Origin of the sequence: Ditibartonella apihabitans (assembly GCF_002007485.1) — a bacterium.
GTDB classification, from domain to species: Bacteria; Pseudomonadota; Alphaproteobacteria; order Rhizobiales; family Rhizobiaceae; genus Bartonella; species Bartonella apihabitans.
The window spans coordinates 1,730,143-1,787,813 of record NZ_CP015820.1 but is presented as its reverse complement, the minus strand read 5'-3'; the positions used below and the strand labels follow the sequence as shown (position 1 = coordinate 1,787,813).

General features: G+C 45.4%; 41 protein-coding genes, 1 tRNA gene, 4 pseudogenes and 1 riboswitch (2 of these 47 only partly in view). Of the genes and pseudogenes, 19 read left to right on the top strand and 27 right to left on the bottom strand.

Features of this window, described 5'->3' with window-relative positions; all coding sequences use genetic code 11:
- Positions 1-586: the 5' end (the start) of an ATP-binding protein gene (locus tag BBC0178_RS08055; protein ID WP_078039771.1), read on the bottom strand. Its footprint begins 755 nt before the window's first position; 586 of the gene's 1,341 nt are visible here — the first part of the coding sequence; its start codon is at positions 584-586; its stop codon lies beyond the left edge, outside the window.
- Between the two features lie 9 nt (positions 587-595).
- Positions 596-1,300: a response regulator gene (locus BBC0178_RS08050; protein WP_077972139.1), complete on the bottom strand. Its 705-nt coding sequence runs from the start codon at positions 1,298-1,300 to the stop codon at positions 596-598.
- Positions 1,301-1,793: 493 nt separating this feature from the next.
- Here BBC0178_RS08050 and BBC0178_RS08040 point away from each other — a divergent pair, with 493 nt between their 5' ends.
- Positions 1,794-2,438: an MBL fold metallo-hydrolase gene (locus BBC0178_RS08040; protein ID WP_078039769.1), complete on the top strand. Its 645-nt coding sequence runs from the start codon at positions 1,794-1,796 to the stop codon at positions 2,436-2,438.
- Positions 2,439-2,617: 179 nt separating this feature from the next.
- On the opposite strand, the gene BBC0178_RS11855 is transcribed toward BBC0178_RS08040, so the two are convergent.
- The 6 genes and pseudogenes from BBC0178_RS11855 to BBC0178_RS12220 all read right to left on the bottom strand — a co-directional run bounded on the left by BBC0178_RS11855 (position 2,618) and on the right by BBC0178_RS12220 (position 9,783).
- Positions 2,618-2,761, bottom strand: coding sequence for a hypothetical protein (locus BBC0178_RS11855; protein ID WP_188317715.1), 144 nt, complete (start codon positions 2,759-2,761; stop codon positions 2,618-2,620).
- 627 nt (positions 2,762-3,388) lie between these two features.
- Positions 3,389-3,859 carry a BA14K family protein gene (locus BBC0178_RS08035; protein ID WP_077972137.1) on the bottom strand — a complete coding sequence of 157 codons (471 nt, stop codon included), beginning with the start codon at positions 3,857-3,859 and terminating at the stop codon, positions 3,389-3,391.
- 232 nt (positions 3,860-4,091) lie between these two features.
- Positions 4,092-4,307 (bottom strand): cold-shock protein, encoded by a 216-nt coding sequence (locus BBC0178_RS08030; protein WP_077972136.1) that lies wholly within the window; start codon positions 4,305-4,307, stop codon positions 4,092-4,094.
- 1,190 nt (positions 4,308-5,497) lie between these two features.
- Positions 5,498-5,755 (bottom strand): annotated as a pseudogene (locus BBC0178_RS12330) (hypothetical protein); the annotation flags it as partial.
- Between the two features lie 45 nt (positions 5,756-5,800).
- Positions 5,801-8,149: pseudogene (uvrB, locus tag BBC0178_RS08025) on the bottom strand (excinuclease ABC subunit UvrB); the annotation flags it as partial.
- A 764-nt stretch (positions 8,150-8,913) separates the two neighbouring features.
- Complete coding sequence (locus BBC0178_RS12220; RefSeq protein ID WP_078039767.1) at positions 8,914-9,783, bottom strand: SH3 domain-containing protein; 870 nt, start codon at positions 9,781-9,783, stop codon at positions 8,914-8,916.
- Positions 9,784-10,125: 342 nt separating this feature from the next.
- Between BBC0178_RS12220 and greA the strand changes: the two genes are divergently transcribed.
- Together greA and BBC0178_RS08010 are read left to right on the top strand one after the other, a co-directional pair.
- Entirely contained in the window at positions 10,126-10,599 is a 474-nt protein-coding gene (gene greA, locus BBC0178_RS08015; protein ID WP_075868874.1) for a transcription elongation factor GreA, read from the top strand.
- Positions 10,599-11,663, top strand: a complete 1,065-nt coding sequence (locus tag BBC0178_RS08010; RefSeq protein WP_188317790.1) for a glycosyltransferase family 4 protein — start codon at positions 10,599-10,601, stop codon at positions 11,661-11,663. The genes greA and BBC0178_RS08010 overlap by 1 nt, the downstream gene beginning before the upstream one ends.
- Before the next feature lie 667 nt (positions 11,664-12,330).
- Here BBC0178_RS08010 and BBC0178_RS12325 read toward each other — a convergent pair.
- Positions 12,331-12,762, bottom strand: a complete 432-nt coding sequence (locus BBC0178_RS12325; RefSeq protein ID WP_078039765.1) for an RDD family protein — start codon at positions 12,760-12,762, stop codon at positions 12,331-12,333.
- A gap of 443 nt (positions 12,763-13,205) precedes the next feature.
- Here BBC0178_RS12325 and BBC0178_RS08000 point away from each other — a divergent pair.
- Positions 13,206-13,538 (top strand): annotated as a pseudogene (locus BBC0178_RS08000) (glycosyltransferase); the annotation flags it as partial.
- A 108-nt stretch (positions 13,539-13,646) separates the two neighbouring features.
- Here the strand turns inward: BBC0178_RS08000 and BBC0178_RS07995 are convergent.
- Both BBC0178_RS07995 and BBC0178_RS07990 read right to left on the bottom strand, forming a co-directional pair.
- Positions 13,647-14,117: an Lrp/AsnC family transcriptional regulator gene (locus tag BBC0178_RS07995; protein WP_077972104.1), complete on the bottom strand. Its 471-nt coding sequence runs from the start codon at positions 14,115-14,117 to the stop codon at positions 13,647-13,649.
- A 72-nt stretch (positions 14,118-14,189) separates the two neighbouring features.
- Positions 14,190-15,578, bottom strand: a complete 1,389-nt coding sequence (locus BBC0178_RS07990) for a TrkH family potassium uptake protein (protein ID WP_078039763.1) — start codon at positions 15,576-15,578, stop codon at positions 14,190-14,192.
- Positions 15,579-15,885: 307 nt separating this feature from the next.
- On the opposite strand from BBC0178_RS07990, the gene trxB reads away from it, so the two are divergent.
- Both trxB and BBC0178_RS07980 read left to right on the top strand, forming a co-directional pair.
- A complete protein-coding gene (gene trxB / locus BBC0178_RS07985) occupies positions 15,886-16,860 on the top strand; it encodes a thioredoxin-disulfide reductase (protein ID WP_078039762.1) in 975 nt (324 codons plus the stop codon).
- 100 nt (positions 16,861-16,960) lie between these two features.
- Complete coding sequence (locus BBC0178_RS07980; RefSeq protein WP_077972101.1) at positions 16,961-17,866, top strand: LysR family transcriptional regulator; 906 nt, start codon at positions 16,961-16,963, stop codon at positions 17,864-17,866.
- Positions 17,867-19,211: 1,345 nt separating this feature from the next.
- Here BBC0178_RS07980 and BBC0178_RS07970 read toward each other — a convergent pair.
- From BBC0178_RS07970 to BBC0178_RS07940, 6 genes are all read right to left on the bottom strand, one after another.
- On the bottom strand, positions 19,212-20,414 hold the full coding sequence (locus BBC0178_RS07970) for a pyridoxal phosphate-dependent aminotransferase (RefSeq protein ID WP_078039760.1): 1,203 nt from the start codon (positions 20,412-20,414) through the stop codon (positions 19,212-19,214).
- Between the two features lie 203 nt (positions 20,415-20,617).
- Positions 20,618-21,055 carry a pseudoazurin gene (locus BBC0178_RS07965; RefSeq protein WP_225867909.1) on the bottom strand — a complete coding sequence of 146 codons (438 nt, stop codon included), beginning with the start codon at positions 21,053-21,055 and terminating at the stop codon, positions 20,618-20,620.
- Positions 21,056-21,076: 21 nt separating this feature from the next.
- Positions 21,077-21,832 (bottom strand): ABC transporter ATP-binding protein, encoded by a 756-nt coding sequence (locus BBC0178_RS07960; RefSeq protein ID WP_078039759.1) that lies wholly within the window; start codon positions 21,830-21,832, stop codon positions 21,077-21,079.
- A gap of 1 nt (position 21,833) precedes the next feature.
- Positions 21,834-22,850, bottom strand: coding sequence for a FecCD family ABC transporter permease (locus BBC0178_RS07955; protein ID WP_078039758.1), 1,017 nt, complete (start codon positions 22,848-22,850; stop codon positions 21,834-21,836).
- Positions 22,847-23,884: an ABC transporter substrate-binding protein gene (locus tag BBC0178_RS07950; protein ID WP_078039757.1), complete on the bottom strand. Its 1,038-nt coding sequence runs from the start codon at positions 23,882-23,884 to the stop codon at positions 22,847-22,849. Before BBC0178_RS07950 ends, BBC0178_RS07955 begins: the two co-directional genes overlap by 4 nt.
- A gap of 555 nt (positions 23,885-24,439) precedes the next feature.
- A riboswitch (cobalamin riboswitch) is annotated at positions 24,440-24,666 on the bottom strand.
- 482 nt (positions 24,667-25,148) lie between these two features.
- A complete protein-coding gene (locus BBC0178_RS07940) occupies positions 25,149-25,358 on the bottom strand; it encodes a cold-shock protein (RefSeq protein ID WP_075868855.1) in 210 nt (69 codons plus the stop codon).
- Positions 25,359-25,668: 310 nt separating this feature from the next.
- On the opposite strand from BBC0178_RS07940, the gene BBC0178_RS07935 reads away from it, so the two are divergent.
- Positions 25,669-27,618: an ABC transporter ATP-binding protein/permease gene (locus tag BBC0178_RS07935; protein WP_078039755.1), complete on the top strand. Its 1,950-nt coding sequence runs from the start codon at positions 25,669-25,671 to the stop codon at positions 27,616-27,618.
- A gap of 25 nt (positions 27,619-27,643) precedes the next feature.
- Here the strand turns inward: BBC0178_RS07935 and BBC0178_RS12205 are convergent, their stop codons facing one another.
- The 6 genes from BBC0178_RS12205 to carB form a co-directional block, all read right to left on the bottom strand.
- The gene (locus BBC0178_RS12205; RefSeq protein ID WP_257787873.1) at positions 27,644-27,775 is read right to left on the bottom strand and encodes a hypothetical protein; all 132 of its coding nucleotides are present in this window, start codon (positions 27,773-27,775) and stop codon (positions 27,644-27,646) included.
- Positions 27,776-28,486: 711 nt separating this feature from the next.
- Positions 28,487-29,863, bottom strand: coding sequence for a 4Fe-4S binding protein (locus BBC0178_RS07925; RefSeq protein ID WP_149867453.1), 1,377 nt, complete (start codon positions 29,861-29,863; stop codon positions 28,487-28,489).
- Positions 29,864-29,884: 21 nt separating this feature from the next.
- The gene (locus BBC0178_RS07920) at positions 29,885-30,736 is read right to left on the bottom strand and encodes an FTR1 family iron permease (RefSeq protein ID WP_078039753.1); all 852 of its coding nucleotides are present in this window, start codon (positions 30,734-30,736) and stop codon (positions 29,885-29,887) included.
- A 12-nt stretch (positions 30,737-30,748) separates the two neighbouring features.
- Positions 30,749-31,072 carry a cupredoxin domain-containing protein gene (locus BBC0178_RS07915; protein WP_077973587.1) on the bottom strand — a complete coding sequence of 108 codons (324 nt, stop codon included), beginning with the start codon at positions 31,070-31,072 and terminating at the stop codon, positions 30,749-30,751.
- 257 nt (positions 31,073-31,329) lie between these two features.
- Positions 31,330-31,863, bottom strand: a complete 534-nt coding sequence (locus BBC0178_RS07910) for an iron transporter (protein WP_077972085.1) — start codon at positions 31,861-31,863, stop codon at positions 31,330-31,332.
- A gap of 1,156 nt (positions 31,864-33,019) precedes the next feature.
- Positions 33,020-36,505 (bottom strand): carbamoyl-phosphate synthase large subunit, encoded by a 3,486-nt coding sequence (gene carB / locus BBC0178_RS07905; protein ID WP_078039752.1) that lies wholly within the window; start codon positions 36,503-36,505, stop codon positions 33,020-33,022.
- 218 nt (positions 36,506-36,723) lie between these two features.
- On the opposite strand from carB, the gene ypfJ reads away from it, so the two are divergent.
- Together ypfJ and BBC0178_RS07895 are read left to right on the top strand one after the other, a co-directional pair.
- Complete coding sequence (gene ypfJ, locus BBC0178_RS07900) at positions 36,724-37,623, top strand: KPN_02809 family neutral zinc metallopeptidase (protein ID WP_078039751.1); 900 nt, start codon at positions 36,724-36,726, stop codon at positions 37,621-37,623.
- A gap of 443 nt (positions 37,624-38,066) precedes the next feature.
- A complete protein-coding gene (locus tag BBC0178_RS07895; RefSeq protein ID WP_078039750.1) occupies positions 38,067-39,356 on the top strand; it encodes a TCR/Tet family MFS transporter in 1,290 nt (429 codons plus the stop codon).
- 512 nt (positions 39,357-39,868) lie between these two features.
- Here BBC0178_RS07895 and carA read toward each other — a convergent pair.
- On the bottom strand, positions 39,869-41,065 hold the full coding sequence (gene carA, locus BBC0178_RS07890) for a glutamine-hydrolyzing carbamoyl-phosphate synthase small subunit (protein WP_078039749.1): 1,197 nt from the start codon (positions 41,063-41,065) through the stop codon (positions 39,869-39,871).
- Between the two features lie 259 nt (positions 41,066-41,324).
- On the opposite strand from carA, the gene BBC0178_RS07880 reads away from it, so the two are divergent.
- Positions 41,325-41,777, top strand: a complete 453-nt coding sequence (locus BBC0178_RS07880; RefSeq protein WP_078039747.1) for a GatB/YqeY domain-containing protein — start codon at positions 41,325-41,327, stop codon at positions 41,775-41,777.
- A gap of 163 nt (positions 41,778-41,940) precedes the next feature.
- Here the strand turns inward: BBC0178_RS07880 and BBC0178_RS07875 are convergent, their stop codons facing one another.
- Positions 41,941-42,192 carry a GlsB/YeaQ/YmgE family stress response membrane protein gene (locus BBC0178_RS07875; protein ID WP_077972078.1) on the bottom strand — a complete coding sequence of 84 codons (252 nt, stop codon included), beginning with the start codon at positions 42,190-42,192 and terminating at the stop codon, positions 41,941-41,943.
- 415 nt (positions 42,193-42,607) lie between these two features.
- On the opposite strand from BBC0178_RS07875, the pseudogene dnaG reads away from it, so the two are divergent.
- The 4 genes and pseudogenes from dnaG (at position 42,608) to BBC0178_RS07855 (ending at position 47,893) form a co-directional block, all read left to right on the top strand.
- A pseudogene (dnaG, locus tag BBC0178_RS07870) lies at positions 42,608-44,538 on the top strand (DNA primase).
- Between the two features lie 403 nt (positions 44,539-44,941).
- The gene (gene rpoD, locus BBC0178_RS07865) at positions 44,942-46,966 is read left to right on the top strand and encodes an RNA polymerase sigma factor RpoD (protein ID WP_078039746.1); all 2,025 of its coding nucleotides are present in this window, start codon (positions 44,942-44,944) and stop codon (positions 46,964-46,966) included.
- Between the two features lie 66 nt (positions 46,967-47,032).
- Positions 47,033-47,323, top strand: coding sequence for an HlyU family transcriptional regulator (locus tag BBC0178_RS07860; protein WP_077972072.1), 291 nt, complete (start codon positions 47,033-47,035; stop codon positions 47,321-47,323).
- 117 nt (positions 47,324-47,440) lie between these two features.
- Positions 47,441-47,893, top strand: a complete 453-nt coding sequence (locus BBC0178_RS07855; RefSeq protein WP_078039745.1) for a YcgN family cysteine cluster protein — start codon at positions 47,441-47,443, stop codon at positions 47,891-47,893.
- A 511-nt stretch (positions 47,894-48,404) separates the two neighbouring features.
- On the opposite strand, the gene BBC0178_RS07850 is transcribed toward BBC0178_RS07855, so the two are convergent.
- Complete coding sequence (locus tag BBC0178_RS07850; RefSeq protein ID WP_078039744.1) at positions 48,405-49,139, bottom strand: SIMPL domain-containing protein; 735 nt, start codon at positions 49,137-49,139, stop codon at positions 48,405-48,407.
- Between the two features lie 152 nt (positions 49,140-49,291).
- Here BBC0178_RS07850 and BBC0178_RS07845 point away from each other — a divergent pair.
- The 5 genes from BBC0178_RS07845 to BBC0178_RS07825 all read left to right on the top strand — a co-directional run bounded on the left by BBC0178_RS07845 (position 49,292) and on the right by BBC0178_RS07825 (position 56,999).
- Positions 49,292-49,368, top strand: a tRNA-Ile gene (locus BBC0178_RS07845).
- Positions 49,369-50,019: 651 nt separating this feature from the next.
- Positions 50,020-52,770 (top strand): class I SAM-dependent DNA methyltransferase, encoded by a 2,751-nt coding sequence (locus BBC0178_RS07840; protein ID WP_078039743.1) that lies wholly within the window; start codon positions 50,020-50,022, stop codon positions 52,768-52,770.
- Between the two features lie 105 nt (positions 52,771-52,875).
- Positions 52,876-54,930, top strand: a complete 2,055-nt coding sequence (locus tag BBC0178_RS07835) for a DEAD/DEAH box helicase (RefSeq protein ID WP_078039742.1) — start codon at positions 52,876-52,878, stop codon at positions 54,928-54,930.
- Positions 54,930-56,120, top strand: a complete 1,191-nt coding sequence (locus BBC0178_RS07830; RefSeq protein WP_078039741.1) for a GIY-YIG nuclease family protein — start codon at positions 54,930-54,932, stop codon at positions 56,118-56,120. The genes BBC0178_RS07835 and BBC0178_RS07830 overlap by 1 nt, the downstream gene beginning before the upstream one ends.
- Positions 56,121-56,801: 681 nt before the next feature.
- Positions 56,802-56,999 (top strand): hypothetical protein, encoded by a 198-nt coding sequence (locus tag BBC0178_RS07825; RefSeq protein ID WP_078039740.1) that lies wholly within the window; start codon positions 56,802-56,804, stop codon positions 56,997-56,999.
- A gap of 430 nt (positions 57,000-57,429) precedes the next feature.
- Here BBC0178_RS07825 and BBC0178_RS07820 read toward each other — a convergent pair whose 3' ends face one another.
- Positions 57,430-57,671 carry the final stretch of a YrbL family protein gene (locus BBC0178_RS07820; protein ID WP_078039739.1) on the bottom strand. Its footprint extends 391 nt past the window's final position, so only the last 242 of its 633 coding nucleotides appear in the window; its start codon lies off the right edge, out of view; the stop codon is at positions 57,430-57,432.

Below are 57,671 nucleotides of genomic sequence, written 5' to 3'. Positions count from 1 at the left end.
GGATCGGTTTGATCTGGTTTCTCAAAAAGAAAATAGCAATGATCAACAAAACAAGTGCCGTGCCGATCATCCAGCTCAGGAAAATACCGGTATTCGATGCATAAGCTTGCGAGCGCATGGCAAAGACACGCAACACATGGTTATCAAGCCGGATGCGGATTTCGACAAGGTCGGAATCTCCGACTGTGTCAATCCAGAACGGACGGTTGATCTGGCGGGTAATTTCTTCACTCAAGAAATAATCAAGAATGGCAAAGAAAGGCTTAGGCCCCGGAGGAGGCAAGGGGTCCGGTGGAAGAATGGAAATATTGAGCCCCATACGCTGCTGGGCAATACGGGTAATATTGTTGTAATTATCGTCTTGCGGATAGGTTTCGATAATGTCGATAATGGCCGAAATATCACGAACAACTGCGGTTGACAGACGCTCTGTCACCATTTGCCAATGGCGTTCCATAAACACATAGGCAATAACCGATTGTAACAGAACCATCGGGGCAATGATGATAATGAGCGAGCGCGCATAGAGGCGCTTTGGCATTTTTTTTGCCAGCCAACGGCCAAAACTGTTGATAGGCCCGGCCATCCGATTATCCTATTCGATTGAAAGCTTGTAGCCGATGCCACGGACTGTCTGCAAATAAACCGGATTGGCCGGATCATTTTCGATCTTCCGGCGTAACCGGTTGATCTGGACATCAATTGTTCGTTCACCCACTTCGCCTTCACCTGTTGCAAGTTTATGGCGCGGAATGGTTGTACCTGCATGTTCGGCAAAGATAACCATTATATCCTGTTCGCGATCTGTGAGCTTGATGACTTCACCGGATTTTTTCAATTCTTTCTTGGCAATCGAAAATGTATAGGGGCCAAACACCAATTGTTCGATCTTGGGCTGACCATTGGAACTGCCACGGCGCAAAATGGCGTTGACACGCAATAAAAGCTCGCGTGGATCAAATGGTTTTGGCAGATAATCGTCGGCTCCCGCTTCAAGCCCGTCAATGCGGCTATCGGTTTCTGACAAAGCTGTCAGCATCAATATCGGAACCGTTTTTGTTTCACGCAGCGAACGTGTGAGCGAAATGCCGTTTTCGCCCGGCATCATAACGTCGACAATCAAGAGATCAAAATCAAGTCCGGCCAATTTGCGGCGCGCTTCATCGGCACTGGCGGCGACAGACACACGGAAGCCGTTCTGGACAAGATATTGTGACAAAAGACTGCGTATGCGCGTGTCATCGTCTATAACAAGTAGATGGGGAGCATCATCAGATAATTTTGTATTCTGTTCTGTCATTTTCTCATGTCCGGATTGAAGCAAGTTTATCGGAAGAATCCACCTCTGTCGAGAGAACCGGTTTCTTGTTGCGCCTCATTTTAGGCAATACCATGACAAGCTTGCCAATCTTACCGGATAATATTTGAAAAATAATAGTTTGCTGTAAAACAGTTCGGTAATTTCGTATAATGATATGTGAGTACAAATTTTCTGTTCAAAAGCGATTTTTTATAAATATCGGCGATGTTTTTTTAAAAAACCAGTTCATTGTTTTTAAAAAGCTGAATCAACAAACATTCTATACCAAAGGTTATTTATTTAGAAAACTAGATCAAATAAGCGGTTGTTTTCAGCATGAACGCGAAACAAGAATAGACTTTAATAAAATTTGAAGCCGCAAGCCTTTGTGAAGCCCGAGATGTTTTGCTTGTTGATTTGGCTCTCTTGATATTGATAAATCGACAGTCGATATATTCTCTAAAATTTTTTAACAAAAAGCGAAGGAAAACCAATGGGAAACTTGAAAGCAACAATTATACCGGTAACGGTTTTCCAGCAAAATTGCACACTTCTTTATGATGATGAAACCAAAGAAGGCGTGCTTGTCGATCCTGGTGGTGATTGGCCGCTTATTGCCGAAGCTATCAAAAAGACCGGTGTGAAAGTTGGCGCGATCTGGATCACCCATGGCCATGTTGATCATGCGGGGGGAGCAATGGAAGCAAAGGAAAACTTGAATGTTCCTATCATCGGCTCCAATATTGCTGACAAACCGCTTATGGAAAATCTGGTTGAAAAAGCCCGTTCTTACCGGATGACAGGCATTCGAAATTGCACTCCCGACCGTTGGCTTGAAGAAGGCGAAATTCTCGATTGTGGCGGCCATAAATTCGAAGTCTTTCACACGCCCGGTCATGCACCCGGTCACGTTATCTATTTCAATGCGGAAGTAAAATTGGCGCTTGTTGGCGATGTGCTTTTCCACAATTCGATCGGAAGGACAGATTTTCCTTTCTGTTCATATCCGGATCTTATCCGTTCGCTAAAAGAAAAGGTTTTGCCATTGGGCGATGACGTAACTTTCATCAGCGGACACGGAGATATGAGCACAATCGGAGAAGAAAAGCGCCATAATCCGTTTTTGCAAGATATTTGAGCGAGAAAAAGTGAGAAGGGTGGCGGTGGTGGCCAAAAGTCTTGAAACAGCTTCTGCCAATCATTGCTTTTGCCCTTTTAATTCCATGTGCATGAAAGACTATCGCGCCACATCAAATCGGTAACCGGCACATTCGAAAGCCTCAGTTCTATTCCTCTTAAGAAGCAGAGGAAACCGGTTCATTGATAATCCGGATTGGCAAAAGAAACAGTTTTGTCGGTACCAATAAAAGGTTGGTCAATTTGGTAGACCAAATGGCCTTTCCTTTTCCACGTCCAATTGACGATAATTTCTTTTGAGATATTTTCGATCGCAGCTTTCACCGGCCAAAGCTTCCTATCTTGCTTAATGGCTCTTTCAGAATACTAATATTGTTAATCCTTAGAGTTTCAAGACCGAGAGTGTCTCCGGATTTTTAAAATCGTCAAAATAAACTGTACAACGCCGGATATAATTTACCGGATATAATTTAAATGACGAATGCCTTCAAATCGGTTGACATTGCAAAAACGCTTGAAGCCATAACGCGCACCCTCGTGCGCGCGCGCCCCGTGAATTACGGTTACGCGGATTGAATAAGCGGAATTTCGAGGCTGAGTAACGACGCCAACTGGCATTTCACGGCTGATAGACCGGCTTATAGGCAGCCCATGCCGACGGACAATGAAGAGGAGCGGGCGGATAGTAAAGACGAGCTGGCGAATAAAAGCTTGAGGCCAGCCGGATAATGGGCCGGCAGCGGGAAGACTGAGGGAAGCGGATAATTTTCTATGTAGATCATCTTCTACGCTTCAAATGGCACAACCTCAGAAACGATTGCGTCATCCTGATCAATTGTTCTTTGCTGGGTGCAAAGAGAAGCAAGGTGGCGCTCTTTCTCGAAATATATTGACCTTAAAAAAATACCCGACACACGGCCGGGTATTTTTCAAATGATGAATGCCTTCAAATCAGTTGGCATTGCAAAAATGGTTGAGGCCATCAATGCCACGATAGGTACCGGTACGCGGATTGAATGACCGGTATTTCGAGGCACAATAACTACGCCAACCGGGAGTCCATGGCTGATAAACCGGCTTATAGGCAGTCGGTGCCGGCGGATAGTAAGGACGAGCTGGCTGATAATATCTCGGGGCAGCCGGATAATAGGCCGGTGGCGGCGGAGCCTGATAGATGACCTGAGGCTGGGCGGGTTGTGACAAGGCGCTGCCAATTAGCGCACCGGCTGCAAGGCCGACGACACCGGCAGCGACAGCATCTCCATGGCCGTGATGATGATGGTGATGATCCCAATAACGCGGGCCATCCCAATATCCCGGACCATGCCAATAATGATCGTGAGCCGATGCACCGGCAAGCGGGGCCACAACCATCACTGCCGAAACGGCAGAAAGCATTGCCAATTTTGCAAAATTCTTCATGGTTGAACTCCTTTGAATTCGCTTCATGAAAACAATTCTATAGCTGATTTTCTGAACACAGCCTGAACGAAGCTTATGACTTTCTTATGGTAAATAAAATATTCATTCTTTTTTTCCATCACAATTTATATTTTTTTGTTACAAGTCATGAGCAAAAAAAACCGGGTTATAAAACCCGGCTTCAAAAAACCAACCGGCTTAAAACCGGCCGATAAAACTTGACCAATAAAACTTAGCCGATGATAGTGATATTCACGGCCTTAGGGCCCTTGCCACGACGGTCAGGTTCGGTATCAAAAGATACTTTCTGAGCATCGGTAAGCCCTGTCAGGCCTGAAGCCTGAACAGCAGAGATGTGCACAAAAATGTCTGCGCCACCATCATCCGGCTTGATAAAACCGAAACCTTTGTCGTTGTTAAAAAACTTTACTTCCCCGGTCTGTGCCATAGAATGTTTCCTCATTCAGTTACCTGTAACAACAGGTCTAATAATAAACACCGCTCCACGCACCATGCGCAAACGGCACCATGCAGGCAGTTCTTGAAGTCTGGAAAGCACTCTATTTACCGGTTACAACACAGCATCAGCCAATAAATTCCATTTTTCAATGGTTCACGGCACCGGTTAAAACCGGATGTCGCATTGTTACCAGCCCAAAACTTATAGCGGTCTTGGCACGCCTGTTAATAGTCTTCCAATGTTCGTAAAATGCCCGAACCTATATAGATTGGATTAAATTCTTGAATTTTGCAAGTGTTTTTATAAATTTATTCTTTTAAATGTTGAAAATTGAAAGTGTAACTGTTGTATAAACCGATTGAAAGTTTTTTGTGGAACATGTTCAATAACATGTCCGACAAGAGCAGAATTCTGCCACGGAAAAACCTTTTCACGCCCTCTTTTTCTTGAGGGAGCGCCGGAAAATTGCTGTTTTTTTGAAGTTATAAAGGGTTGTTATTTTTTATGAAAAAAATGTCATATCTTACTTTTTGTTCGGACAAAAATTGCTTTAACGGAAGATTGACAGCAATATATGGAAAATGATGACATTTTATATAGATAAGAAAAACACAACAAAAACAATGATATATAAAAAGATTATGCGCTTTCCGGTCTTCGTGGACAATTTTTTTTGAATATCATCTTGTCGGAATAAGTATTCGTCTTGAATTTTATAAAAAGGACTTTTTTATTCCAAAAAACCTCTCTTTCTTTCTATAAAACACGTTTTACCGGTTTATTTTGAATTTTGTTATGAAAATAGCTCGCTATTCATTTTATCCGGCGCGACCCGTATCGCAATAAAGTGAACTGCATCGCAATAATGCAGGCCACATCGGAAGGTAGAGGAAGCATTTGAATGATGGGGCTAGATTGCAATAATGCCGATTGGCAGCCGAATAAATATTGCTAAAAATGTGGGAGAATCTCCCCCCGTGGCAGCGGGACCGATAAAATCGCATGTGGTTGAGATAGCATCCCCGTTTCATAGTAGACTGAAACGGGGGTACGGACTTCACAAGATGGCACTCTCACAGCGTATCACATGATGCACTTATGCCACCGTATCATATGATGTCTTTATCACATATTGCCCGTACCACAATGATGCCCCGATCACATGCTGTAGATATACTTTAATGACCGGGTCTTCCGGTTTTTCCGGGACGGCGGCGTTTGCGTGCGACTTCTACAGGGTCTTCAAATGAGCCCAGCCCGATACGCTCGCGTTTGATCGGTTTTGCACTTTCGCCTAATGGGACTTCAGTGCGTTTCACCGTCATTTCATCAAGCGTATTTTTTCTGAATTTTCCGCTTTTCGGGTTCGTTTGGAGAATGCCTACGTCCATATTCGGTCCCATATGGTCAAGGTCGGGTTTAGCAAAGAGCCCCTTTTTATTGGCCTTGTCGCGTGATAGCTCGCCGCTTTCAATGGTCTTTTCGACATTTCGTGTGAGCGGATCATCGGAAATGGCAAGCTCCGTCTGCTGCAAGCGCTTGATCTCGTCGCGCAATTTTGCCGCTTCCTCGAAATCGAGATCGGCGGCCGCGTCGCGCATCAATTTTTCCAGATGTTCGATATGGGCAGCAAGGTTGTTCCCAACCATATTGCCAGCCTCGGCGAATTCGGAAATATCGGCGCGAACATGGTCGCGCTCGTAAACCGAATCGAGAATATCGGCGATATTCTTCTTCACGCTTGATGGTGTGATGTGGTGCTCGATATTATAAGCCTGCTGTTTTTCGCGACGGCGTTCGGTTTCTGCCAGTGCTCTTTCCATAGAGCCGGTTTTGTTATCGGCATAAAGGATAACACGGCCATCGACATTTCTTGCAGCACGACCGATTGTCTGGATAAGCGACGTTTCCGAACGCAAAAATCCTTCCTTGTCGGCGTCAAGAATGGCAACAAAACCGCATTCGGGAATATCAAGCCCTTCGCGCAGAAGGTTGATGCCCACAAGCACATCGAATGCGCCCAAACGCAAATCGCGGATAATCTCGATTCTTTCCAATGTATCAATATCCGAATGCATATAGCGAACACGGATACCCTGTTCGTGGAGATATTCGGTCAAATCTTCCGCCATACGTTTGGTGAGAACTGTTACCAGACTGCGGTAACCCTTTTCGGTGGTTTTGCGGATTTCACCAAGCACATCGTCAACCTGATTGCGGGCAGGGCGCACTTCAACCGGCGGGTCTATCAACCCTGTCGGGCGAATGACCTGTTCTGCAAAAACACCGCCGGCCTGTTCCATTTCCCAAGCTCCCGGCGTTGCCGATACCGCAATGGTTTGCGGGCGCATGGCGTCCCATTCCTCGAAACGCAAAGGACGGTTATCCATGCAGGAAGGAAGCCTGAAACCATATTCTGCCAATGTTGCTTTACGACGGAAGTCGCCACGATACATACCGCCGATTTGCGGAATGGTGACATGGCTTTCATCGGTAAAGATAATGGCATTATCAGGAATATATTCAAACATGGTCGGCGGCGGTTCACCCGGTTGGCGACCTGTCAAATAACGCGAATAATTTTCAATGCCGGCACAGCTTCCGGTTGCTTCCAACATTTCAAGATCGAATGTGGTACGCTGCTCCAGCCTTTGGGCTTCGAGAAGCCGCCCCGCCTTGTTCAATTCCGCCAAACGGTCACGAAGCTCTATTTTTATGGATTTGATGGCCTGATTAAGTGTCGGACGCGGCGTGACATAGTGTGAATTGGCGTAAATTTTAACCGATTTCAAATCACCGGTTTTTTGCCCCGTCAGCGGGTCGAATTCGGTAATTGCGTCAATCTCGTCACCGAACAGGGAAATCCTCCATGCACGATCTTCCAGGTGGGCAGGGAATATTTCGATTGTGTCGCCTCTTACGCGAAACGAGCCGCGCACGAAATTGATGTCCTGCCGGCGATATTGTTGTGCAACAAGATCGGCAAGAAGCTGGCGCTGGTCGAGATGGTCGCCTACCTGCATCTGGAATGTCATTGCCGTATAGGTTTCGACCGAACCGATACCGTAAATGCAGGAAACAGAAGCGACGATAATAACATCATCACGCTCAAGAACCGCACGGGTTGCCGCATGGCGCATCCGGTCTATCTGTTCATTGATCGACGATTCTTTTTCTATATAGGTGTCGGAGCGCGGCACATAGGCTTCCGGCTGATAATAATCATAATAGGAAACGAAATATTCGACCGCATTATGCGGAAAGAAATTCTTGAACTCGCCATAAAGCTGTGCAGCCAGAGTTTTGTTCGGTGCAAGAATAAGGGCAGGGCGTTGTGTCTCCTCGATGACTTTCGCCATTGTATAAGTTTTACCCGAACCGGTCACACCGAGGAGAACCTGTGTGCGGTCGCCATTTTTGATGCCTTCTACAAGGTCTTTGATTGCAGTTGGTTGGTCACCGGAGGGAAGAAATGGCGTTTCCATTTTGAACGGAATTCCGCCTTCCGACTTTTCCGGACGGACAGGACGATGTGGTGTCCACAATTTGCCATTTTTAAACAGCGGATTGCCCGAAGAAATGAGCTTGGACAATGCCTCTACGGTCGCAGTTGCACCACCGGTGGAAATTTTTGACGCGTCTTCAAGCCCGACATCAAGTCCCGCCACGGGATTAAGACCGGCGGCAGCACGCTGTTTGGCTGTTGCCTTGCCACCAATCGAAGTGCCGCGCGCTGTCCGCGCTCCCTTTGTCGAGGCTTTTTTGACTTTTACCGGTTTTTTGACAGGCTTTACGGCTGATTTTTCAATATCTGCAGCCCAATCGGCAATCGACCCGGCTTCGGCAGATTTGCCGGTTGTTTGCCGAGTTTTTCTGGCCGGTTTTTTTACTTCCTTGGACTGTTGATTTTTGGCTGATGACGTCATGATAAGTCAATATGGTAATTCAACAAAAAAATAAAAGAGATGAGGCGAAGTTTGTCGGCAGTTTATACACTATCGTTTGTTGTCAATTTGTACAATATTATCGTCTTTAGTCGGGATTAACGTTTTTGGTCGGGCTTTTCGTGTGGTTCATGGGCTCGTTGCCGGATTATTGCCTGAAAATGATCTTGGAAATTGCTTTTCGAGAATTTTTGACAGGAGTTCACTTTTGTCCGGAACTGAGCCAAGGCTCGGGCGAGGGGTGACTATCCAATAATTTGAGAAAAGTAATCACTACCGATATTCATAAAGGCAAGAATTTCCCGCTCGATTAAAGCGTTAAAACTGACGGAATGCTATGCAAATGCCACTGATCAGACATGAAAACCGATATGTCGGTTATGATAAAAATTTTGAGTTCAGTTCATGGAATGATGTTTCGGTTCAAACGGGATTGTACATTGGGTTTTCTTTCAAACTTCTTTTTCATGCACTGATTGAAATTTGAAAAAATTGTCGGTGCGAAAAGTGAAAAGCGGGCAGTCCCGAACGCAAAAAAATGCGACCGATATTTCTGAAAATAGCGGAAACTATTGTTAAAACATATAAAAACCGGCCGCGTATCGGCTACGCGACCGGAAGGATATTTCTTGGAAAACACGCTCGTGCGGTCACTTATCCGGACCGGTATAAGGAGGCGGCAGTCCCCCATTCCCATGAGACGGAGGTTCAGCCGGTCTTTCAGGCGCAGGAGGAGGTGACGGAGGAGCGCTTGGCTCCGGTCTATATGGTGGTGGCAGTCCCCCATTCCCATGAGACGGAGGTTCAGCCGGTCTTTCAGGCGCAGGAGGAGGTGACGGAGGAGCACTTGACTCCGGTCTATATGGAGGTGGCAGTCCCTCATTACCATGAGATGGTCGTTCGGCCGGTCTTTCATGAGAAGGGGGCGTGTCCGGTCCCGGCCTGTATGGGGGCGGCAATCCCTCACTGGCATGTGACGGTGGCCTATCCGGTCTTCCATGGGAAGGAGGAGGATAGCCCGGACCGGGCCTCAATGGCGGCGGCAGCCCCGGTCTTCCATGCGGAGGAGGCGGAGGCGGAGGATAGCCCGGTCCCGGCCTCAATGGCGGCGGAGGTGGCCGATGGCCATCATGCCAATGACGACGACGATGATAACGACGATAATACCAGTCATCATCATAATAATAACCGTCACCGATAATCACATTATATGTCGGAGAAGAATATGACGGATAAGAGGGGCGATTATAGCTGTCATAAACAGCTCTACCATCGCGAAAAGCAAGATAGGTAGCCGAAGCCCAACCGATACGCGGACCATAATTGATTTGGCACCAATTGCCGGAACATCCTCGTACACCGACTATCGAACCGGCGGGGATGGTGCCACGAATGGCAAAGGCTACGCTCGGACCATCTCTGAAATTCAACGGGGCAGTTACCAGAGCGTCCAATGCCAATGCTGACTGTGTCGTCAATAAAAACGTACCAAACAGCAAGGAACCGAGTGTTTTCTTCATTTTGCCCTCAAGTTTAGGGGGATATTTGTCTTGGAGTTATCTTCACCGACTATTGATTGACAAATTAAGCTAAATTGCAGCAGAGCGGAAGTGTTACAAATTAATCCACAATCAAGTTTTGTTAAGAAAATTATATTTCCGATACTTTCGTTAGTCGCTTTTAATTTAGGTAGGAAAAGCAGATTTTTACAGGTGGCAGCAAAACAAATTTTTGGATGAAAAATCTTTTTCCTATGCTATATAATAGAAAGCTAAAAGTTTAGAGACGGGTTCCGGGAGGAGTTCCGGAAGCCGTTTCTTTTTGTTTTCGACGCAAAAACGCGGGAAGGAAAGGATACGATTATGGAAAAATATCCGATGACGACCGGAAGCTATGAAAAGTTGAAAAAAGAGCTTCACTGGCGTCAACACGAAGAACGCCCCCGTATCATTGAAGCAATCGCCGAAGCGAGGGGCCATGGCGATCTTTCGGAAAACGCCGAATATCATGCTGCCAAAGAAGCCCAAAGTCATAATGAAGGTCGTATTGCCGAACTTGAAGACTATGTTACCTGTGCCGAAGTGATCGACGTTTCCAAACTCACCGGAGACAAAGTCAAATTCGGTGCTACCGTCAAGTTGATTGACGAAGACACCGAAGAGGAAAAAACCTATCAGATTGTTGGTGAACAGGAAGCCGAAGTAAAATTGGGCAAAATCTCTATATCTTCGCCGATTGCCCGTGCTTTGATCGGCAAGGAAAAGGGCGATTCTATCGAAGTGAATGCACCGGGTGGTTCGCGCTCTTACGAGATTTTATCCATCGAGTTTATCTGATCGGTTGTTCTATGCGTGTGTCGATTGATGAAACGGACGTTATTGCGCCCAATTTCAAAAAACGTTTGTCGGGTGTGACATCGACAATTGTGCAACTCATTCCGTTGCAACGTAAAAAAGGCATACGCATATCCACCATCGGACCGGGATTACCGGATAATTTGCCCTCGCTCGGCTATCCAAGCTTGTTGAAACTCTGGAAACGGCCTGATGGAAAACCGTTTCGTATCTGGCATGCGCGGCGCAATGTCGAAATGGTGGCGGGTATTCTTCTGCGTGACCTCTTGCACATGAAGTTGAAGCTTATTTTTACCTCTGCTGCCCAACGCCATCATAAGCCTTTTACCAATTGGCTTATCAGAAGAATGGACAGGGTTATTGCAACAAGTGCCCGTTCCGGCTCGTTTCTTGAGGTGCCGTATCGGGTTATCATGCATGGCATAGACCTTGACCGGTTTACCCCGCCTGCAACATTTGAAGATACATTCCAATCGACAAAACTTCCAGGCAAATATGCGGTCGGTTGTTTCGGGCGGGTTCGCCACCAGAAGGGAACCGATCTTTTTGTCGATGCGATGATCGAATTGTTGCCACATTATCCTGACTGGACAGCCATTATTACCGGCCGCACCACTGCCGAACACAAAGATTTTGAAAAAGAACTGGAGCGCAAAATTGCTGCTGCCGGTCTTCAAAAGCGCATTCTCATTCTGGGCGAGGTTGATGATATACGCGTCTGGTACCGGCGCGTAACGCTTTACGTTGCCCCATCGAGAAACGAAGGTTTCGGGCTGACACCGCTTGAAGCTATGGCTTCCAAAACCGCTGTTGTGGCAAGTGATGCGGGTGCTTACAAGGAACTTGTCACAGAAGGCACAGGAACAGTCGTTCCGGCTGGTGATGGCAAAGCTTTGACAGAAGCGATAAAGCCTTATCTTGCAGACCCTGAAAAGACCATTGCCATGGGCGAAAAAGCCTTGGAGCATGTGCAGAAAGACTTTCCACTCGATAAAGAAGCAAGCTCGATTGACGAAGTTTATCAGGAACTTTTTACAAAAAAATAATGCAATAGTTCTCTAGTTCGCGCGGACTATGGCGATTTTCCTATGCTGTAGAACGGCAGGGAACTTTATTCCATGAGTTTTGGGATACCCGAAAGAACAGTTAAGTGAAATAGCCTGATCAGATTGTTTGTCACCGCAATTCACTTATAAAATTTTAAGATTGAAGCTAGCAAATCCGATTGCCAGACGGAAACGGTTTTTAATTGGAAGATATGACATTTTAAAAGCAAACAGATCAGGCGCAATGACCACGTCATTCCTGTTGAAGAGCATTGGTACAGGAAACGCACCACGTTTGACGCGTTAGATTGATAAATATTCGGTATTTGATGAATATATTACGGGCACACGGATGATCGTATTTGTTCCGATATTTTTCAGCATAAACCTGAAAACGATTGATTGTTTAAAGGGTGAAAAAGTTAAAAGCTTCAACGCAACATTTGCGAATAGGAAAAATCAGGCGTTTGATAATGTTATAAAATTTATCAATATGCCTGTTTGAGGAAATTTTTAGCATCAATATGACCTTGCTGGGCAGCAAGATCGAAAAGTTTTATGGCTTCGTTTTTATTTTGTGGAATTGCAAAACCATCATAATTTAACAATTCTAGATAGCATTAAGCCGAAGCGTTTGCTTGAAAAACGAAATGAATTTATTCGTTTTTTAATTATAAGTGGCTAATATAAATAGTATCAATAACCAACTTAGAACTAAAAAATCTAATATCGCTAATACGACAGTATTAAAAATTGGAGTTGGTTTCTGAATAAATTTATTCAATATATCGCTTTCTGTAGGAGAATGCAGTTTTGATTTGGAATCATAACTTGCACGCCCTTTTTTGAATACAATATTGTATTGTATAAAGAATGTAATAAGAGATAAAATTGGAATACCTAACCCAAATCCAGAGAACATTTGTCGCAATGTCCTGATTGAATATTGAGCTAATGTTAATTTATTTCCGGTATCAGCATTTACAATTTTTAATCCTACAATCGATTTTCCGATATTGTTTCCAAATAGAGAATAAATACAACAATCAATAAGAAAAACATATAAATAAAATATAACTATAAAAAAGTAATAAAAAATCCCATCGCAAAAGGAAAATTATGAGGAAGAAATTGTAAAAAAACAGTTATATATATGGTATGAAAAATTATATTAAAAAAACCATAAAAAATATAATTATGTATAATAATGCATCAAAAATTCTTGCAAAAAAACGCGGCCATAGATAATTTTTTTGATCCATAATAATTTCACTTATATCAAATAAACCAGAAAATTCGACATTTTAGGGGCTGCAACTATTTCCAGACTTATATTGATAAAAAAGTATAATTTACGATAGATCGGTAGACAATTTAAATCCATCGAAAGTCACAACTTTGTGGTGTTAAGTGAAAGAATTTTATCAACCCTTCATTTAATAGTTTGATTGATGGAGAGGCGTAAAAGTAAACTTTCGAAAAACGCGTAAAACACATTCAAATGGAAGACCTTAAGAGCAATCGAACTAGGAGAATTTGGAACGCATCTCGCTCCGGCGCGTAACGCTTTGCGTTGCCCCATTGAGAAACGAAGGTTTCGGGCTGACACCGCTTGACGTTCGTGCTTCCAAAACCGCTGTTGTGGCAAGTGATGCGGGTGCTTACAAGGAACTTGTCACAGAAGGCACAGGAACAGTCGTTCCGGCTGGTGATGGCAAAGCTTTGACAGAAGCGATAAAGCCTTATCTTGCAGATCCTGAAAAGACCATTGCTATGGGTGAAAAAGCCTTGGAGCATGTGCAGAAAGATTTTTCTCTTGATAAAGACGCAAGCTCGATTGACGAAGTTTATCAGGAACTTTTCGCCACAAAATAAAACGACATTTCTTTGGTTTCGCTGAGTTTCACGGGGTAATCTTCTGAAGAATGGCATCTAGCGCTTCATAAAAGGAAAGTGATGTTTTCCGTGTATCACCTGGCGTTTTTAAAGAATAAGTGGTGGTTCGTCTTTGATGACGCGAATGGTGAGAGCGGTGCGCACGGAACCCACATTGGAGGCGGCGGTTAGTTGTTCTATAACAAAGGTCTGGAAGCTTTTGAGATCGGGTGCCACACAGTGAAGCAAAAAGTCGGATTCTCCTGACACCATCCACGCTTTTCTGACGAGTGGCCATTGATAGACCATTGCCGCAAACCCTCGTAAATCCGCATCGGACTGGCGATGCAAGCCGACAAAGCAGAAAGCCACGAGATCTTGCCCGATCATGGCACCATTCAGTATAGCCTGATAGCCTTTGATAATGCCATCCTGCTCAAGGCGCCTGACGCGACGCAGACATGGCGGTGCAGAAATACCAACTTTCGAAGCAAGTTCGACATTTGTCATGCGTCCATTGCTTTGGAGTTCTTTCAGTATTTTCCAATCGATTGAATCAAGATCGGCTTTAATCTGCATTGGGCTTTACTTCACTATTGTTGGATTGAGTGATTGTCTATCACCGGTTAGGAAAAACGTCACGCGATAAAATCATTTTCTCCAGAATGCTGGCGTAAATAGAATAATAACGGTAACAATTTCCAGCCGTCCTGCAAACATAAGAGCGCTCAAAATCCACAATGCGGCATCTCCGACTGTGGAAAAATTGCCATCCGGCCCAATTCGGTCGCCAAAACCGGGCCCGACATTGGAAAGAGCGGTTAATGCACCGGTAAAAGCAGAAACAAAATCGAGGCCGGTGAAGGAAAGCAACATTGCGCCAATCACAAGCGAGGTCATGTAAAGACTCAAAAAAAGCAACACAGTCTGGGCAAGGTCACCGGAAATATCGGTTCCGCCATAGCGCACTTTGACGACTGTGTTCGGGGATAGAAGCCGTGTCAGGGCTACCCGCGTGAAGCGCCAGAGGATAATAAGGCGGTTGATTTTTATGCCACCGGAAGTTGATCCGGCACAACCGCCTATGAAAGAGGCGATGAAAAATAATCCAAGCGCGAAAGGCCCCCATAGCAAATAGTCTTCTGCAGCATAGCCGGTTGTTGTTATGACAGATACAAAATGGAAAATCGCGTCAAGAAATGCATGATGGAACGTAAATCCGAAATGGAAGCGCAACCAGATTGCGAGCGCAAAACTTGCAGCAAGAACGATCACCAGAAAAACAATCACTTGCGGGTCAGCCAAGCGCCTTGAACGTTCCGGCAAAACAAGTTTGACATAAAGAATAAAGGGGAGCGAGGCGAGCAGCATGAAAATTGTTGCGATGACCAGCACCGAAGGTGTCTTTGAAAAATAGCCGAGCGAGGCATCATGGGTTGAAAAACCGGCTGTTGCAATTGTCGTCATAGCGTGATTTACGGCATCGAACATTGTCATGCCAACGGCAAAATAGGACAACATACATAAAAGTGTGAGCCCCAGATAGGCGATGATAATGCCATTGGCAATCTGGTTCACACGCGGCAGAACTTTTTCTGCGCGGTCGGATGATTCCATATTGAATAGCTGGATGCCGCCCACTCTGAGCGAGGGCAAAAGCAATAATGCCAAGGCGATAAACCCGATGCCGCCAATCCAGCATAAAAGCGATCGCCATAAAAGAATGCCGCGCGGTAGCCGGTCGAGACCGGTCAGAACTGTGGCACCGGTTGTGGTAATGCCGGAAACACCTTCAAAAATGGCAGCCGCAAGTGACAAAGGCAGGCGTGAAAAATAAAGCGGCATGGCACCGAGCAGGCAGCCGGTGACCCATAGGCAGACAGTCAATAGAAATCCGAGTCGGGCTGAAAAGCGACAATTCGCGCCATTGGTTGCAAGCAGTATCAGTGTGGCAAAGGCAATTGTTGTCGCCGCCGAGCGAATAAAGACAACCCAGTCGCCATTTCCTGCCCGCAAATCTGCAAGGGCAGGAAGCAACATGGTTATTCCCATGATGAGGGAAAAACGCGCGCAGACATTGCTGACAAATCGAAAAATGGTGAACCTCGGGATTGAAAAGAAACTTAAATACGCGTGTTAGGCAATCAATTGCTATTTTATATAAACTTTCCACCAACTGACAATCGCTAAGTTTCACAAAATGTCATGGGTTGTGATTTAATCGGTCAATCTTTTCGACTGTCTTGCAAAAGACGATTTTAAACCATAAATCAATGAACAGGAACAACCCTCGGAGAAACGCTTGCTCTTGGCTTTTTCCTAAATCGATTTATGAAAGTGGAGTTTCATGTCAACGCGCCATATTCCTGTTTTGATCGTCGGTTCAGGCCCTGCCGGTTATACGGCTGCAATTTACGCAGCACGTGCCATGCTTAAACCTGTGATTGTTACCGGTCTGCAACAGGGCGGCCAATTGACGATTACCGACGAGGTTGAAAACTATCCCGGTTTTGTCGATCCGATTGGCGGGCCCGAACTCGTCCAAAAAATGGCCGATCAAGCGGTGAAAATGGGAACCGAGCTCATTTATGACATCATCACAAAGGCAGATCTGTCAAAACGGCCTTTCACGCTTCATGGTGATTCAGGCACTGTCTATACCTGTGATGCGCTGATCATTGCGACCGGTGCGCAAGCCCGTTGGTTGGGGCTCGAGAGCGAAAAAACCTTTATGGGCGGTGGCGTTTCGGCCTGCGCGACTTGTGACGGTTTTTTCTACCGCGGTAAAGATGTGGTTGTGGTCGGTGGTGGCAACACTGCCGTTGAAGAAGCGCTATATCTTGCAAATCTCGCCAAAACTGTAACTGTTGTGCACAGGCGGGATTTTTTCCGTGCCGAAAAAATTATGCAGGAGCGTTTATTGAAACGTGATAATGTCCGTGTGATCTGGAATCATGTGGTCGATGAAATTGTCGGTAATCCGCCAAAACCGCCCATGGGTGCAACGGTGACCGGTGTGCGTCTTAAAGACACTTTGACGGGAAAATTGAGCGAAGTCGAAGCGCAGGGCGTCTTCATTGCTATTGGTCATGCGCCGGCTGTCGAGTTGTTTGAAGGGCAATTGCGCCAGAAACCGGGTGGTTATTTATGGACAGCGCCGGATTCTACAGCAACCGATGTCGAAGGTGTTTTTGCAGCAGGTGACGTAGCCGACGATACGTTCCGTCAAGCTGTGACAGCCGCCGGGCGTGGCTCGATGGCAGCTATTGAAGTTGAACGTTTTCTGGATAGTCAGGCTGATTCAAAGGCTGTTGAAAAGTAGATTTTATCCGGTGCTTTTTAGATAAAAATTGCGCCGGATATTAAGAATGGGTACCGTTTTTGAAGCAGGAAGCGGTTTTTAACATTTAAGGAGAAAACGAGTGGCTGCGCCGTTGGATTGGGACAAATTGAGAATTTTCCACGCGGCCGCTGAAGCCGGCTCGTTTACGCATGCCGCGCAGACGTTACACATGTCGCAATCGGCAATTTCTCGGCAGGTTTCGGCGCTTGAGCAAGATGTCGGTGTGCCACTTTTCCAACGCCATGCACGCGGACTTATCATGACCGAGCAGGGCGAAATTCTTTATCGCACGGCTCATGACGTGTTGATGAAACTCGAAAATGTCCGCTCCAAATTGAGTGAGAGCCGTGAAAAACCGACCGGTCATTTGTGCGTTACGACGACTTTCGGTCTTGGCTCCGGTTGGCTTGTGCAGCGGATACCGGAATTTGTGAACCTTTATCCTGATATTCAAATCCAGCTTCTCCTTGATGACGAAGAACTCGATTTGACAATGCGCCATGCCGATTGCGCTTTGCGTTTGCGTCAGCCGCAACAGCCCGACCTCATCCAGCGGCGGCTCTTTACTGTGCATATGCATGTTTATGCTTCGGCCAATTATCTTGCCAATCATGGTAAGCCGACGCAATTGGAAGAACTTGATAATCATCGCATTATTTCATTCGGTGAATCGGCACCGAGCTATCTTGCAGGCTTGAACTGGCTTGAAAGTGCCGGACGTAATGACGGGTCGCAACGCATTCCCTCTTTACAAATCAACAATGTGATTTCCATCAAAAAGGCGACTATAAAAAATCTTGGCATCGCGGTTTTGCCCGATTACATCATCGCCCCCAATGACGGGCTGATCAAGCTCTTCCCCGATCTCACGGAAATCCCATCTTTCGACACCTTTTTCTGTTATCCGGAAGCATTGAAAAACTCCGCCAAACTTCATGCTTTTCGTGATTATATTTTTGCCAAAAGCCGCAATTGGTCATTTTGACCGGATAAGAAGAATGACGGGTTTTTGAAAAATTCCTGATTGTTAGGACCGATAATTCTCAAAGTCATATTTTTTACCGGATAAACGACATATTACCGGATAAACGACATATTTTAGGTTAGGCCTTGTGTAAGCCCCAGTTTTTCGCCGGTGAGACAGATATTCAAGAGCTTTTGCCTGTAGCTTTGGATTTATCAAGATCGACATTCAATAAGTTTGCCTGATTGCAGGCTTGCTTTATATAAAGGTTAATAGCCGTTTTCTGATGGATAGGCATGATTGCCGGTCATATTGCCAGTTCATTGGGCACATTATGACAATGCCTATAAATTACGCGGAAAAGGAACATTGCCGGAAAATGTCGGAATTATGACGTAGCTCTTACTCTAACATTATGTTTTTTAATGAAAAAATGTTTTTATGTGCAGAAGCGAGACAGTTTTCTCAAACGAGCTATGCACTCAGTGCATGGCTGGCGTGCTTAATATCTGGTTGTTGATTGCCTAAAAAAAGAGCATATTGCACACATCTCAAGAACACGTCTCCTCCCATTGCGTTTCTTGAGTGTTCCCCTCTGGAGGTTTTGTCAGATTGACTTTAGTCTCTGAAACCTTCAAAACTTTGGCCGGACATTTGTCCGGCTTTTTTTTTGCTTTTTCCGGTTTATCCCTGCGACAGGTTTCAATCTGTTTTTTTGGGTTTCCAACGAGAGATAATGAGAGCGAACATTTCTAGTCAAAGTTTCTAAGAAAAATATTGCTACGTCACTGTGCTTAACCGCCGGGGCAGAAAAAAGCGGAAAACTTTGCAGTTTTTCAGTGTCCCTTGATATATGCCGGTTTAATCCGGCAAAGCAGCATTGGCGTTTTCCGTCATAAGAATGAAAGTGGCATTGATGTTTTCGTGAAAGCCATATGAGAGAGTTATGCCCATTTTTATGCCCCAATAGTGTTGACGAAACTTTTGCGGCTTTTCATTCCCGTTAAAAAACAGGGGGCACGCACGACCAATTTTGTCGATGGGGTTGCACATGAGAGAGTAAGGCTAACGAAAATAGACGTTCGCGTATTCTTACGACAGCTTGTTTTGAGCCTCGGCCAGAGAACACACACGTTCCAGGATGATTGCTTCATGGTGTCGCAACAATGCCGGACGGTGGTGTGTGAGAATAGTGTTTTGAAGAGCTTGTTTGTCTATTCCGCGTTTATTCTATTCTGGCTTGTTCCCGATCTTTAATGTTTGAACCGGTGAAGTTTTTTGGCTTTTTCGGAAAAACCTGTCATTGAATTTAAAAAAAACCGCCCTCAAAAAAGGCGGTTTTTGTATGGTTTAGTGATGGAAACTTCTAGCGCAGGCTTGCACAGAAACGCTGAATGCGCCGGCAAGCTTCTTCCAGAAGTTTTTCAGAAGTTGCATAGGAAATACGGAAAGCCGGTCCGAGACCGAAAGCGGCTCCGTGAACAACTGCTACAGCTTCTGTTTCAAGAAGCGCCGTGACAAAGTCTTCGTCAGTCTTGATGACTTTGCCTTCCGGTGTTTTCTTGCCAATCAGTTTTGCGCAGGAAGGATAAACATAGAATGCGCCTTCCGGTGTCGGGCATTCAAGGCCGTTTGCCTGATTGAGCATGGAAACAACGAGATCGCGTCTTGCCTGAAAGATTGCTTTGTTTTTTGCAATAAAATCTTGCGGTCCGTTCAAAGCTTCAACCGCAGCCCATTGCGAAATCGAGCTTGTGCCGGATGTCTGCTGGCTCTGGATGGTTTCCATCGCCTTGATAAGCTCGACCTGACCTGCTGCATAGCCGATACGCCAACCGGTCATTGCATAGGCTTTTGAAACACCGTTTACCGTCAATGTGCGCTCGTAAAGCTTTGGCTCGACGGCTGCCGGAGTAGCAAACTTGAAATTGTTGTAAGTGAGATGCTCGTACATATCATCGCTCATGACATGGACGTGCGGATATTTCAAAAGAACGTCGGTCAGTTTTTTCAACTCGTCATGTGTATAGGCAGCGCCCGACGGATTGCACGGAGAATTGAAAACAAACCATTTTGTTTTGTCGGTAATGGCTGCTTCGAGATCTTCCGGCTGAAGTTTGTAATTGAATTCTTTTTTGGCATCGACAAAAACCGGTGTGCCATTATTGACGGCGACCATTTCCGGATAGCTTACCCAATAGGGGGCAGGGATAATTACCTCGTCGCCCTTGTTCAGTGTTGCCATGAAAGCATTGAAAAGAACCTGTTTGCCACCCGTGCCGACAATAATCTGCTGCGGCTTGTAATCAAGATTGTTTTCGCGTTTGAGTTTTTTGGCAATGGCTTGGCGAAGCTCCGGTATACCGGCAACAGGAGTATATTTTGTTTTGCCCTGATGGATTGCCTTGATAGCGGCATCTTTAATGTTATCAGGTGTATCAAAATCGGGTTCTCCCGCACCGAGTGAAATTACATCACGACCGGTGGCCTTGAGGTCACGGGCTTTTTGTGCAACCGCAATCGTTGCAGAGGGCTTGATACGGGATAGCGTATCGCCAATGAATGCCATTCTATTATCTCCTCAGATTGAATAAGCAATGCACTGATTCTTGCCTTGAAGTGCAATAAATCAGTATAATAAATTTATGTCCCAAGCGCTTTAAAAGTGCAAGAATTGTCTTCATCAATTTATTGTAGCGGCTTTAAAGGGAATAGTGCAACACATAGTATTGTTACCGGTGATTATTGTTCCCCGTGCGCCCCGCTACCCCGCTATTCCCCTTTATCGACGCGGGAAAAAATGTCATCAAAACGTTTTTTGGCAATGCCCGGCTGCTTATGATCGCGGTAGGATTGCGGCAAAGCCTGATCGTCACCCACTTTAATGAGCATAATCATTCCCATGGCATAATGGGGAATACATTTAATGCCATAAAAGCCGGGCTTATCGAAAGTGACTTGCAGTTCTTCGTCGATCTTGCCTTTGAAAGGTGTTGCCCCTTCCGGTATCATGTCATCAATCGTTGCAGCATTATGGCTTTTTTGCGTGGCAATAAATTTTACGGAATCACCCGGTTTGATTTTAAGATAATCCGGCTCGAAAACCATGGCGCCACTTGCTCCCCGATTGAGCATTTTCACCTCATAGGTTTCGGCATTGGCAGTCGAGATGAAGGCGAGCAGTGCAACAAAGGCAAACAGTTTTTTCATTTTTTATCCTTTCAAGGAAAATTAAAGCAGGTAGCGTATATGGGGCCTACCGTTTTCAAGCATTTCTATTTCAGCATTGGCGTGGAAATTGGTCAATATTGTTTCCTTCGTCAAAACCTCTTCCGGCTTTCCCGAATTTATCAATCGTCCGTGTTGAAGCAAAGCAATACGGTCGCAAAACATGGCGGCATGATTGAGGTCGTGAAGGGCAATCAGCACAGAAAGTCCGAGTTTCCGGATGAGGGAAAGAATTTCCAGTTGGCAACCGATATCAAGATGATTTGTCGGCTCATCCAGAATGAGAATACGCGGTTTTTGTGCCAATGCACGGGCGATATGGATGCGCTGTTTTTCGCCGCCTGAAAGGCTGTTAAGAAGGCGCTTTTCAAAGCCTTTCATGTTGACTTTCAAAAGTGCATCCTGCAACGCATCTTCATCTTCCGGAAGCCATGGTGAAAGTAGGCGTTTGTGTGGTGTGCGGCCGATTTCTAAAGCATGGCGCACGTCGATGCGTTCATGCGGTTCGGCCTGCTGTTCGACAAAGGCAATTGTTTTGGCAAGTTTTTGTCTCGACCAGTTGGAAAAAGCAATGTCATCAAGGCTTACCTCGCCTTCTGTTGGCCGAACAAGGCCTGCAAAAACCGATAGAAGCGAACTTTTGCCTGCGCCATTCGGGCCGATAATGCCTAAAATTTCCTGGTCTTTCAATGTGAGCGTTACATCATCAAGAATGGTGTGACGGTCGATTTCAAGTGATATGTGTTCGCCGACAAGCATATCAATTTCCTTTCTGCCGCAAAAGCAACAGGGCAAAAAGCGGTGCGCCGATCAATGCGGTGACAATGCCAACCGGAAAAGCAAGACCGGGCACGATAATGCGCGAAATAACATCGGCCGAAATCATAAAAAGCGCACCGATAAAAGCGGAAGCCGGTATCAGCAACCGGTGGCGCACACCGACAATAAGACGGGCAGCGTGCGGCACCACGAGCCCCACAAAGCTGATTGTGCCCATAATCGAAACCATAACGGCCGTAACCAGAGCCACGACAGTAATGAGTAACATGCTCACATAATGGACAGAAATACCGAGCGATTTTGCAGCACGCGAGCCGAAAACAAAGGCATCAAGAATACGGCAAAAGGCAAAAAAGATTAAAAATGCGACAAGTGTCAAAGGAAAAGCGAGCGCTGCGTCATTCCACCTTGCACCGGAAAGATTGCCGATCATCCAGGCAAAAATATTCGAGCGTCCTTCAAGGGGTGTAAAGATCATCAATATGAGCGCCGTCAAAGCATTGAACAGCATGGCGCTCGCAATACCGGCGAGAATAATGGCGGTTGCATTGCGGCCGGAATGATAGGCGAGGAACACAACAAAGAAAAACGATAACAGACCGCCGATCAATGCTCCGGTTGAAAGTGACAGAATACTCAAATTCATGCCGAAAGCGGTAACCAATGCCGCGCCTGTTCCCGCACCCGACGAAATGCCGAGAAGATAGGGTTCGGCAAGGGGATTTCGTAACAAGGCCTGTAAAATAACCCCGCACATGGCAAGACCGGCACCGCAACAGGCGCCCACGACCGCGCGCGGCAGGCGCCACAGCCAGATCACCCGACTGTGGAATATATCCACCTCGTAACCGCTATCAAACAGATGATTGGCAATGGTTTTCAAAAAAGTTGAAAACGGAATCGCAATCTCGCCAATTGCTGCACCTGCAACAATTGCGCATAGCAAAAGCCATATGCAGAAAAGCCAGATGATAATGGTGCGGGGCAAATGTGTCACTTTTTATCAAGACCAAGTTCGACAATGGCATTTGCCAGTTTTTCAATACCGTCAATGGTGCGCATGGTTGTATTCATGGATTGCACGTCCATATTGACAAGGCGATTATTTTCGACAGCCGGTAGCAGTTTTGTAACGGGGTCTTTCTTCAAAAAATCGCGTTTCACGACAACATCATCGGCAGGAAAACGGCGACGATCCATTTCGGCAAGAACAATAATGGTCGGGTTCGCTTTGACAATGGTTTCCCACCCCACGGTCGGCCATTCATAGTTCGATTCTATAACATTTTTAATGCCGAGAATTTTCATAATATAACCGGGTGCACCAAGGTCTCCGGCAACGTAAGGGTCAATATCAAGATCGGCACTGGAATACCAGAAAACCGCGCTGATTTTGCCCTTGGGCAAGTTTTTGACCTTGTCAATTGCAGCTTGTTCGCGCGCTTTCAGCTCTTTAACAAGTTTTTCGCCGCGATCCTGAACATTGAAAATCAATGCCAGTTCGGAAATTTCCTGATAGATCATGTCCATCGTGAAAGGGGCTGTGCGCAAACCGTCGCTACCAGCAAGGTTGTCTTTTCCAACGCAATCGGCCGGTGCTGTATAAACCGGAATTTCAAAATCCTTGAACTGGTCATAGGTTGCAGCACTTCCCGCAGGCCCGATAACCCATTCCTGATGACTTGCGACAAGATCGGGCTTTTCGGCAATGATGCTCTCGAAACTTGGAACATCATGGGAAAGCATTTTGACGTTTTTGTTCACATCGGTAAATTGCGGCAAAACCGGCGAATACCAGAGCGCTGTGCCTTTGACCTTGTCGGAGAGACCCAAAGCATAAAGTATTTCTGTCGTATTCTGACCGACCGAAACAACGCGTTCCGGTGCTTTATTGAAAACAAGTGTGCGGCCGCAATTTTTTACTGTAAGCGGATAATGCGTTTCGTCAGCAAAAGCATTGCTATGAACAGCAATGGAAAAACAGCTTATTGCCAGAGCCAGAATGATCGTCTTCAAATGGATGGTTTTCATGAGTATACTCTTCTCGTTTAAAGCCGGTGCAAAGCCGTTTTATGAGGGCTCTGCCATGTCACGGAATTGAAGTGATAGACGGCGGGGTTTCGGAAAGTTTTCAAGCCTGAAAAGCCGCACTTGCAAAACGAAAAAAGCACTCTCTGGCAAAAAAGACTTGAAGAAAACGCCTTAAAGAAAATCCGGCTTAAAAACGCATTTGTAACCATTTTTTTAAAGTTACAAATTTTTCCAGTTCCGGTCTTTTCAGCTTCGGACTTTTTATTTCGGGTCTTTTCACAATCAGAATATTTTTGTTTCAATAGGCCATTTTTACCTTCTCTCTGCTTTGACAAATGAGAGCAAAACATTGTCGAACTTTTTTGTTTTGAAAAAAGCCGCGAGAGATAAAAGAAAAAACTCTGTTGGAACAAGTGTTTTGCTTGCGCAATCAAACCGGAAAAGATTATCCGGATGAGCGTATGAGAGGCGACAAAAATGACGCCTGATTGGATTGCCATGATGACCTTTCCTTTGCACCCACCGTGCGTTAGGGCATTTTATAACGGGCTTATAAAAAGCCCACGATTGACGGCAGGTCTCCTGGCTCGCGGCATTTTTATGCACCTTTAGCCTTCCCGCTTTCGCAGTGGCCGGGTAAAACCCTTAAAAAAGGTGCTGCCGTTTACAGTTGCGGGGGCAGCCACGGCTGAAATCCCTTGAGTGAGGTCGATTTTTCCGTGTTCCCTATTATTCCCCTTTTGAAGACATCCTGAAGGGGAACCGTCAATAAAATTTATAACTTATCTAAATATAAGTGCAAGCATGTTGTTGAATTTCCTCGGTTGAACGGGAAATAGTTTAAATGTGCCATTCGGGTCATCTTTGACTCATTGAATGAGTGTCTGAATTCCGGGTAAAAAAGAATAAATTCGGAACGAAGCGGAACAAAGAGGTGACAGGAAGAGGGAAAAAGAGCCATGGGCATAAACGCCCGAAAAGATAAAACCCGAAACGATAATGCCCATTTTTCCCCGAGTATTGGGCTTATTTTTTGAATAATTGGCAAAAAGTTTAGATGTTTTGAATAAGGCAAAATCACGCCCGCCGGAAATTGTAATAGGGGAGTGGTGAATGCATCGGGCTTACGATGAAATTAAAGCTAATATGGAAAAAGCCCCACCTCAAAAAAGTGGAGCTTTTAAAAATCTGTTTCTTTTATATCCGGTTTTGAAATGCTCATCAAACGTTTTGCCGTTTTAGTCGGGCATTTCACTTCCAGATATTAAAGAGCTGAAAGATTGCCTGCAGCAGATTTGCCGGAACGACGATCCTGCACAACTTCATAAGACACTTTCTGACCTTCATTAAGACCGCTCATGCCTGAGCGTTCAACGGCTGAAATGTGTACAAATACATCTGCACCACCATCATCAGGTTGAATGAAGCCGAAGCCTTTTGTTGTGTTGAACCACTTAACTGTTCCTGTAGCCATAGGAAACTCCTGTAATAAAAAATGAGTGCACCAACACGTCATGCGTTGATGCTTCTGGTAGATCGAAATTTAGAAAGGGGAGTTTCGTTAAATAGTGCTTGCTGCACGGTTAAGAAAGTCGCACAACCGAAAAATCGATTGGCGCTTCAATAGACCCTCTCGAAAAAGAAAGCAAGTTGAATTAATATTAAATTTGAAAGCGTTGGTACTTTTGCTATTTTGATTGCCTACACTATCTGGTGTATACAGGGGCAGTCATTATTTTTAATTGTCGTCAGAATGTCGCGATTATATGAGGGGATTTGAGTGAATGGCCAGAAAAGGCAGCGATATAGACGACAATATGCCTGATAATCCGGTTGATGCAGCTCCCGGTTCATTGCGTGAAGGCATTGTCAAAAATACCCGTTTTTCGCATCAGGCAAAGATCCTTTATATTGCTTTCTGGCATTCGCATACGCGCAATACGCTGATTGCGACATTCCTTGGCATACTTTTGCTGATTATTCTGATCGGCCGCGGGCAATTGCAAATCAATGAATGGACAAAGGATTTCTGGAACGCGATCAGCCGCAAAGATTTGCACGAATTTGTTTTCCAGCTCGGTGTGTTCTTTGTTATTGCCTCGGTTTTATTGATCTTCAACATTGTCCAGACTTTTTTGAACCAATATTTGAAGATGAAATTGCGCGAAGGCTTGACCGATGACCTTATCAGCCAATGGATGCAGCCAAAGCGTGCTTTTCGCCTGACAATGGCTGGCGAGGTGGGCGTCAACCCTGACCAGAAACTTCATGAAGATGCGCGACATCTCGCCGAATCAACGGCCGATCTCGGCATCAATCTGTTGCAGGCCAGTGTAACATTGATCATCTTCATTCCGACATTATGGGCAACAACGGCGGGCTTTGTTTTCAGCTTTTCCGGCTATAGTTTTCCGCTTCCCGGTTACATGATCTGGGCGGTGCTCCTTTATGTCGGGGCGGCATCCTTTCTCACATGGTTTGTTGCGCGTAATCTGGTGACTATTAACGCCAACCGTTATGCACGTGAGGCAGATTTGCGTGCCGCCTTGATGCACACCAACCGTTCGATTGATTCGATCACCCTGATGGGGGCGGAAAAGGACGAGAAGCGCTATCTCGACGGGCGTGTGCAAAACGTTTTGAACGCCATCTGGCATATTGTTGTCGCAACCACCAAATTGACAGGTATCACCGCCGGTTATGGCTGGGTTTCGAATGTTGCTCCCTATATTATCGCCTCGCCGATCTATTTTGGTGGCGGCATTGATCTTGGTGGTCTACAGGCGGCTGTTCAGGCCTTCAATCAGGCGCACCAGTCGTTGCGCTGGTTTGTTGACAATTATGGCGCTCTGGCCGATTGGCGCGCGACGATGCTGCGTGTTGCAACATTCAGACAAGCTGTTGTTCAAATGGACGGTGTCGATCGTCTGAAGGGCGAGCATATCACGGTCAAAACCAATGATTCCGATATTATGACCTTCGACAATCTGTTGATCCGCACAGCCAATGGCAAATTGACTTTGACACCGGAAAATCTTGCTATCAAGCGCGGGCAAAACACGCTGATCTATGCACCGCAAGATGTTGATAAAACCATTCTATACCATGCGCTTGCAGGGCTTTGGCCTTGGGGGCAGGGCACAGTAGGGCTGCCCAATTCAGGCCTGCCAAATTATATTCCCGATGCCCCTTATATTCCGCCGGGCACATTGCGCACGGTTCTTCTCTATCCGGCAACGGATAAAAACCCGACTGACGATGAAATCGAACGCGCTCTCGAAATCACCGGTTTGAGTGATTATTTTTCCGCGCTTGATGAAGAAAACGTCGATTGGGAAAGACGATTGAACGATGTTGAACGCCGGTCAATCGCTTTTGCACGCGTGCTTCTTACAGAACCCGAGTGGATCGTTGCCAATCAGGTGATGGATGGCATTGACGAAACTGTACGCAAACGTATTGCCTCGGTTGTCTTCCAGCATTTGAAAAATACGACTTTTGTCTATATCAGCCGTCGCAATGACGAAAGTTATCTGTTCGACGTGATTGTAGAAGTAAAATTCGAGCCTTCCGAACAGGCTTTGTCAAAGGGAGAAAAAACGACACCAAAAAGCGAACCGTCTGATAGCATTCCGGAAGCCCAAACGGCAGACACCGAAACAGCGGCTAGTGAGACCACAAAGGCTTCAGAAACTTCGCCTGTAAAAGAGAAGAATAGAAAGCCAAAAAAATAAGCGCGAAGAATTGGCTGCTCCACTATCAAACAGCAAGTTGCAGTGACGGGCAAAGCGCACAAACGACTTCTTTCTTTTCGGGCGTTTTTATGTGCGGTGGTTTTTCATGAATGGTGGCTTTTATGGGGTAGCGGTTTTCGACAATGTTTTCAAGCAAAGAGAAGCCTTTTAGTTGTTCGAAAGCGGCCTCTCCAGTTCCAAGAAAAATGGCGTAGCGGCAAGATTGGGGCAATTCGCCTTCAAAAAAGGCTTTTTGAAAAAACAGCTTTTTATGAAATTTCCTTCTAAGAAAAACGCGTTCCCCGAAGTTATTTTGTAAGAGAAATGCATTTAGTGTTTCAGGAATTTTTTGTGTAAAAGGCGCGTGCGGGTCGATTTTTCTGAACCTCAAATCAACCTCAAAAAGGGTTATGAAAAAGTCCGCTCGGGCAAGATGCATTTTTAAAGTTTAACGAAAATACAATCAAAACAGGATGCACTTGAAAACGTCGTCTTAAAAATTGCCACAGGCTTTTAAAAATCGGTTTTATCAGAAACAGTTTTGTTTTTTTTAAAATTATAAATGAGCACCATCGCCTAAGTTTTTCCATGAGAGCTGTCGGAAAAGGAATAAAGGCCAAAGAGCACAAAACGGAACAGGTTTCAAAGTAAAGCAGCGAAAGGGAAATTTTTGGATAAGCAGGGTCTTCCTCTAATAGCAGCATTTTCCCGATGAGCAGCCATTTTCCTGAATTTACTATAAATCTTGAACAGCATGATAAATCATGTGCAGCGTTACGAATGTCGGTTTTTCAGGAAAAGACGGGGGTAGCCGGGGAGCGGAGTTTTTGAACTGCCGGATAATGCCCGTGATTTCCGGTTTTAAAACTCACCAGCCCCAGAACATCAGCCACCAGGCATAAACAATCGGAACGCAACAAAGAGCAAAAAGAGCGAAGCTAACTAATTTGCGGATGAGGCTTGCAGGTGTTCTTTGCAAAATTCTTGCGGCAAGATAAAGGCTCCAGAGCGACGTCAAAGCAAGAATAAAGGCACGGGCATATGGCAACCACCAGAAGGTCACACCGTCATACATCAAAAGTTTTACAGTCGTTGCAGTAAGCCCCAGAAACAGACCCGCTGCTGCCAATGGCAAAAACGCTTGTGCCAAATGATGATAGAGCGTTGACGAACGCATAAGCGAGGCAATAGCCCACAGCATGAGTGTTAAAAAAGTGCCAAAAAGCACACCGCTTCCCAGAATGTAACTTGCGACACAAAAGCCGTCTACCCAGTTGAAACTGTCATTATTGGCAGGGTGGTTTGTCAAAATCCACCAAGGGGCGGTCGGGTCGAGCGGCCAGAAAATATTGTGATCGACAAGCCATTCGGCAATTGCCTGTTTAAAAGTCACAAACCACGGGCTTACCGTCCATGTAAAGGCACCGATGGCAACGCCGATCATGCCGAAAAGCAGTAGCCTTGTTTCCCATGGATTGGCGTTTTTGTCTTCTCCGTAAACGACAACTTCTTCCATAACCGAGCGTGGTTTGAGCGCCACTGCATCACGAAAACCGGCACAGCGCGCGCACATATGGCAGGCATTGACGCCATGAAGCTGATGAATATTGATCATTGGAGGGCAATTGGGGTTTTCCTGACGAGCGCCACAATAATGTGCCCATTTTTCCTGATCTGTCTTGAATGAAATAGGAGCAAGGCGGGAAAGCAGGTTAAAAACGCCATTAACGGGGCAAAGATAACGGCACCAGACGCGCGTTCCTTTACCGAAAAAGAAGCCGATGACCATTGCTGCCAGTGTCGAGCCTCCCAGAATGAGAAGTGCCGCTTCCGCATAATCATAAACGCTGATTAACTGCCCATAAAGGGTTGTGAGAATAAAGGCGACCGTTGGCCAGCCCCGCCATTTGAGCCAGCGCGGAATAGTTTTGTTACGCCCGACAGTGCGGCTGGTATATTCGGCCAAAGCACCTTCGGGGCAGAAAACGCCGCACCAGATACGTCCTATAAACAGCATAGAAAGAATGACAAAGGGCCACCAGATTCCCCAGAAAACAAATTGGGCAAAAAGAACAAGATTGCCAAGAATATGTTCCTGCCGTGGCGGCAATGGCAAAAATGACGGCACGATAAGGAGAAACAGATAAATGGCGACAACACACCACTGTATCGTCTGGATCACTGTTCTATGGCGTTGCATGACAGTGCCCAGATTAGAGACCGCAGTGGTGATGATATGTGACATGGTTTCTTTAAAAAACGGGTTTCAGGTAACTTTCAATGGCGGGCGAATCGCCGTTTTGGCAGGCTTTCTATTACAAAGAACAATGGCTGCAATCCAGTAAACTGCCAACACAACAACTTGCATCAAAGACGGTTCCGCATGGTAACCTGTAAGGCCTGTCAATGTGCTGTTATCGGGAATAAGCCAGCTTGTACTCCATAGCGGATCATCCATAAAGCTGTATAGCCATTCGGGTAAATCATAAGCCGAAATCTGGGCCGCCGCTTTGTCGAAGGCAGTAATCAGCAATCCCCCGCCAATGAGCAGAAGGACAAATTCGCTTCCAAGGAAAAACCATCTCCACGGGATGATTTTGGAAAATTTCTGTAACAACCAGAAAGTCAAAAGTGCCAGAATAAAGCCGAGCACACCACCCAGAATGAACATGCCGAGCGACGCACCATTTTGTTGCGCTCCGACACCGGCAAGAAACACCACTGTTTCGGAGCCTTCACGGGCAACCGCAATCATCGCAAGGAGCATAATGCCGAAACCGCCGGAAGATTGCAGGCTTTCGGCCGCTTCACGTTCCAAAGTATGTTTCATTGAAGCACCGTGGTGATGCATCCAGACGATCATCTGCATAATGAGAAGGGCGGCAACCGCCATCATAGCGGTGAAGAACCATTCCCCGCCGGGGCCTGCAAACCATGTACCCGCAACATAAAATAGAATTGCGAGAATTCCCGCGAGAACAAGCCCTAATGCGGTTCCTGCCCATAAACGGTTTTTAAGCGTTAAAAGATTTTCTCGCCGCAGCCACGTATAAAGGATGCCGATAACGAGCAGCGCTTCAATACTTTCACGCCAGACGATGAAAAGAGGTGCACCCATTTGTCTGCTCTCCTATTTTACGTTAATGTCGAAACCGGCCATATCCATGTGAAATTCGTCAATAAAATGGTAGCTGCCGGGTTTGAGCGGATGAATGACGACAAAAGATTCCACCCCTGCACCGAGAACTTTTTCAACCCGCATAGACAGGTTTTCAAATTCAGCCGGCCCCGAACCGATATTTTTAACCGAGATTTTGAAGCGTTGCCCCGCCGGAACTTCAATTGATTGCGGTTCAAACACGCCATCCTTGATGGTTACATTATAAAGTGAAAGTTCGTCGGCTCCGGCAAAGAGGGGAAACAGACAAAACAGCAAAACCAATATTGCGCGCATAATAAAACCCTTTTTAACCAAGCCGAGCTTTCCGGAATGAATAGCTTACGTTCTGGAAAAACCAATAATCCCCGCCAAAAAGCAAGACCGGCTGTGGAGGTCACAACGGCCGGTCTGCTCGGAGGGCTTACTTCTAATGGTGGATGATCGAAAGTAAACCCCGACTTTACAAACAGGTCTCGATCTTTGGGGATAAGATTGACTGGAAACTTATCCCTTAAATGTTTCCGGCAGAATTCGACTGCCGGTCACAACAATCAATAGCCACCTTTTTTGCCAGTACCGGCATAGGTGAAATCATATTCGACAACGCATTTGTCAAACCACGGGCCAACGCCGGTTTCTTTATCGACATGGCGGCCGAACATGGATTCTTTTGAAGGCGGCAAAATGGTATATTTCAAGTGATATTTGCCAGCACCATCAAGCTTGATGTTTTCGCCATAGTGCGGGCCATCATTGGCAACCATCGGGTGGAAATGACCGCTCAAAGGTTCTTTTGCACCTTCCTTGGTCAATTCGTAAGAAACTTGCAAATAAGGTGCCCATGCGCCTTCCGGAAGACCGTTTTTATTGTCTTCGGTCGCATGAATATCAGCTTCCAGATGGATATCCGATTTTGCAGCCGCAAGCATAATGCCTTCCGGTTCCATTTCAATCGGTTGCAGGTAGACAGCCGCAATTTCCAAACCGCCACAATGCTGTGGTTCGCCAATCGGGTATTCCACGGCCAGAGCCGGTGTTGCAAATAGTGTGCAGGAAGCAGCCAAAATTAGTTTGTTTAAACGCATGATATTTCCCTCAGAATAAAACATGACTATATATATCATCTTTTATCAAAAGCGCAAATTTAAAATTTACCAAAATTATCAAGTTCATTTATAAAAATTATAAAAGCGGCCGGATTATGATGTTGTTTATCGCAAAAAAACAGTTGAATTTATAATAAATAATTGAATATTAGCCGGATAAAAAATAGTAAAAATATAAAAATTATACTATTCATGATATGATAATAATAGGATTATTATTCAAAAAAATAATGGTCAAAAATTAATTTCATTATGAAATAAAATATTGTATTCAAATGGACTTGTTATTTTTTTATTTTATAAAATTTAACTTTAGTAAAAAATTTTAAAAAATATTGAATCAATGACACATAAAACGTGACAATATCGGTCATGAGACACGCTATTTTGTGCAAGGCGAGCCTGTTTAAGGCAAGATTATGAAGGCACGGGACAAGTCGGGTCAGATTCAGTCAAAACGGTTTTCAAAAGAAGCAGATTTTATCATCGCTTTAAACCGGAATGAAAATTATGACCACTCCGCAAGTGATCGACTTGTCGCAAGTGAACGACACCTTGCAACCGGTCGGCACACAGAAAAGTGATTGATATGCAAAAGTGATAAGTCGAGCAATGCGACAAGCAGCACTTTCCCTCATTTCTATTTTCCAGCATTTCATAGCGCATGAGATTTAGAGTGGATAATAAAAGGCCCGTTCACAAATGAGTCGATTAAAAGGTTGAAAAGCCATTCGTTGCAAGAATCGGAATTTCGATAATGACTGGCGGGGAGGGATATTTTGTGTTTACGTGGCCCAGCCAGCCCTTGTCATTCCGTGGGAGTGAGGCAATCCGGCCAAATATTATAAAACTTCGCGAAATCGATTATATCGCAGAATAAGGTATTCTATCGGGCAGAATGAGTCGGAGGAAATGTCCGATCCGATAAAATTTGCAAAATGTTTCGGGCTTAACGGCATAAAACTAAGCGCTTGGAATTAGCGGATGGATAAATGAGTTCAAGCCAAAAGTTTTATCACCCTGTGGTAGTGAAACCGGTGAGGCTTTCGGACTTAATGGCTTGAGGGTAAGCGCCACGGAACAGGAGATTAAAATAAGCCCACGGCAAGTTATGCTTTAGCCGTGGGCGAGGCAATTATTCGGTATATTCTTGTAAGGAACGCACTTGAATTGTGTCATTCTGCAAAGCTTCTATCGCATCAACAACCGATATAGCTCCCGACATTGTCGTGTAATAGGGAACCTTTTGCATCAAGGCAGCCCGACGCAGCGACTTTGAATCGGAAATTGCACTTGCCGTATCTGTTGTATTGAAAACAATCTGTACCTGACGGTTGCGAATAGCATCTTCGATATGCGGGCGACCTTCGAGAACCTTGTTGATCTTCTTGGCCTTCACGCCGTGTTCTTCAAGAAATTTCTGTGTTCCTGTTGTTGCAAGGATTGAAAAACCGAGTTTTGCCATGCGCTTGACGGCGCCGAGCACGCGTTTTTTGTCATCATCCTTGACTGACACAAAAAGTGTTCCTTCGCGTGGCAGATCATTTCCCGCACCAAGCTGCGCTTTGGCATAAGCAAGGGCAAAGCTGTAATCAAGCCCCATCACTTCGCCAGTCGAGCGCATTTCCGGCCCTAGCAAAGTATCGACCCCCTGGAAGCGGGCAAACGGGAAGACAGCTTCTTTCACAGCAATATGCGGTTTTTTCTGAACTTTGGGGTAACCGCCATAACGATTGACAGCGTTTTCAAGTTTATCACCCGTCATAATGCGAGCGGCAATCTTGGCAATCGGCCGTCCGATTGTTTTGGCAACAAACGGAACGGTACGGGAAGCGCGCGGGTTGACCTCGAGAATATAGATAACACCTTCTTTGACGGCATATTGCACATTCATCAAACCACCAACATGAAGCGCTTTGGCAAGCTCGATCGTCTGGCGTTTCAACTCTTCAACGATTTCAGGTGACAATGTGTGAACGGGAAGCGAACAAGCAGAGTCACCCGAATGGATACCGGCTTCCTCGATATGTTCCATAATACCCGCAACGAATGTGTCTTCGCCATCGCACAGGCAATCAACATCGACCTCGATTGCATTGGTGAGGTAAGTGTCGAAAAGAAGAGGATTTTTGCCGAGCAGTGTATTGATCTGTCCGGTTTTGTCGTTCGGGTAATGGGCCTTGATTTCTTCGGGAACCAGTTCGGGAACAGTGTCCAGAAGATAGGATTGCAAATTACGCTCGTCATGAATGATTTGCATGGCGCGGCCGCCAAGCACATAAGACGGGCGTACAACAAGCGGAAAGCCGAGATCATTGGCAACAAGGCGCGCCTGTTCAACCGAATAGGCAATGCCGTTTTTCGGCTGCGTCAGATCAAGCTTGATGAGCAATTTCTGGAAGCGGTCGCGGTCTTCTGCCAAATCAATGGCGTCTGGCGAGGTTCCAAGTATCGGAATGCCGGATTTTTCAAGCGAGGCGGCAAGTTTCAGCGGCGTCTGGCCACCAAATTGGACGATAACACCGACAAGTTCGCCTTTTTCCTTTTCCGCTTCGAGAATTGAAAGCACATCTTCGGCAGTCAAAGGCTCGAAATAAAGCCGGTCGGACGTGTCATAATCTGTCGAAACGGTTTCCGGATTGCAATTGACCATAATGGCTTCATAGCCTGCATCATGGAGTGCAAAAGCGGCATGACAGCAGCAATAATCGAACTCGATACCCTGTCCGATACGGTTTGGTCCGCCACCAAGGATAACCACTTTTTTCCTGTCGGAAACATTGGCTTCCGAACGCATTTTACCGGCAAAAGGCACTTCATAGGTTGAATACATATAAGCAGTCGGTGAAGCAAATTCGGCAGCACAGGTATCAACACGCTTGAATACCGGTTTTACATTAAGTTCATGACGCGCTTTTGTAACTTCTTCGGTTTCAAGACCGGTAAGGCTGCCAAGCCGCGCGTCGGAAAAGCCCATGGATTTGAGCATCCGGAAATTCTCCGCATCTTTCGGCAGGCCCTGTTCGCGCACACGCTGTTCCATGTCAACGATCGAGGCAATTTGTTCAAGAAACCACGGGTCGATTTTGCTGATCTGGTGGATTTCGTTTAATGGCATTCCCATGCGCATGGCCTGCGCAACATAACGCAAACGATCAGGTGTTGGTGTGCCGATAGCGGCACGGATAGCGTTTTTCTCGTCGCCTTCTGCGTGTTCGGGAATAGAGATTTCATCAAGACCGGTTAAACCGGTTTCAAGTCCGCGCAAGGCTTTTTGTAAAGATTCCTGAAAAGTACGGCCGATTGCCATAACTTCACCAACCGATTTCATCGCCGTTGTCAAAGTATGAGAGGCACCGGGGAATTTTTCAAAGGCGAAACGCGGAATTTTCGTAACAATATAGTCGATTGACGGTTCAAACGAAGCCGGTGTTGCTCCGCCGGTAATGTCGTTTTCCAATTCGTCCAATGTGTAGCCGACAGCAAGTTTTGCCGCAACTTTGGCAATCGGAAAACCGGTGGCTTTCGAGGCGAGGGCGGAAGAACGCGAAACACGCGGATTCATTTCGATGACAATCAAACGGCCATTTTCCGGATTGACCGCAAATTGCACGTTGGATCCGCCAGTTTCGACACCGATTTCACGCAAAACCGCAATCGAGGCATTGCGCATCATCTGGTATTCTTTGTCGGTCAAAGTCAAAGCCGGTGCGACTGTAATAGAGTCACCGGTGTGAACGCCCATAGGGTCAAGATTTTCAATCGAGCAGACGATGATGCAGTTGTCTTTCTTATCGCGGACAACTTCCATCTCGAATTCTTTCCAGCCCAGAACACTTTCTTCAATGAGAACTTCTGTGGTTGGTGAAGCTTCAAGCCCGCGTTCGATGATTTCGTAAAATTCCGAACGGTTATAGGCAATGCCGCCACCGGTTCCACCGAGCGTAAAAGACGGGCGGATAATTGCCGGAAGTCCGACAACATCAAGAGCTTGACCAGCTTTACCGGTTGCATGGGAAATATAACGCTGTTTTCTGTCGCCTTCGCCCAAATGCCAGTCATGTTCGAGTTTTTCAAGCGCTTTATCAAGCTCGTCACCTTCAAGTTCGGCCTTGAGCTTGTCGCACATTGCGTCGTGGCGTTTGCGATCTTCTTCCTTGATTTCGGTTGCGTTGGCAAGCATCGACTTTGGTGTTTCAAGCCCGATTTTTGCCATAGCCTCGCGGAACAATGCTCGGTCTTCGGCTTTGTCAATCGCCTTGGCATCGGCCCCGATCATCTCGACATGATAGCGTTCAAGAACGCCCATGCGTTTTAACGACAAAGCCGTATTCAGGGCAGTTTGCCCGCCCATGGTGGGAAGCAGCGCATCCGGCTTTTCGCGCGCTATAATTTTTGCAACAACTTCCGGCGTTATCGGCTCGATATAGGTTGCATCGGCAAGATCAGGGTCTGTCATGATTGTTGCCGGATTGGAATTGACCAGAATGATCCGGTAGCCTTCTTCCTTCAAGGCTTTACAAGCTTGCGTTCCGGAATAGTCGAATTCGCAGGCTTGACCGATGACAATAGGTCCCGCACCGATGATGAGAATGGATTTTATATCTGTGCGTTTTGGCATGGCAGCATCCTATCGCAAACACCCGCACAGGGAAAACTGGCAGGTTCAACATTTCTTTTTTTAAGGCTAAGCCTGCCTTATAGGTAAAGTCAGCGTGAAAGTAACCCCCTAAATTTTGCTTTTCCTAATTTTTTTTGCTTTACTATGGATGAGAGCCTTCTCTTCTTGGAGGAAGAAGCTATATGCTCTCGAATAAATAAGCACTGGGAGTGAGGCTTATGCGGTGGGAAGGTGGCAGACAAAGCGACAATATCGAAGATCGTCGCGGTGAAGAGAATAACGGTGCAAGTCCGGTTTTTCGAACAGGTTTGAGTGGCGTCGGTTTTGCCTTGTTGTCGCGTGGCGGTTTCACGGGAATTCTCATTCTTGTTGTTATTTTTCTAGGGCTCAGCTTCTTCGGCTATAGTCCGACACGTTTTCTATTCGGCGATGGAGCGCTGGTGAATGAACATAGAGCGCCATTTGGCGCAGCAAAAGCGCCGCTTCAAACCAATGACCGGCGCAGCCTTTTTATTGCAACGGTTCTTGCCGAAACAGAAGATACGTGGGGCGAGATTTTCTTCCACCACAATGCCAAATATAAGCCACCGATCCTTGTGCGTTTTACCGGCGCTATCGATTCGCCATGCGGGCTTGCAACCGCGGCCGCCGGCCCTTTCTATTGTCCTGCCGATCAAAAGCTTTATCTTGATGACGAATTTTTCGACAAATTGGCAACCCATTTTAAAGCACCGGGGGAATTTGCCCAAGCCTATGTCATTGCCCATGAAGTCGGCCATCACGTACAAAATTTAACCGGTGTTCTCGACCGGATGAATAAGAGGAGGGCAAGCGCCGATACGTCGACTGCCAATGCACTTTCGGTAAAAATTGAATTGCAGGCCGATTGTTATGCCGGTGTGTGGGCGCATTCAACCGAGGATGACGGACTATTGGAAGAAGGTGATATCGGCTATGCATTGAATGCAGCGGCAAAAATCGGTGATGATACATTACAAAAACGGACGCACGGATATGTTGTGCCTGATAGTTTCACTCATGGAACTTCTGCACAACGCGTCAATGCTTTCAAAACCGGTTACCAATTGGGAAAAATGGAATCATGTGACGGATTTTAAAAAATCCACGTTTGAGAGATTTCGTGAAGTTGAAAGACTTTATATCCAGTATTTTTGCGCTGTCTCCTAGACGTGGTCGTCATCATCCGGTTTTCGCATGCGCGTTCAAGGGTATCTCGTGTCTTTCATAAAGTGACCGGCATAAATTATGGGGCTGATGAAAATTGCAGGCAACCATCTTCCCCCGAAGGCGGGCTTTAAAACATTTTGGCGTGCACGCTTACGTTTTGTGCGTCGGCAAAAATGACGGTTAAAAACCGTCGGCAAACATGACCGTTTAACAAGACCAAAAATATTCAGGCAAATTTTGCCGGTTCAAGCATTTGAAAAGTCTTGATCGCTCCCAAAATAGTATAGAGAGTTCAGAGAGGCGCATTTTTTCCCTTTTCTATTTTTGCCAATAGTCCTATTAGCAATTTCTTGTAAAAGCATGGAAATTCGTCATGTCGCAAAGTCTCGATGCAAAATTTGTTCACAAGGGACTTGTTCTGGTCTTCATCACGCTGTTACTCGATATTATCGGCATTGCGATCATCGTGCCGGTTATGCCGGAATATCTAAGCCAATTGACCGGCGACAGTATCAGCCGGGCTTCGGTTGATGGCGGCATCCTGCTGATGGTCTATTCAACCATGCAGTTTCTCTTTGCCCCCTTTATCGGCAATCTTTCCGACCGTTTCGGACGCCGGCCGATTTTGCTTTTATCCATCATCACTTTTGCGATTGATAATTTTATCTGTGCCATTGCGTGGAGTTATTCCATGCTCTTTATCGGCAGAATTCTTGCCGGTGTCAGCGGCGCGAGTTTCTCCACCTGTTCGGCTTATCTCGCCGATATTTCGGATGATAACACAAGAACACGCAATTTCGGGCTCATCGGCATTGCCTTTGGTGTCGGTTTCTTTTTAGGCCCGCTGATCGGTGGCGTTTTGGGCGAAATCGGCCCCCGCATGCCGTTTTATTTTTCAGCAGGACTTTCGCTCGTCAATTTTGTTTTTGCCATGTATATGCTGCCGGAAACTCTGCCTTTGTCATTGCGCCGCCCCTTCGAGATCAGACGGGCAAATCCGGTCGGTGCTTTGCTGGAATTGCGCCATTATCCCACTGTGCTTTGGGTGGCACTCGCCTTCTTCCTCTATTGGCTTGCCGAGGCGGTTTGGCCTTCAACTTTGGCTTTTATGGCCAAAGAACGTTATGGCTGGAGTGAATTTTCTATCGGTTTTGCTTATGGCGTTTTCGGCATCGGCCAATGCATCATAATGGGATTGCTCTTGCCTTATATGACAAGGCATTTAAGCAACTGGAAAATCTCGATGATCGGGCTTCTCTTCGCGCTCGTTGGCATGGTCGGTTATACCTTCGCCTTTGAAGGTTATATGCTTTATGTCGTTTACCTTTTTACTATGCCGGAATATATCGCCCATGTGCCAATGCGCTCTATTGCTTCCTCCCAAGTTCCAGCCAATGCGCAAGGTGCTCTTCAAGGCGCTTTGACATCAATAACCTCGATTACGTCGATGATCGGGCCGGTATTCTATACGTCGATTTTCAGCTATTTCACGAGCGATAGTGCGCCGTTCAAATTTGCCGGTGCCCCTTGTGCAACCGCATTTTTCGTGTTGCTCGCAACAACACTGGTTTTCGGCTTTTTTGTTCGCGAAGACAAAAGCCCGCGCTTAACGACATATGAACTTGTGAGAGATCACGAGAACCAAAAAGCACAAGACAGCTAATCGGGTTAAAAACAACCTTGAAAATTCCAGAAACCGCTAGAAATATCGCAATCAATTTCCGGAAGTTTCAAAGGCTTTTATCTATGTCTGAAAAACGGCAATAGTCTTATCTCTGGAAAAACTCGAAGCAAATCTCGACTTTTTTTAAAGGCGGAAACGTTTGTTGGAAATAGCGGGAGCGCCGGATTATAAAAAATTAACACCCGTTAAACACGTAAAACACGGCAAAATGCGAAACGGAAAATGCACTGTGCTGCAATGGCATTTAATTGGAGCGCTTTAACGCTTCACGAGTTTTATTGTCCGAATTTAGTTCCCTTTTAACAGTATAGGGTTTGAAGGTGACAATTGGAATGGGAAAGAACAGGGAGTGAACGCTGCTTTTTATGGCCTTTCCGTTAAAAACGGCAAAACAATATTACCGAAAACATTATTGAATATGAAAAAACCCGCTTTTTAGCGGGTTTTTAATCATTTTAAATCTGTTGGAAAGCCAATCGGCAAGCGGCCAATTACGCCGCTTTCTTATGTTCGCGGATCATCTTTGCAAATTGCTGGAAGAGATAATGGCTATCTTGTGGTCCCGGCGAAGCCTCGGGGTGCTGTTGCACCGAAAAGACCGGCTTGCCGACAAGCCTGATACCACAGTTTGAACCGTCAAACAGCGAGATTTGCGTTTCTTCGACACCTTCGGGAAGGGTTTTTGCGTCAACTGCAAAACCGTGGTTCATGGATACAATTTCCACCTTGCCGGTTTCTTTATCCTGTACCGGATGGTTGGCACCGTGATGCCCCTGATGCATTTTGACAGTTTTTGCACCCATTGCCAAAGCAAGCAATTGGTGACCAAGGCAAATGCCGAACATCGGAATGCCTGTCTCGACGAGTTTTCTAATCATCGGAACAGCATATTCGGCTGTTGCAGCAGGGTCACCCGGGCCATTCGACAGGAAAATACCATCAGGATTCAAAGCCAAAATTTCTTCAGCTGTGGTTTTTGCAGGAACGACGGTGACACGGGCTTCAAGTCCGGCAAGAAGCCGCAGAATATTGCGCTTTACGCCATAATCGACGGCAACAATATGAATGTCTTTCGTTTTTTCATGGCCATAGCCTTCATTCCATACCCATGGCGTTTCATCCCATTCGGATGATTGGCCTTCGGTTACGTCCTTTGCAAGGTCAAGCCCGACCAAGCCGCTCCATTTGCGGGCGCGCTCTTTCAAAGCCTCGACATCAAAAACACCGTTCTTGTCATGGGCAATCACCGCATTGGAAAGGCCTTTTTCACGAATAAGCGAGGTCAAGGCACGTGTATCAATGCCGCAAAGGGCAATAATGCCGCGTTGGGACAGCCATTTGTCCAGACCTTCTGCGGCACGATAATTCGATGGGTGGGTAATATCTGCTTTGAAAATTGCCCCCACAGCACCATGGCGTTGAGCCGGTGTCAGATCTTCTATATCTTCGGCATTGGCGCCGACATTGCCAATATGCGGGAAAGTAAATGTTACAATCTGGCCGGTATAGGAAGGATCGGTGAGGATTTCCTCATATCCGGTCATAGCAGTATTGAAGCAGACTTCAGCTTCAATGGAACCTGTTCTACCCAAACCTTTACCTTCAATGACGGTTCCGTCTGCTAATACCAAAAGCGCAGTGGGTTTCGTGGTGCCCCAAGGTAAAGTCGTTTTTGTTGTATTAGTCATCGCTCACTCTCAATTAAACGTTGGTTTAAAACGGCGCGTTTATTGTTCGCACTAAAAAGCCGCAAGCAAATGGCATCTGCTGGGCGTTCGAGTTTTCCAATCTTCGGCTAAGGTTTGTGATATAGGAGCTTTGATCGGTAAGGTAAAGAGCAATAGAAGTCTTTTTCATGGCTTTTTCCATTATTTTTAATGCTTTCCATTGCATGAGGGGCGGCGATTTTGTAGACCAAGACAAATTTCCACAGGAGGGAACAGAATTATGTTGCGTGATGACATTAACAATGCGTTGAAAACTGCTATGAAGGACCATGATAAAGCCCGGCTTTCAACCCTTCGTCTTATCAATGCAGCCGTCAAAGACCGCGATATTGCCAATCGGGGAGAAGGCAAACCCGCCGTTGACGACACCGAATTACAATCCATTCTCGCGAAAATGATCAAACAGCGCGAGGAGTCGGTCAAGCTCTATAATGAGGGCGGACGGCCCGAACTTGCAAAAGCCGAAAGCGACGAAATTGCGGTTATCCGCGAGTTTTTGCCGCGTCAGCTTGATGAAAACGAAGTTCAAAAAGCAATTGCCGAGGGGCTTGAAGCAACCGGTGCGGAAAGCTTGCGTGATATGGGCAAGGTTATGGCATGGCTCAAAGAACGCTATAACGGCCAGATGGACTTTGCAAAAGTTGGCAGCACCATTCGCGAAAAACTGAAATAGTTCGAGCGCTTTCAAGCCGGTTGGAAAATCAGCCGGAGTTTAGAACGCACTTTATAAAAGGCACCTTGTTTGAAGGTGCCTTTTTTCATGTTTCCCTAAAAATCCCGAATGATCGGAACGGAACAATCAGCCCGTTCCAAACGGGGGTAAACAGAATAAAATTTTACGAGCGTATCAGCCGGCCAAGCCAGATAAGAATGCAGGCGCCGATAAAGCCGGAAATCAGATAGCCAAAACCGCCGGCGAAAGTAACGCCGAAAAGACTGAATATAAAACTGGCGAGCGATGCGCCGACAATACCAAGAATGATATTCACAATAAGGCCGGTGTTGCTTTTCATAAATGTTTTTGCTGCCCAGCCAGCCAATCCGCCAATGATGATAGCGGCAATCCAACCTACACTTGCGTCCTGCATAAATATCTCCTTTAATCGGAATGAAATTTAATGAAAAAGGGTAGGGCGGGGGTTTTCTTCTTCAAGTGTCTTGAATCTTTCTTCTTGCCTTAAAGCCCGTTTTGGCAAAAGTGCAGTGGCAAATGAAAAAATCAGAGAAGAGAATTAAAAAAAACAGGTTGATGCAGTTTTGACCGGTCACGCTGATTTTATTTTTCTTCTGGAGCAGCAGGATAAAGCAAACATTTTTCTGAAAGCTGAAAGGCATAAAAGTTATAATGAAATGGGTATTTCCTAAAGAGCGGGCGAATTTTCATTCTCTGCCTTTTGATTTCATTTTAAAACAAATGCTTAACCGTCTTTAAAGTCGGGGTGTTTAATTTAATTGCAACAATGTTTAAGTTAATAGGACTGGAACCGGAGACGACGAAAAGTAATGCGTTTTTCACCCGATTTTCTTGACGAAATTCGTGCACGCCTGCCAATTTCAACAGTGGTTGGCCAGAGGGTGAATTTCGACCCGAAAAAAAGCAATGTTTCGCGTGGCGATTTCTGGGGCTGCTGCCCGTTCCATGGCGAAAAAACGCCAAGCTTCCATTGCGAAGACCGGAAAGGCCGATACCATTGCTTCGGTTGTGGGGCAAGCGGCGATATCTTCACTTTTGTGACCGAGATTGACGGTATTCCTTTTCCTGAAGCTGTCGAGCGTTTGGCAAATCAGGCCGGTGTCCGGATGCCGGCACGTGACAAGGATGCCGAGAGACAGGAAAAGATCAAAAAAGACCTTTATGATGTCATGGCCCTTGCGGCGAGCTTTTTTAAAAGCAAGTTGAAATCACAGGAGGGAAACCTCGCCCGCAGCTATCTTGAAGGGCGGCAAATGCCCAAAGCAATGATGGACCGCTTTCAGATCGGTTTTGCGCCGGATGCGCGCAATGTTTTGAAGGATGCACTGATTGCTAAGGATATTTCATTAAAACAGATGGAAGATTGCGGGCTGGTTGTTGCTGCAGAAGATGGCTCGGCACCATATGACCGGTTCAGAAACCGCATCATGTTTCCGATTGCCGATTTGCGCGGGCGCATTGTTGCCTTTGGCGGGCGCGCCATGGACAAGAATGTGCGGGCAAAATATCTGAACAGTCCGGAAACAGTGCTCTTCCATAAAGGCAAAATGCTTTATAATGCCGCTACGGCCAGAAAAGCCGCACAGCCGAAAGCGCAAGAAGACGCCAAGCCGATCTATGTTGTTGAAGGTTATATGGATGTGATTGCTATGGCCAAAGCCGGTGTCGACACTGCTGTTGCACCCCTTGGCACAGCTTTGACCGAAGACCAGATTGGGCTTTTATGGCGCATGACACCTGATCCGGTTTTCTGTTTTGATGGTGACGAGGCGGGAGTTCATGCAGCATTTCGGGCAGCAGAGCGCATTTTGCCAATTTTGAAAGCCGGTGTTTCTGCCCGTTTTATTCTATTGCCCGATGGTAAAGACCCTGATGATATTGTGAAAACAGGGGGATCGGATAGTTTGAAAGTCGAACTATCAAAATCAATTCCCCTTGCCGAACTTTTGTGGCGCAAATACACATTCGGCCAGCAATTCGAAACGCCGGAAGCGCGTGCGGCTCTCGAGCGCGAGATTAAGTCGGTTATTTTCACAATCAAGGATGAAAGTTTACGGCATTATTATTTACAGGATTTGCGCGACCGGTTGCGCAATCTGTTTCGTCCGGCTTTTTTCAAGAATAATGGTAAGAATTATCGTGGTAACCGGAATGCGAACACTATTGGCGGCGGCCCCAGCCCCAATTTGGCCAATTCCAATCTGGTCAAAAATTCGTCGAGTTTCATTCCCTTGCGGGAAGCGGCAATATTAATGACCTTGGCTTCCCATCCCGAGCTATGGTACGAGGATTTTGAAACTTTGGCAAAGCTTGAGCTGCAAAATCCGGCACTTATCGGCCTTCATCGTGCTATGCTTGAAATTATGGGTGAATGGCAACCGAATGATGCCGATGCCATGATGAAGCTGTTGAAACAAAAGGGGCAGGAGCAAATCCTCAACCGGATCCACAGCATGCTGAAAAATCTCGGATTTCGCTGTGCTTTTGCGGAAGCACCGATTGAAGACGCAAGAGAAGCTTAAAAGCAGGCTGTCTACTTGCATCTGCGTGCACATAACCTACATAAGAGGTTGCGTGACATTGAAGCCGAGCTTTTGGAAAAATCGGATAGCGGGATGTTACCCTTTTGGGCGATGTCAAGGCAGAACTTGAAAAGACTGAGGCTGTTGAGGCTTTGATCGATGGTTTTGGACGGTGGAAAGAAGACGAATCAGACCGGAATGAGTCGGAAAATCAATAATGATTCGCTTTTTGTCTGCGAATCAGCCACGAAAGCCCAGTGTGCTAGAATTGGCTTGGATAATCGGGTTAAAGAAACAATCAGGTTAAAGAAAGAGTGAGATTTAGCGGGCGGGGGTTTTCTTTAGCGATGAAAAGGCGGCAGTGCAAGAGCTATGGCGCAATGGAACATTTTGAAAGAGTGGTGTTGAAGAACAATCATATGGAGCAAGGACGTTATCTTGCAAAGAAATAACCAACATTAATCTTTTTAAAAATTAACGGCTTTACAAGATTGCAATCCAATAAGCCGTAAGTATTGGCGGAAATTCAAGCCAGATGGAATGGCTGTAAGTGCAGAATGAGTAGAAAGTTGCAAACACAATGAATAAATGTGCGATGTGGCTGAGCGGAGTTAACACGGAATGGCAACAAAGGTAAAACAGACAGAAAATGCAGAGACCGAGCGCGAGGTTAGCGGCGATGGTCCTCTTTTGGATCTGTCCGATGATGTCGTAAAGAAACTGATCAAGACTGCGAAGAAGCGCGGCTTTGTTACGATGGACGAATTGAACGCTGTTCTTCCTTCAGAAGAGGTGACTTCCGAGCAGATCGAAGACACAATGGCCATGTTGTCGGACATGGGCATCAATGTTGTGGAAGATGACGAAGAGGCTGAAGCAGAAGCTGCAACCGAGGAAGAAGAAACTTCCGAAGGTGGCGAACTGGTAGAATCTGGCGGTCGTGCTCTTGCAACCACATCAAAGCGCGATCAGAACGACCGGACAGATGATCCGGTGCGTATGTATTTGCGTGAAATGGGTGCTGTCGAGCTGTTATCGCGCGAAGGCGAAATAGCCATTGCCAAGCGTATTGAAGCCGGTCGCGAGACAATGATTGCAGGCTTGTGTGAAAGCCCGCTCACATTTCAGGCGCTCATTATCTGGCGTGAAGAACTCAATGAACAACGCATTCTGCTGCGTGAAATTATCGATCTTGAAACCACTTATGCAGGACCTGAAGCAAAACAGGCTCCGGTCATCGAACATATCGAGGATTTGAAGCCCAAGGAGGAAGCTCCCAAACGTGTGGTTCACGATGATGATGACATAACCGATGTCGGCGGCGAAACCATCGAGCCGGATGAAGATGACGAAGATGACGATGAAAACAATCTGTCGCTTGCAGCGATGGAAAACGAGCTTCGTCCGCAAGTTATGGAAACTTTGGACTTCATCGCGGATACTTACGCAAAATTGCGTAAATTGCAGGATCAGCATGTAGAAAGCAGTCTCGCCGACCACGACGAAGGCGCGCTGTCTCCTGCGCAAAAGAAAAAATACAAACAGCTCAAGGATGATCTGGTCAAAGCTGTCAAATCATTGTCACTTAACCAGAACCGTATCGAAGCGCTGGTCGAACAACTCTATGACATTAATAAACGTCTGGTAAAAAGCGAAGGCAAGTTGAAACGTCTTGCCGATTCCTATGGTGTTGGACATGAGGAATTCCTGAAACAGTATCAGGGTCGCGAAATGGACTCCGATTGGGTCAATTACATTTCCACATTGCCCGGTCATGGCTGGAAGGAATTTGCCACCAGAGATGCCAAAACCATTCAGGAATTGCGTAGTGAAATCCAGATGCTGGCGCAAGAAACGGCGATTTCGATCGGCGAATTCCGCCGTATCGTCAATCAGGTCCAGAAGGGCGAACGCGAAGCAGCCATTGCCAAAAAGGAAATGGTGGAAGCCAATCTGCGTCTCGTTATTTCGATTGCCAAGAAATATACCAATCGCGGTTTGCAATTTCTTGATCTTATTCAGGAAGGCAATATCGGCCTGATGAAGGCTGTCGATAAATTCGAATATCGTCGTGGTTACAAATTTTCCACTTATGCAACATGGTGGATACGTCAGGCCATTACCCGTTCGATTGCCGATCAGGCTCGTACAATCCGTATTCCGGTTCATATGATCGAGACGATCAACAAAATCGTGCGTACTTCACGCCAGATGTTGCATGAAATCGGGCGTGAGCCGACACCGGAAGAATTGTCGGAAAAACTTGCAATGCCGCTTGAAAAAGTGCGCAAGGTTCTGAAAATTGCCAAAGAGCCGATTTCTCTTGAAACACCTGTTGGTGATGAGGAAGATTCACATTTGGGTGATTTTATCGAAGACAAGAATGCGCTATTGCCAATCGATGCCGCCATTCAGGCAAATTTGCGTGATACGACTACACGTGTTCTTGCCTCTCTCACCCCTCGTGAGGAACGTGTTTTGCGTATGCGCTTCGGCATCGGCATGAATACCGATCATACTTTGGAAGAGGTCGGCCAACAGTTTTCGGTTACCCGTGAACGTATCCGCCAGATCGAAGCAAAAGCATTGCGCAAGCTCAAACATCCGAGCCGTTCACGCAAGTTGAGAAGTTTTCTCGATTCTTAAGATTTATGCAAAAGGCACGAAATCTTGCGGTTTCGTGCCTTTCCGTTTTTCAAGCAAGGACAAACCATGTCATTTTTGCAGAGACTTTTTGGTAAATCTCCAAGCACTTCGAGTGAAAAATCAGAAATTGACGGCGGCCAGACCGAATATAAAGGCTTTATCATTTCTGCGACGCCTTACAAAAATGAAGGCCAGCTCCAGAGTTGCGGCGTTATTTCAAAAACCGTCAATGGCGAGACCAAGAGTTACCGGTTCATTCGTGCGGACCGTTTTACCAATCTCGATGATGCTGTTGCCATGATTCACATCAAAGGCCGCCAGATTATCGACGAGCAGGGTGAACGGATTTTCGAATAATAGCCGGTTTTCAGTGTCTCTAATGGCTTGCATTTGTCTTGAGACGAAAAGCCACGCACTGTTTTCGGTCTGTCAGGGCAACAAGCTTCAAATAAAAGCCGGATAAAAGAATGTCGCATGGACAAGCTTCCATTCTATAAAACAAAATTGTTGGAGCAAATGACGCCGGAAGAATGGGAAAGTCTTTGCGATGGTTGCGGGCTTTGCTGTTTGCAAAAGCTCGAGGATGAAGACACTGGCGACATATATGTCACCTCTGTCGCTTGCCGGTTGCTTGACGCGAAAACCTGCCAATGTAGCGATTATCAGAATCGCAAGTCCATTGTTCCCGATTGCCTTTACCTTGACATTGAAATGGTGCGCTCGGTGCGCTGGTTGCCGGAAACCTGCGCCTATAAGCTGGTTGATGAAGGAAAAGATTTGCCTTCCTGGCATCACCTTGTTTCGCATGACAAGGAAAGCGTGCACAAAGCCCATATTTCCGCTCGCGATAAAATTCTCGTTCATGAAGACGACCTTAACTCGGACGAAGATTATCTTGATTACATCATCGGCCCGATTAACGGCTGAGGTTTGGGAATTCGCAGGCGCTTATTTTTCCATTTGCTCGTCAGGACAGGCCTTTAAAGAAACGCCAGAGATACGACGTAAAATCGTGATCGCGGATAATAACGGCAACAATTGGCCGTTAAAACGAGGATTTCTTGAAGCCGTAACATACCTGCCGAAATTTTCATGCGCGAACCGGAAGCGTTCCGAGGCCTACCCTTTCAAAACCTGTAAGAAGACGAACCCCTTTGTCTGCGAACGTTTGTGAAGTTCTCAGGCACGAAAAATTTTCGAAGACCAATCTCGTCTCGAATGCCACTCCTCTTTATGGTGCGCTTCACAAGTGACGCGTGTCCCTGTCCGGTAAGGTTGATGTCATAGTCTCACGCTTCATAGTCTCTCGCTTGCAAACGTTCTACCAAATTGACCGGTGAGACCTAGCCACAGATTGACCCTATGGCCGTTTTGGCTTCCCGATGAGATGCTATGTCGAGAAATAAACAATAAAGAACAGCGTCAGAAGCGGTTCCAATTATTGTTCGATCGCAAATGTCATTGTCACATTGACCTTGTAATCAAGTTCGCCGGAAGAAAAATTTGTTTCATTCCGATATGCTGTGGCACTTGCACTCATAAGTCGAGGCATCATCATATTGCCTGAGTTATCTTCAGCAATGGTAATGACATTTCCAAGTTTTACATTTGCGCTTTCAGCCAAAGTTTTGGCCTTGGCTATGGCCTCTGCGACGGCTTTTTTCCTTGCATTTATAAGGTAAGGCTTAGTATCTGCATTTGTAAACGTAATACCGTTCACAGAATTGACGCCCAACTTCATCGCTTCATCAAAAATCTTGCCGGCCTTGTTTATATCGCGCACACGCACGCTCAAACTATTGGAAACACGATAAAGAGGCGTATTTGCCTTTTTGTTTTTTTCGTTTTCCTCAACACGGTAAATAGAAAGCCCCGAAGTCATCAGATCGGCATTTTCGATACCATCTTTCTTAAAGGCATCAAGAACCTTGTTCATTGTTCCATTATTGGCATTCAGTGCAGAATCGGCAGTTTCCCCCTCGGTCTCGACTGCAAGGTTGATAATGGCAATATCGGGTTTTGCCTGTTCGTCTCCGCTTGCCTGAACAACAATGACAGGTTCTGTTTTATTCACGTTTTGCGCATGAAGAGCAAGTGGCGAAGTGACACACAAAAAGGCGGCACATGCAGCAATCATTTCGGCGTTGCGGGGGAAAATACGGGACACTGTCATTTACTCCTCATTTTCAATAAGTCTCTGTCTTTTAGATAGAGTTTTGCGGGCAAGATAAAAGCTTCAATCGTTAAAATTTTCAAAAAGGTGAATAAGTTGACACGGGGGCACTTGTGTTGACGAAATTTTTAGGTTATTGCGGGGCTTCCGTGGGGCCTGTAGCTCAATTGGTTAGAGCCGGCGGCTCATAACCGCTTGGTTGGGGGTTCGAGTCCCTCCGGGCCCACCACCTTCTGTTTATTCCCATAACATTTTGTTTTTACGACCTTATTTTTAAGGCGGGGAGACAGAGATTCATATTTTGCCCTCTTTTGTAATTTGCCAGTGGCCTGCGTTTTGCTGTGCCACAAATTGGGGAGCAAATTTCGACACACGAACCAAAATTGGGTTTTACACGCCTCACATACAGAACGGAAAAAAGCGTAGCTGATAAAACAACATTATTATGATATTTTGCTGAAACTCGGTTTAAATTCTTTAATTCAAAAAAATAACTTTAGCCTCACATAAACAGTGTTGATACAAATTTATAGGTGAATGGATTTGTGAAGGTTCAGCGAAAACCAATGTGTTTCTTATTATCAGATGGAACAATATGTGATGGATGACAAAAAACAGAGATTCAGATAGAAATATCGAGAGATGGCTAATTTGGGATTCAATTCGTTATCGTGCTTATTGCCATTGCCAGAAGAGAAATGACATTTAGCATTTTTGGAAAGCGTAGAGCTTGAAATAGAATTACTCAGGATTTCCATTTACAAAAATGTCAATATGCCGCTATCTACGGGCGTTAATAATATAGATTATTGTGGTAAGAAATTGCTACATCCCGCAAACTGTAGAAGACGCGTTTGAGTAGATAAGAAGAGTTAGTTGAATGAACCCCGTTGAAATTGAACAAGCAGTTGAAGAGCTGTCACAAGCACCATTCGACAGGGAAGAGTTTGCTTTTTCTTTTCTTGAAGCCTTCGGCAATAAGGAAACCACGATTAAAAAATTGCGCAGTGGTTCAACCAACAGTTCCGATGTGGAAAACGGTGTTTTACAACGCAACAATATCCATATTGCAACAGCCAATAACGGTGAAGTGGAAGCCGCGTTTCAAGCGCTAAAACAAAGCCCTAAAACCATTGCGGGCAAAGTTAAATTCATACTTGCTACAGACGGTGACACCTTTAACGCTGAGGATTTGACGTCGAGCGAAATCGTTGTTGGTAACTTTCAAGAATTGGCTGACCATTTTGGCTTTTTTTTAGGGCTTGCCGGTATTTCCACTCTGAAGGAAATCAAGAATAACCCTATTGACGTGAAAGCAACTGGTCGCCTTAACAAGCTTTATATTGAACTGTTGAAAGATAACCCTGATTGGGGCACGGATGCCCGTCGGCATGACTTAAACCATTTTATGGCGCGGCTGATCTTTTGTTTTTTTGCCGAAGATACGGATATTTTTAATGGTAGCGGGCTTTTTACCAATTCAGTCCAACAGATGAGCGCCAGGGATTCGTCTGACACGCATGTCATCATTCAAAAAATATTTGAAGCGATGAACATCAAGATTAGTGAGAGAAAAACCGAACATGTTGCACCTTTTGCCAACGTGTTTCCCTATGTTAATGGCGGGCTTTTTGCGGGCAATCTTGAAGTCCCGCATTTTTCGCGCATTGCCCGATCATATCTAATAGCGGCAGGAAATCTTGATTGGCAAAGGATTAATCCTGATATTTTTGGTTCAATGGTGCAGGCCATTGCTGAAGAGGGTGAACGTAGTCATTTGGGCATGCATTACACATCGGTGCCTAGTATACTAAAAGTGTTGAACCCACTATTTTTGGATGACCTGCGGGAAAAATTGCAGGAGGCAGGTGATAATTCACGAAAATTGTTGAATTTGCGTAATCGTATAGCGCGCATTCGCGTCTTCGACCCGGCCTGTGGGTCGGGCAACTTTTTAGTGATTGCTTATAAACAAATGCGTGAAATAGAGGCCGAAATTAATAGAAGGCGCGATGAAAGCGGGCGCAAAAGCCAAATACCGCTTACCAATTTTCGTGGCATTGAATTGCTTGATTTTCCGGCCGAAGTGGCACGTTTGGCGCTGATTATTGCTGAATATCAATGTGATGTGCTCTACCGTGGGCAGAAGTTGGCTTTAGCAGAGTTTTTGCCACTTGATGCCCAAAACTGGATCACTTGTGCCAATGCACTGCGGGTGGATTGGTTAAGCGTTTGCCCATCCACCGGTACCACTGTGAAATTGCGAGGTGATGATTTATTTAAAACACCATTGGAACAACCACAGATTAATTTTGAAAATGAAGGTGGTGAAACCTATATTTGCGGCAACCCGCCTTATGTTGGCAGCACATGGCAATCCGCAGAACAAAAGGCAGATATGAAAGCCATTTTTGGTGCTCGCGCAAAAAATTGGAAATCTTTAGATTATGTTGCATGTTGGTTTTTAAAAGCGGCCGATTATGCAAAACATAGTGAGACACAAAGTGCCTTTGTGTCGACCAATTCTATCTGTCAAGGGCAACAGGTGCCTATTTTATGGCCACTTTTGTTTAAGGAAGGGCGCGAAATTGCCTTTGCCTATACATCCTTCAAATGGTCTAACCTTGCCAGCCACAATGCCGGTGTTACGGTAGTAATTGTGGGGCTTGCCGAAAAAAATAAGCGTCAACCTATGCTTTACGAAGAAAGTACCGATGGCACGCCCATTGCCCGTCAAGTGCCGCATATCAACGCTTATCTCGTAGCGGCAGGTAATGTGATTGTGGAAAAGAGATCAAAACCATTATCTAATTTGAGTATTATGGATTATGGCAATAAACCCTATGACGGCGGCTATTTATTGTTGTCCACACAACAAGTTGAAGAACTTCAACTAAAAGACGCCAGATGTAAGAAATTTATTTATCCATTTTATGGTTCATCAGAGTTTATAAGAGGTGAATTAAAATATTGTATTTGGATTCCCGATAATCAGTTAAGTGACGCTTTGCAGGTTAAAGAAATTAAGAAGCGAATTTCATGTGTCGAAAAGACACGCTTGGCTAGCAGTAACCCGAGCGCTCATTTATTAGCTAAAAATCCCCATAGATTTCAAGGACATAAAAAAGCAGTAAAAAGTTCTATAATTGTTCCACGTGTCAGTTCGGAACACAGGGATTACCTCCCTATAGGGCTTGTTCAAAGTAATATTATAATTGGCGACAGAAACTTCGCACTTTATGATGCGCCATTATGGAATATGGCGCTGATAGCATCACGCTTGCATTGGGTATGGATTGGCACAGTTTGTGTGCGAATGAGAACGGATTTTTCTTACTCCAATACACTTGGCTGGAATACCTTTCCCGTGCCAGAATTGACAAAGCAAAACAAGGCAGATTTGACAAAAGCAGCAGAAGATATTTTGCTGGCGCGCGAGGCCCATTTTCCTGCAACCATTGCTGACCTTTATAATCCGGAGACTATGCCGGATGACCTGCGCAGAGCGCATGACCGCAATGATGAAATTTTGGAACGCATTTATATTGGCCGGCGCTTTAAAAACGACACCGAACGGTTGGAAAAACTGTTTGAAATGTACACAACAATGACGAAAAAACTAAAACATTGAAATGTTCATGCATTATGTTTTTGTTATAAAAGTTGATCCACACTTTCATATTATGAAAGGTGCTAAGTGTTTTGGAATATATTTCATAAATAGGGGAGCTTTATAATGGATGCCAAAAAATTTGTACCCGCCGTACAGGTGCGCATGGCGCATAATGGCATTTCCAAAAAAGCCAATGAATTTGGCATGCTACCCATGCAGGAGCGTGCCTATAACATGCGTGGAGAACAATATTTGCTCATCAAATCGCCCCCCGCATCTGGTAAATCCCGCGCTTTGATGTTTATCGCTCTCGACAAACTTTATAATCAAGGTATCAAAAAAGCCATCATCTGTGTGCCAGAGCGTTCCATAGGCGGGTCTTTTGCAAATCAGCCTTTGTCTAAATATGGCTTTTTCACCGACTGGGTCGTAGAGCCGCGATGGAACCTTTGCAATGCGTCGGGTTCTGAAACATCGACATCCAAGGTTAAAGCAGTCGGCGAATTTTTGGAAAGTGAAGATAGGATTCTCATCTGCACACATGCGACATTTCGTTTTGCTTTTGACAATGAAGGTGTTGCTGCTTTTGACAATTGTATGATTGCCATTGACGAATTCCACCACGTTTCGGCAGACAGTGAAAACAACCGGTTGGGTGCGCAATTACGCGAATTGATTGCCCGTGACAGTGCGCATTTGGTGGCTATGACGGGCTCATATTTTCGGGGTGATTCAGTACCGGTGCTCTCGCCTGAAGACGAAGAAAAATTTGCTTCTGTTACGTATACTTATTACGAACAGCTAAACGGCTATGAATATTTGAAAGAGCTTGATCTTGGCTATTATTTTTATACGAATGGCTATCTTGATGCGATTATGGATGTTCTGAATCCGGATGAGAAAACGATTGTCCATATTCCCAATGTTAATTCGCGAGAAAGCACCAAGCGAGGCAAAAATACTGAGGTTGAAGATATTTTGACAGCGCTTGGGACATGGCTTGGCGTGGATGAAAAGACAGGCTTTCAACTAGTTAAACGGCCTGATGGTCGCATTTTAAAAATAGCCGATCTGGTTGATGATGATCCTTTAAAGCGCAACCTCGTTGTTTCCTCATTAAAAAATCCCGAACAAACGAATAACCGCGATTATGTCGACATTATTATTGCTTTGGGCATGGCCAAGGAAGGTTTCGACTGGATATGGTGTGAACATGCTTTGACAGTTGGCTATCGCTCGAGCCTGACAGAGGTTGTGCAAATTATTGGTCGCGCCACTCGCGACGCACCTGGAAAAAGCAAAGCTCGTTTTACCAACCTTATCGCACAACCGGATGCTGCTGACGAACAAGTGCATGAGGCGGTCAATGACACTATAAAAGCCATTGCGCTTTCATTGTTGATGGAACAAGTTTTGGCACCACGCTTCAATTTTACCGCAAAGCAAAAGGGGCCAATTGAAGGGTTCGATTATGGTGAAGATGGTTACAGTACCGATAAGCCTAATGTCGGCTTTAACGAATCTTCCGGTCAGTTTCATATTGAACTCAACGGTTTAATTGAACCCAAAAGTCCTGAAGCAAAGCGCATCGTTGCAGAAGATTTAAACGAGCTTATTGCCGATTTCGTTGCCGATAAGACGGCAATCGGTCAAGGACTGTTTAATAATGATATTATACCGGAAGAATTGACGATCGGACGGATGGGAAAAATTGTCAAAGATCGTTATCCAAATGAGGATCCAGAAGATCAGGAGGCTATCCGGCAAGCTGCTATAGCAGCGTTCAATCTCGTCCAGCAAAGCAAGAAACATATTGCCGAGCAGACTGGGGCAGCAAATGACCTGCCCGCTAATACTGCATTCGTTGACGGCGTGCGTAAATATGTGCTTGATGTCCGGAATCTCGATATTGACCTCATCGACCATATCAACCCGTTTGAGGAAGCTTATGCTATTTTATCCAAGACCATGAATGAAAAAACTTTGAAGACCGTGTCTGAGATTGTTGCGGCCAAGAAAATCAATTTAACTTATGATGACGCACGCGCTTTGGCAGAACGTGCCTTGAAATTCAAGGAGGAAAGAGGCCGTTTGCCAAGTATAACAGCGCAAGACCCGTGGGAAAAGCGCATGGCCGAGGGTGTTGCCTGGCTCGCCAGAAATAAGGCAAAAAGCTGATGAATAAACTCTCTGATGATGAACTTCTTGCAGCTCTAGGGGTTGAAAGGGAAGAAGACAAACAAAAAACATATAGTGCTGTAGAAGAGCGGGTGATTGCCGGCTTTGAAGATATTGTACGTTTTTTTGATGAACATGGGCGCGTACCGCGTCATGGAGAACAAAACGACATATTTGAACGGCTCTATGCTGTTCGACTAGACAGGCTATGCGAGGATGCTCATTGGCGTGAGTTTTTGCTTCCCTTTGATGAGTATCACCTTTTGGATGAAACATCCTTTGAGAAAATAGAAACAATAAAACTTGATGATGATGCTTTATTGACTGAGCTTGGCGTTGAACCACCATCTGAAGATAGTATTGAAAATCTACGCTATGTTCGCCCATACGCGGAAAAAACACAGCCTGAAGAAATTGCAAGCCGTAAGCCGGTTGCCGATTTTGGTGAGTTTAAGCCGCTTTTTGATGCCGTACAAAGAGATTTGGCAAATGCTGTGCGAAAACAAGACCCTTTCAACGAGATGCAGAAATCCGCAAAGGAGATTTTTTTTATTCTTTATGGGCAATTAGCATATGTCGCAGAGCTTGGTAAGCCTTTCATCACTGAATATGGACGCCCGGATCGTCGCTCACGCGTGATATTTTCCAATGAAACAGAAAGTGATCTTTTACTTCGTTCATTGCAACGTGCTCTTTACAGAGATGAGACTTCACGCCGTATAACCGAACCGGAGGCTGGGCCACTGTTTAGTGGCGAGATTGAAGCTGATGATCTTGCAAGTGGGACGATTTATGTTTTGCGTTCAAATTCTCAGTTTCCGTTGATTAAGCAAAACCGCAATATGATCCACAAAATCGGCGTAACAGGTGGTTCGGTCGAGAAGCGGATAGCTGATGCTAAACATGATCCGACTTATCTAATGGACGATGTTGAGATTGTAGCGACCTATGAACTTTATAATATCAGTCGAACAAAGACAGAAAAACTATTGCATAGGGTTTTTCGTAAGGCTCAATTTGATGCAAAAATTATTGACCGTTTTGGAAAAGCCATCTACCCGAGAGAATGGTTTTTGGTACCATTGCCTATCATAGATGAAGTGATAGAGAAGATTAGAGATAAGTCTTTGCCGAATTATGAATATGAGCCTCAAGAAGGACGCTTGAAGCTAATAGACGAAGAAGATTAGTTATCTCTCAATATTTTAATGTTTGGCCGAGACTGGCTAGAAAACTTCGTTCTTGTGAATGGAGCTATGAGTTACAAACGGCATAAGCATGAAAAATGAAAGGTGTTAGTTTTAAGTGAGGATTTTGATGCCGAATTTTTATAGCTTAGTATTTTTAATCAGATTGAGTTTTGCTTTAGGTGATAAGGTTCCAGCCTAGCCATAAAAGTCCAAATTTTATTATTGCTGGTATCCGACGCCAGTTTAATGCACCGTTTCATCGCCTATAGACCTTCACGACAAACAAATTTCTTATAAAAAATTTTGTTAAAGGTGGCGATATAGTCTCATGGGTAAATAGAGGGACGGTTTTTCGTTTTATTCCGTCAGTTCCGGTTGATATATCTGAACATTTTTATTAGGCAAATTTGCTGTTCTACCCATTTTTTTTTACGCTCTCAAATGCCGAAAGTTTTGGGTTAGGCGGCGTTTTTTAAAAAACAAAATAAATTTTGTTATAGGCGAGAAAAGTCTCAATTAGTGTGCTTCACAGGTAGATCGGAGCAAAGCTCTAATAGTTCAAAAACCGGTCTTAAAAACTCCGATTTTAAAAGCCGGTGACTCTCTTCATATTTGATTATGAAATCCTTGACTCTCGTTCTTGATGGGAACATCACAAACGTGCAAAAGGAGTGAGAAGAAGTGAGTGAAGTTAGACAAACAAACTATCAACAAGACGAAATCGACCATCTGATTGCTGATTATAATGGTGATGTAAAAACCTTGATTTCAAGGCTTCTGGACGAGCGTCAAATGCTCATCCGCCAAGTTGAAGTTGCTGCCTGTGCTATGTCATTCGGTTACGGGCGCGGTTGGAAACCGAAAATTCCTGTAAAATGAGTCTTTTGTATTTCCCCCTTTTTTGTTGCGTTGTGTTTTATTCAAAACCGCAAAATCCAGTTAAAATTTAGGGGTCAGTTTTTATAGAGCGCAGTGCCCGCCAATATCGGGCGCGCGCTCTTTTCTATTTTTCGTGATTGGCCATGTGGTCATTGCGACGTGATTTTGATTGGAAAAGCATATCACATCAAAAAATAATGACTGCGTAATCTCTGCCTGATGAAAGCGTTTTGGTTGTCGGTTTCGTAAGTTGGTTCTAACAATAAACAATCCCACTTGGCTGCTCATAGTTATGGATTATTTCCATAATTTGCCTGAAATGGTTGCTCAAAAACCGCCGGAGAAAATAGGCAGATACCAAATTCTGTTAAGCACTATGAATGAACATGCGAACAGAATGAAAAATGTCGAGAATTTGCTTCTTGCGCTATTATTTTCCGACAACTGAATCATAAAGATTGAGCTCATTGAGCATTTTATGAAGGCGTTTTCTGTTCTCTCTCCGGTTCAAAGAGCGGATATAGCTTCGCAAGTGTAAAATATTTCGTTCGCCTATACCGTCAATCATGACAAATTCATAATGATCGTCACGCCAGGATAGAACCATATTGTCGGTATGAAAACTTGTGAGAACAACAGGTGAAGTTTCTGCCCATTGGCTCAGATCTTTCA

Coding starts and splice junctions, on each gene's coding strand:
- BBC0178_RS08050 (WP_077972139.1), bottom strand. CDS start 1,300: ATGACAGAACAGAATACAAAATTATCTGATGATGCTCCCCATCTACTT.
- BBC0178_RS08040 (WP_078039769.1), top strand. CDS start 1,794: ATGGGAAACTTGAAAGCAACAATTATACCGGTAACGGTTTTCCAGCAA.
- BBC0178_RS08035 (WP_077972137.1), bottom strand. CDS start 3,859: ATGAAGAATTTTGCAAAATTGGCAATGCTTTCTGCCGTTTCGGCAGTG.
- BBC0178_RS08030 (WP_077972136.1), bottom strand. CDS start 4,307: ATGGCACAGACCGGGGAAGTAAAGTTTTTTAACAACGACAAAGGTTTC.
- BBC0178_RS12220 (WP_078039767.1), bottom strand. CDS start 9,783: ATGAAGAAAACACTCGGTTCCTTGCTGTTTGGTACGTTTTTATTGACG.
- greA (WP_075868874.1), top strand. CDS start 10,126: ATGGAAAAATATCCGATGACGACCGGAAGCTATGAAAAGTTGAAAAAA.
- BBC0178_RS07995 (WP_077972104.1), bottom strand. CDS start 14,117: ATGCAGATTAAAGCCGATCTTGATTCAATCGATTGGAAAATACTGAAA.
- BBC0178_RS07990 (WP_078039763.1), bottom strand. CDS start 15,578: ATGTTGCTTCCTGCCCTTGCAGATTTGCGGGCAGGAAATGGCGACTGG.
- trxB (WP_078039762.1), top strand. CDS start 15,886: ATGTCAACGCGCCATATTCCTGTTTTGATCGTCGGTTCAGGCCCTGCC.
- BBC0178_RS07970 (WP_078039760.1), bottom strand. CDS start 20,414: ATGGCATTCATTGGCGATACGCTATCCCGTATCAAGCCCTCTGCAACG.
- BBC0178_RS07965 (WP_225867909.1), bottom strand. CDS start 21,055: ATGAAAAAACTGTTTGCCTTTGTTGCACTGCTCGCCTTCATCTCGACT.
- BBC0178_RS07960 (WP_078039759.1), bottom strand. CDS start 21,832: ATGCTTGTCGGCGAACACATATCACTTGAAATCGACCGTCACACCATT.
- BBC0178_RS07950 (WP_078039757.1), bottom strand. CDS start 23,884: ATGAAAACCATCCATTTGAAGACGATCATTCTGGCTCTGGCAATAAGC.
- BBC0178_RS07940 (WP_075868855.1), bottom strand. CDS start 25,358: ATGGCTACAGGAACAGTTAAGTGGTTCAACACAACAAAAGGCTTCGGC.
- BBC0178_RS07935 (WP_078039755.1), top strand. CDS start 25,669: ATGGCCAGAAAAGGCAGCGATATAGACGACAATATGCCTGATAATCCG.
- BBC0178_RS07925 (WP_149867453.1), bottom strand. CDS start 29,863: ATGTCACATATCATCACCACTGCGGTCTCTAATCTGGGCACTGTCATG.
- BBC0178_RS07920 (WP_078039753.1), bottom strand. CDS start 30,736: ATGGGTGCACCTCTTTTCATCGTCTGGCGTGAAAGTATTGAAGCGCTG.
- BBC0178_RS07915 (WP_077973587.1), bottom strand. CDS start 31,072: ATGCGCGCAATATTGGTTTTGCTGTTTTGTCTGTTTCCCCTCTTTGCC.
- BBC0178_RS07910 (WP_077972085.1), bottom strand. CDS start 31,863: ATGCGTTTAAACAAACTAATTTTGGCTGCTTCCTGCACACTATTTGCA.
- carB (WP_078039752.1), bottom strand. CDS start 36,505: ATGCCAAAACGCACAGATATAAAATCCATTCTCATCATCGGTGCGGGA.
- ypfJ (WP_078039751.1), top strand. CDS start 36,724: ATGCGGTGGGAAGGTGGCAGACAAAGCGACAATATCGAAGATCGTCGC.
- BBC0178_RS07895 (WP_078039750.1), top strand. CDS start 38,067: ATGTCGCAAAGTCTCGATGCAAAATTTGTTCACAAGGGACTTGTTCTG.
- carA (WP_078039749.1), bottom strand. CDS start 41,065: ATGACTAATACAACAAAAACGACTTTACCTTGGGGCACCACGAAACCC.
- BBC0178_RS07880 (WP_078039747.1), top strand. CDS start 41,325: ATGTTGCGTGATGACATTAACAATGCGTTGAAAACTGCTATGAAGGAC.
- BBC0178_RS07875 (WP_077972078.1), bottom strand. CDS start 42,192: ATGCAGGACGCAAGTGTAGGTTGGATTGCCGCTATCATCATTGGCGGA.
- rpoD (WP_078039746.1), top strand. CDS start 44,942: ATGGCAACAAAGGTAAAACAGACAGAAAATGCAGAGACCGAGCGCGAG.
- BBC0178_RS07860 (WP_077972072.1), top strand. CDS start 47,033: ATGTCATTTTTGCAGAGACTTTTTGGTAAATCTCCAAGCACTTCGAGT.
- BBC0178_RS07855 (WP_078039745.1), top strand. CDS start 47,441: ATGGACAAGCTTCCATTCTATAAAACAAAATTGTTGGAGCAAATGACG.
- BBC0178_RS07850 (WP_078039744.1), bottom strand. CDS start 49,139: ATGACAGTGTCCCGTATTTTCCCCCGCAACGCCGAAATGATTGCTGCA.
- BBC0178_RS07840 (WP_078039743.1), top strand. CDS start 50,020: ATGAACCCCGTTGAAATTGAACAAGCAGTTGAAGAGCTGTCACAAGCA.
- BBC0178_RS07835 (WP_078039742.1), top strand. CDS start 52,876: ATGGATGCCAAAAAATTTGTACCCGCCGTACAGGTGCGCATGGCGCAT.
- BBC0178_RS07830 (WP_078039741.1), top strand. CDS start 54,930: ATGAATAAACTCTCTGATGATGAACTTCTTGCAGCTCTAGGGGTTGAA.